This window comes from Breoghania sp. JC706, from assembly GCF_037026715.1.
Classification (GTDB): Bacteria; Pseudomonadota; Alphaproteobacteria; order Rhizobiales; family Stappiaceae; genus Breoghania.
In genome coordinates this window covers 1-56,350 of the sequence record NZ_JBANCG010000011.1, presented here as the reverse complement: position 1 = coordinate 56,350, position 56,350 = coordinate 1, and the positions used below count along the sequence as shown (strand labels likewise).

Below are 56,350 nucleotides of genomic sequence, written 5' to 3'. Positions count from 1 at the left end.
GGGGCTTGGCGCCGCGCTCGCGCGGATGCCGCAGCTCCTGAACTTTCTGGGCGTGGTCGGCGGTTGCTACCTGATATTTCTCGGCTGGAAAGCTCTGAAAACCGCTCGGGCCGGCCGTCCGGCGGAACTGGGGAGCGTTTCCGATGCTGCCGGCAAGACGGGGGGGCGGCGCCGCGATCTCTATCTCTACGGGCTTGGCCTGCATCTGACCAACCCGAAGGCGATGCTCGTGTGGATGTCGATTATCGCCATCGGCCTGCCTGCGGGGGCCGACAATCTCCTGCTGCCGGTCGTTATCGTGGGGGGCTGCGCAGTCCTTGGCGTGATCATCTTCTGCGCCTACGCGCTTGTCTTCTCCGCTCCTGCCATGATGCGCGGGTACCTTCGGGCGACCGTGCCGATCAATCTTTTCATCGCTATGCTTTTCGCCTTCGCGGGCGGAAGCCTCGCGATCACCTCCGCCCGGCCGCTTCTGGCCGCGTTTGCCGGCTGAACCCTGGGGCGGGCCGGGCGCTTGTGGAACGCCACCACGGGCGTCCGACGGGGACTTTTCGCGTCGGCGGATCCGTCCCGCCGGCGGTGCCTGCTTTTCTCGCGTGAGAGGCCGTTCGGACCATGACGCGCTGCTGCAAGAGAGCCGCCGCGCGTGATCTTGTCGCGCGCTTTTTGAAGTATTTTACACGAGTAAAATAAAATGCTATCGCGTGAAAAATCTGCGATGGGCAGCTGTGCGATAACGACCCCGTCGCGTTCCCAACAAACGCAAGGGAGGATCCATGTTCGCTTCTCGAGTTCTCAAATCCGTTCTGGTTTCAGGTGCTGCGCTTCTCGCCCTCGGTACGGCTTCCGTCGGCGGCGCCTGGGCCGATGGCATCGGCGCTTCGCTTCTCACCCAGCAGCATCCGTTCTACATCGAGCTTGCCGACGCCATGAAGGCGGAAGCGGCGGAGAAGAAGGTGCCGCTGGAGGTCTCCATCGCCAACCAGGATCTGAGCAAGCAGCTCGCCGATGTCGAGGACTTCATCGTCAAGGGCGTGGATGTGATCGTGATCTCGCCGGTCGACAGCCAGGGCGTGCTGCCGGCGATCATGAAGGCGCAGAAGGCCGGCATCAAGGTGCTGACCGTCGACGTGCCGGCCAAGGGCATCGACGTCACCTCCTACATCGGCACCGACAACTACGCCGGCGGCGTGAAGGCCGGCGAGCTGATGGGCAAGGTGCTTAATGGCGAGGGCAAGGTCGCGATCATCGACTACCCGACCGTGCAGTCCGTGGTCGCCCGCGTCGAGGGCTTCAAGAAGGCGCTCGAGAAGTTCCCGAAGATCGAGATCGTCGCCCAGCAGACCGGCATCACGCGTGCCGAGGCTCTGGCGGTTGCCCAGAACATGCTTCAGGCACACCCCGACATCACCGGCATCTTCGGTTTCGGTGACGACGCTGCGCTGGCCGCCGCCGTTGCCGTCAAGTCGCAGGGTCTTCAGGACAAGGTGAAGGTCATCGGCTTCGACGGCATGGAAGAGGCGCGCAACGCCGTGGACAACGATCCCGTCATGGTTGGCGTCATCCAGCAGTTCCCGGGCGAGATGGGCAAGCAGGCCGTCGACACCGCCATCAAGGTGATGAACGGCGAAGACGTGCCGGCCGAGCAGCCGATCGAACCGGGCGTCTACACCGGCAAGTAACGACACCGCCGGAGCCTTTTGCCCTCCGCACCGGATATGCGTATCTGGTTGCGGAGGGCTTTTGTTATCAGACCAATGTGAGGGTGCCCGGAGTGACCGAGACCCCGACTGATGTCGTGCTGTCGATGCGCGATGTGAAGAAGACCTTCGGGCCGATCACCGCGATCCAGCGGATGGAGCTCGACGTGCGACGGGGGCGGGTTCACACGCTTCTCGGCGAAAACGGCGCGGGCAAGTCCACGCTGATGAAGATCCTGGCCGGGGTCCAGCCGGCCACCGAGGGAACCATCCTGCTGGATGGCGTGCCGTTTGCGCCGCGCTCACCGCAGGAGGCGGCCGCCCGCGGGCTGGCTATCGTGTTCCAGGAACTCAGCCTCGTGAACACGCTGACGGTGGCGGAGAATATTCTCGCCACCCGCGAGCCGAGCCGCTTCGGCTTCATCTCCGACCGCAAGCTGGTGGAGCGTGCCGAAACGCTGGTGCGTGAACTCGGCCTGCCCATCGATGTGCGCGCCCGTGTCGGCGATCTCTCCATCGCCCAGCGCCAGCTCGTCGAAATCGCCAAGGGCCTCAGCCACGACGCCAAGATCGTGATCCTCGACGAGCCGACTTCGTCGCTGTCGGACGCGGAGGCGGAAATCCTTTTTCGGATCGTCGGCCGGCTGACGGAGGCGGGCAAGGCGGTGATCTACATCTCGCACCGCATGGAAGAGATCATGCGGCTCTCCGACGACATCACTGTGATGCGCGACGGCGAGTACGTGGCGACGCTGCAAAAGGACAGGACCTCCATCGACGAGCTGATCGCGCTGATGGTCGGCCGGCAGATGAACGAGATCTATCCGCCGCGCGTCGGCGACGAGCCGGGCGAGGACGTGGCGCCCGTTCTGGAAGTGGAGCACCTGTCAGGCGGGCGCGTCTTCCAGGCTGTGAGCTTCTCGGTCAAGCCTGGTGAAATTCTTGGATTTTTTGGCCTTGTTGGCTCGGGTCGCTCCGATGTCATGAAGGCGCTGTTCGGCATGCACTGGTACGAAGGTACCATCCGTCTCGACGGCAAGGACGTGGTGCTGAAGGATCCGACGGACGCCATCCGCCTGGGCATCGGTTTCGTGACCGAGAACCGCAAGGAGGAGGGGCTGGTGCTGGCCCACGCGCTGCGCGCCAACATCACCATGGCCGCACTCGGTCGCGTTTCGTCCGGCGGGTTCCTGAACCGGCATCGCGAGCGCCAGCTTGCGGAGGAGGAAAGCGCGCGGCTGGGCGTGCGCGCCGCCTCCATCGAGGCCACCGCCGGCACCCTTTCGGGCGGCAACCAGCAGAAGGTCGTGCTCGCCAAGTGGCTGACGACCCGGCCGCGGGTGCTGATCCTCGATGAGCCGACCCGCGGCGTCGACGTCGGCGCCAAGTTCGAGATCTACCGCATCATCCGGCAACTGGCCGCAGACGGCACAGCGATCATCATGGTCTCTTCCGAGCTGCCCGAGGTGCTGGGCATGTCGGACCGTGTGGTGATCATGTCGAGAAAGCGGGTGCAGGCGATCGTGCCGCGCGCGGAACTGACACCGGAAAGCGTCATGAGCTTTGCTACGGGACAGAAAAAATGACCGAGACATCCGTCTACAAGGCCGATCCCATGGCCACTCTCAAGACCATGATGCGCCAGTATGGCGGCATCTTCCTCGCGCTCGTCGTGCTGTGCGTGATCTTCTCCATCGCCAATCCGCGCTTCATGTCGGTGGCGAACCTGATGAACATCCTCCAGCAGGTGGCGGTGATCGCGATTGCCGCCTTCGGCATGACATGGGTGATCCTGCTGGGCGAAATCGACCTCTCCGTCGGCTCCATCATTGCGGTCGCCGGCATGGTGGGGGCGCAGGTGATCGGGCTCGGCTGGGGCTTCGTGCCGGCGCTGATGCTGACGCTGGTGTCCGGCATCCTGATGGGCGGCGTGAACGGGCTCTTGACGGCCAAGCTGCTGCTGCCCTCCTTCATCGTGACCGTCGCCACCATGAGCATCTATCGCGGGATGGTAAGCCTGCCGACCAACGGCGCTCCGGCGATGATCATGGACCCGACGTGGACCGCCATCGGAGCCAACAGCTTCCTCGGCGTGCCGATCATCATCTGGATCGTGGTGGGGCTCTTCATCGCCAACCACATTCTGCTGTCCAAGACCACGTTCGGCCGCAAGACCTATCTGACCGGCGGCAACCGCGAAGCGGCGCTCTATTCCGGCATCAAGGTCGACCGGATGAAGATCCTGATCTTCATGATCTCCGGTCTGATGGCCTCGATCTCAGGCATCCTGCTGTCCTCGCGCCTCTATTCGGCCCAGACCAACGCCGGCATGAGCTACGAGCTCGACGCCATCGCCGCAGCCGTTCTGGGCGGCACGTCGCTTTCCGGCGGCACCGGCTCGATGATCGGAACGCTGATCGGCGCGCTGATCATCGGCGCGCTCAACAACGGTATGAACATGCTGTCCGTTCCCTATTTCTACCAGTTGATCGTCAAGGGGCTCGTCATTGTTCTCGCCGTCTGGCTCGACGTGCGCTCCAAGCGGCGGAAAGTCTGAGCAATGGTTGACAAGCAGCTTCTGACCGTCGGCGAGGTTCTCGTCGAGATCGTCGCGACGACGAAGGGCGACGGGTTTCGCTCCGCTCAACCGCTGATCGGGCCGTTTCCCTCCGGCGCGCCTGCGATCTTCGTCGATCAGGCGGCGCGCATCGGGGCGGGGGCGGCGATCATTTCGCGTGTCGGCGCCGACGATTTCGGTCGCGTCAACCTAGATCGGCTCGCGGCCGACGGGGTGAACATCTCCGGCATCGCCATCGCCGAGGACGGCGCGCCGACGGGCTCCGCCTTCGTGCGCTACCGCGAGGATGGCTCGCGCGCTTTCGTGTTCAATATCGCGCATTCAGCCTGCGGCCAGCTGGAGCTGACGGCAGAGGCCGAGGCGGTCATCGACGCCTCGTCGCATATTCACGTGATGGGTACGGCGCTCAGCTCCCCGGGACTTTCGAAACTGCTGAGAACGGCGATCGCGCGGATCAAGGCGCAAGGGGGAACGCTTTCCTTCGACCCGAACCTGCGGCCGGAGATCCTGAACACGCCGGGCCTGCGCACCGCTCTCGGCGAGATCCTGGCGCAGACGGACGTGTTCCTGCCCTCCGGCGACGAGATCTTCCTCTTCACCGAAGCCCGCGATGAGGCCGGCGCGGTGGAGGACCTGCTGGCGCGGGGCATTCCCGAAATCGTCCTGAAGCGCGGGGCAAAGGGGGCTTCTCACTTCTGTGCCGCCGGACGGACCGATGTTGCACCGCTTGCCGTTGAGGAAATCGACCCGACAGGCGCCGGCGACTGCTTTGGTGGTGCCTTTGTCGGGATGTGGCTCATGGGCCGGCCGGTGGAGGAGGCACTCGCCTACGCCAATGCCGCAGGCGCGCACGCGGTGACGAAGGTCGGGCCGATGGAGGGAGCCGCGACCCGCGCCGAACTCGATCAATTCATGAAAGACCGTACGAGGTAGACGATGCCGACGAACATTCTCCACGACATTTCCGACTGGCGCGGACGTGCCGGCGCGTCGGGCATCCCCTCGATCTGTACCGCGCATCCGCAGGTGCTGGTTGCCGCCATGCGCGCGACCGCGCCGACCGGTCTGCCTTTGCTGATCGAGGCGACCTGCAACCAGGTCAACCAGGATGGCGGCTACACCGGCATGACGCCGGCCGACTACCGCGATTTCGCCTTCGCGCTCGCAGACAAGGAGGGGTTTCCCCGCGAACGCCTGATCCTCGGGGGTGACCATCTGGGCCCGAACCCATGGAAAGCTCTGCCGGCGCAAGAGGCCATGGCCAAGGCCGAGGTAATGATTGCGGCGTTTGCGGCCGCCGGTTTCACCAAGCTGCACCTCGACTGCTCCATGGGCTGCAAGGGCGAGCCGGTGGCGCTCGCCGACGAGGAGACGGCGGCACGCGCCGCGCGCCTGGCGGAAGTTGCGGAAGCCAATCTCCCGGGCGGTGACTTTCCCGCACCGGTCTACATCATCGGCACGGAGGTTCCGATCCCCGGCGGTGCGATGGAGGAGATCGGCGAACTGGAACTCACCACACCGGAAGCGGCCAAGACGACCCATGCGGTCACGAAGGCCGCATTCCTTGATCGCGGGCTCGGCGATGCCTTTTCCCGTGTGGTCGGGCTGGTGGTGCAGCCGGGCGTCGAATACGGCAACCACAATGTGGTCGACTACGTGAGTGCCAAGGCCCAGTCCTTGAGCGCGGCGCTTTCCGACATGCCGGGCATGGTCTTCGAAGCTCATTCCACCGACTACCAGACCCGCGACAACCTGCGCGCGCTGGTGCGCGACGGATTCGCGATCCTGAAGGTCGGTCCGGGGCTGACCTTCCGCTGGCGCGAGGCCCTCTATGGCCTCGATCTTATCGCCGAGGAGCTCTTTCCCGGCAGACGCGACAAGACCCTGCGCCAGACCATGGAAGAGGTGATGCTTGCCGCCCCCGCGAACTGGGATCGCTACTATGAGGGCGACGATGCGGAGCGCGCCATGATGCGGCATTTCTCCTATTCCGACCGCATCCGCTATTACTGGCCGGTCGCCGAGGCGCGGGCGGGGGAGAAGGCGCTTTTCGACCTTCTCGCCGGCGTCGAAATTCCGGAGCCGCTTATCGGCGCCTATCTCGGCGCGCGCTATGAGGATGTGCGCGCAGGACGACTGGCGCCCAAGGCGGAGGACCTCGCGCTGGCTGCGGTCGAGAATCTGATGCAGGATTATATTTTTGCCAGCAGGGATTGATTGATCTTGGGACGATTGGACAGCGACGACGCGATTGACGATCGCGAGGAAAAGCCTGCCGAAATCCGCACGATGGAGGACTTTGCCGCCTTCGTCGGTCTGTCCCGTCCCACCGTCTCGAAATTCTTCAACGATCCCGTTTCCGTGCGCGCCAAGACGCGCGCACGGATCGAGGCGGCGGTCGAGCAGTCGGGCTTTCGTCCGAACCTGCTCGCCTCCAACCTCAAGCGCAGCCGGACGCGCGTTCTGGGCGTCATCATCCCCAACACGACCGATCCGTTCTACATGGAGCTGACGCGCTGCATCGAGAGCATCGCGGCGCATGCGGGGTATTTTGCCTTCGTACTGTCTTCCAACGGCGAGCGGGAAATCGAGACCGAGGCGATCGGCCGCCTGCAATCGCTGAACGTCGCCGGGGCCATCGTCGTCCCGCTTGGCGCGGACGAGACGAACGCCGAACTGACGCGGCTCGAAGCGCGCATTCCGCTCGTTTACGTGGACAGCCGCCCCGATCACGAGGCGCCCTTTGTCGGGACCGACAATTCCCAGAGCTTCAATCTGATCGTCGAGTACCTGAGCCGGTCCGGCGCGCCGCCGGCGTTTCTCGGCATGCCGGAAATCAACCGCAACGCCGCCGCGCGCCGCCGCGCCTATGCGGCGGGCATGCAGAAGGTAGGGGGCGAGCCGGTCTTTCTCGATGTGCCGGACGAAAAGACATGGGACTTCGAGCGCTTCGGACATACGGTGATGGCGAAAACACTCGCGTCTGGCAAGGTCCCCGGCACCGTCCTTTGCGCCAATGACCGACTGGCGTTCGGGGCGTTGCTGGCGGCGTGGGAGGCGGGCTTGCGCGTCGGGCATACGGGCGCCGCGGACATCCGCATCGCCGGTCACGACGATCATCCGCTTGCGCGCTACACCTGTCCGCCGCTGACCACCGTGGCGCAGAACTATGAGGGGATCGCGCGCATCGCCATGCAGAAGCTCATCGCGCTTCTGGACGACACCACCCCAGAGACGCCGCAGCGCACGCTCCTGCGCGGCGACCTGATCCTGCGCGCCTCCGCCTGAGCGGCGCAACTCTCGGCGAGACGGCGACCTCGGCGCTCATCCTTCGAGATGGCCTTTTCGGGCCGCCTCAGTGTCTGGCTCGATAATGGTATCGGGCTATGCGCTTTCGGCCATTCCCCCTCATACCCCTCCGCCGTCATTGCCCGGCGAAGTCCGGGCAATCCACCGGCAGCCGCGGAAGCTGGGGTACGTGCTGGATCACCCGGACTTCGCCGGGTGATGACGGTGGAGAGGTATTAAGGCGTGTAGAATTCGGGCGTAGAATGAACGGCCATTTTTGGGCGATTTTTCCAGCGAACCTTCAGCGGCCTATCGCGTAGGCCTGCATCAGGCGCGGGGTCGCTCCGGCCTTGAGAAGGCCGTTGGGCTCGCGTTTGGCGGCGGTCAGGCGGCCGATTGTCCAGGTGCCGGCCTCTTCCACCGAATGTCCCTTTGCACGCAGGGCGGCGATGACGTCGTCACCGAAGTTGTTTTCGACCATGATATGGCCTGGCTGGCGCTGGCGCGGATGGAAGGATCCCGGAAAGTGGGTCGTGTGGAAGAGCGGCATGTCGATCGACTGCTGAAGGTTCAGCCCGTGATTGACGAGACGCAGGAAGAGCGAGAGCTGCCACTGGTCCTGCTGGTCGCCGCCGGGGGTGCCGAAGGCGAGCGTCGGCCTGCCTTCGAAAGACGCGATGCTGGGAGTGAGCGTCGTGCGCGGCCGCTTGCCGGGCGCAAGCGACGTCGGCAGGCCGGGCGTCAGCCAGAACATCTGGGCGCGCGAGTTCAGGCAGAAGCCGAGGCTCGGGATCGTCGGCGAAGATTGCAGCCAGCCGCCCGACGGCGTCGCGGAAACCATGTTGCCCCAACGGTCGATGATGTCGATATGCACGGTATCGCCGCGCTTTTCCGACAGGTGCGCCATGGTCGGCTCGTAGATGCCGGTCGTGGAGATGCCGGCGCTGTCGATGACCGCCATGGTCGTCCTGGCCTGCGCCTCGTAGCCCGGCAGGATTCCCGGCCTGAGATCGAACGACGCCTTTTCGGTGATCAGCCTGCGGCGCTCGTCGTTGTAGGCATCTGACAGAAGCTGATCCATCGGGACCTCGGTGAAGGCCGGATCGCCGTAATAGACCTCGCGGTCGGCATAGGCGAGCTTCATGGCTTCGGTCACGAGGTGGACGAACTCGGCGCCGGCGGGATCGAGACTCGCGAGATCGAACCCCTTGAGGAGCGCCAGCGACTGCAAGAGCACCGGGCCCTGTCCCCACGGGCCGGTCTTGGCGACGCTCCAGCCGTGATAGTCGTAGGTAAGCGGCGCCTCGTAGCTCGCTTGCCAGTTGGCCATGTCGTCGGCGGTCAGGACGCCCTTGTGGCGGCTGCCGCTGCCGTCCATGACTTCCGTTTCGCGCACAAAGGTGTCGATCTCCTCGGCGACGAAACCGCGGTAGAAGATGTCCCGGGCGGCCTCGATCTGCGCCTCGCGTCCGGTTCTGGTCTCCGCTTCGTCGAGGAGACGGGTCCAGGTCTGCGCGAGCACGGGATTGCGGAAAAGCTCGTCGGGCTCGGGCGCGGAGCCGCCCGGCAGCCAGGTCGCGTGCGAGGTCGGCCATTCGGTGCGGAAGAAGTCGTCCAGCCCCTTGATCGTGGCACTGACGCGGGCGAGCGTCGGATGGCCTTGTTCGGCATAGTAGATCGCCGGTTCCAAGAGGTCGCGCAGCGGCAGCGAGCCGTGGTCGCGGGCCATCAGCATCCAGCCGTCGAACGCGCCGGGGATGACCGTGGCGAGCAGCCCGTCGCCGGGAATGACGTCCAGTCCCTCGCTACGATAATGCTCGATCGTTGCACCCGCAGGCGCGGGGCCTTGCGCGCACAGCACCTCCACCTTGTCCGTACGCGCGCTGTAGAAGACGACGGGGAGATCGCCGCCCGGACCGTTCAGATGCGGCTCGACGACATTGAGCACCAGGCCGGTCGCGACCGCGGCGTCAAAGGCATTTCCGCCCTTTTCCAGGATGCTCATGCCGACGGCCGATGCGATCCAGTGCGTCGAGGCGACGACGCCGAAGGTGCCCCTTATTTCGGGCCGGGTGGTGAAACTGGACATGTATTCCCTCTGAATGGAATGCGGGTATCGGAAAGATCAGCCTTCGCGCGGGTCGAGCGCGTCGCGCAGACCGTCGCCGAGAAGGTTGAACCCGAGCACGACGAGAAAGATCGCGGCTCCCGGCCACCAGGCCATCCACGGGGCCTGGGTCAGGAAGTTCTTGGCGACGTTCAGCATCGACCCCCAACTGGGTTCTGGCGGCTGCTGGCCGAGGCCGAGGAACGAGAGGCTCGCTTCCGCTATGATGGCCGTGGCGACGGTCAGCGTCGCCTGAACCAGCACGGGCGCGAAGACGTTGGGCAGGATGTAGCGGGAGATGATCGAGAAGTCGGCGAGGCCCACGGCGCGCGCGCCCTCCACGTAATCCTCGGTCTTGACGCTCAGCACCTGCCCACGGGTCAGGCGCACGAACTTCGGCATGGCCGACAGGCCGATCGCGATCATCGCGTTGGTGAGGTTGGGTCCGAGGAACGCGGCAAGCGCGATAGCGAGGATGAGGAAGGGGGTGGCCAGCAGCGCATCGGTGATGCGCGAGATCACCTGGTCGATCCAGCCGCCGAAATAGCCCGACATGAGGCCCAGCGGCACGCCGATGATCGTCGCGACGATGACGGAGACGACGCCGGCCATGAGCGATGCCCGCGCGCCCCAGATCATGCGCGAGAGGATGTCGCGACCGATCTCGTCGGTGCCGAGCCAATGGGCGGCGGACGGCGCCTTGCGGATGGCGCTCCAGCTCGTCGCCGCAGGGTCCGCGATCGGCAGGATCGGGGCTGCGAGCGCGACGATGACGAAGAAGCTGACCAGGATCAGGCCCAGAAGGGCGCTGCGGTTGTGCTTCAGCTTTTTCCAGGCGCGGTTGCCGGAGCGTGCGGGCAGAAGGTCGCTTGCCTCGGTATCGAGCACGTCGGTCACAGCACGCTCCTCATGCGCGGGTTGAGAAGGAAGTAGACGATATCTGCCACGAGATTGATGACGAGGTAGCCGACGGCGGTGCACAGCACCACGCCCTGAACGACGGCGTAGTCGCGGGTGAAGACGGCATCGACGATGAGCTTGCCGAAACCGGGAATGGTGAAAATCTGCTCGGTCAGCACCGCGCCGGCGAGCAACTCGCCGAACAGCAGCGCGGTCATGGTGACGATCGGCAGCAGCGCGTTGCGGAAGGCGTGCTTGATGACGACGACGGTCTCGCCCAGGCCTTTGGAGCGGGCGGTGCGCACGTAGTCGGCCCTGAGCACGCCCAGCATGGCGGAGCGCGTGTGGCGCATCAATGTCGCGGCGAGCGCCGTGCCGAGCACGAAGGCGGGCATGAGCATGGTTTCGAGCGAGTGCAGCGGATCGATGAACGGGGAGACGTAGCCGGAGGCCGGCAGCCAGCCGAGGTTCACCGATACCAGCAGGATCAGCATGATGCCGAGCCAGAAGTTTGGAATGGAAAGCCCTGACAAGGCGACGATATTGGCGATGTAGTCGAACACCGTTCCCTTCTTGACGGCCGACAGCACGCCCATCGGAATGCCAATGATGAAGGCGATGATGATGGCCATCACGGCGAGCTGAATCGTCACCGGCAGCTTCTGGCCGATCAGTTCCGTCACGGGCTGATTGGTGCGCAACGAAATGCCGAGGTCGCCCTTCAACGCCGAGCCTGCCCACGCGAGATATTGCTCGTAGACCGGATCGTTGAGCTTGTACTTCTCGCGAATGAACTCCAGAGCCGCGGGATCGCGTTCCTCGCCGGCGAGTGCAATAGCCGGATCGCCGGGCAGGATCTTCTGCAGCGTGAAGATGAACATCGAGACGAGGATCAGGGTCGGGATCGCGATCGCGAGCCGGCGTAGAATGTAGGACAGCATGGCTGTATCCGATGCGCCTTACGGGCCATTGGAGAGGTCCGGGGCACCCTTGAGGGCACCCCGGAACAGTTGGAGACTACTTGGCGTCCAGGTCGGGTCCCGGCGCGCGGACGGGCGTCCTAGTCCGCGTAGGTGACGTTCTCCAGCCGGATCATCCCGTCGGGATAGGCGGTGAAGCCCTCAAGCTTCTTGTTCATCGCCCAGATCCACTTCTCGTGATAGAGGTAGATGATCGGGAGTTCGTCCAGAAGGATGGCGTTCGCGGCGTCGTAGTCCTTCTTGCGCGTCTCGTCGTCGGAGGCGCTGCGCGCTGCGTTCAGCAGCTTGTCGACTTCGGGATTGCAGTAGCCGCTGTCATTCAGGCCGGCCTTGCAGGTAACGAAGCCGTGGATGTTGCCATCGGGATCGACGCGGCCCGACCAGCCGATCTGCGATGTCATGAACGCGCCGGAACTGTCGTCGGAAAGCAGCTTTGCGAATTCCTTGGACACGATCTTGATATCGATGTTGGCTTCTGCCGCCATGGCCTGAAGCACCTGCACGACCTGGGTCTGAACCGGGTTGTTGGGCACGGCCATCTCGATTTCCAGACGATCGAAACCGGCTTCCTTAAGAAGCGCCTTGGCCTTCTCCACGTCGCGCGCGGGGACCGGGTGGCTTTCGTCGTACCACGGGCTCGACGGCGAGACCGGCTGGTTGCCAGGCTGGAAGGCGCCCTCGAAAACGACCTGGTTCAGGGCGTCGCGGTCGAAGGAAAGCGAAAGAGCCTGACGCAGGCGCTTGTCTTCGCCAATTGGCGTCTTTGCGTTTTCACCGTTTCCGGTGTTGATGGTGATGCCCTGGTAGCCGAGCGACGTCGCCGCTTCCACCTTCAGGTTGGGATCGGCCTTGGCGGAGGCAAGGTCGGTCGCCGCCAGACGCTCCAGCATGTCGATATCGCCCGAGCGAAGGTTCGCAAGACGCACGGTGGTGTCGGGGATCGGAAGGAAAGTGACGTTGTCGAAGTGGAACTTGTCGGCGTTCCAGTAATTGTCGTACTTCGTCAGCACGATGCGATCCTGGGCGACGCGTTCCTTGAACTTGAAGGGGCCCGAGCAGACCGGATTCGCGCCAAAGTCTGCGCCTTCCTTTTCCGCGGCCTGCGGTGCGATCATCATGCCCGCGCGGTCGGCGAGCTGCGCCATGAGCGTGGCATCGGGCTGCTTAAGATGGAATTTGATCTCGTAGTCGCCCACGACTTCGGTCGACTCCACCGAGGTCAGCTCGGATTTGCGACGCGACTCGGGCAGCGTCTTGGAGCGATTGATATTGTAGGCGACGGCCTCGGCATTGAAAGGCTCGCCGTCGTGGAACGTGACGCCCTCGCGCAGCTTCATGGTCAGCGTCTTGCCCTCGTCGCTCCACGACCATTCGGTCGCGAGCTGCGGGATGATCTTGAGGCCGGGCGTGATGTCCACGAGCTTGTCGCACAGCGAGGTGTAGACAATGCGGCCGACAAATGTGCGCGACTGGTCGGGATCGAGCACGTCGGCATCGGATTGCAGCGCGATCTTGAGGTCATGGGCAAATGCCTGACCCGTCATGGCGGCAACGCTCAGCAAGAGCGTTGCCAGAAACTTCCTGTTCATTCCGTCTACTCCTCTGAAGGAACGGTTGGGGCCTGATTTTCCGGGTTCTTGCTTGCCGGGGTTTGGCCCTGCTTCTTTGTCCAGGCCCTGTAAAGGGCGAGCCGGTGCGCGGCGTTGGCCGGACGGGCGGGCTCCTCGCTCAACCCTGCCGCGCTCTCCTCGACGCTGCGCCAGTGGTGGCAGGCGACGAAGCGGTTGCCGCCGGAGGCTTCGAGATGCGGCTTCTTCTGCGCGCAAAGCTCTGTGGCGTGCGGGCAGCGGGTGTGAAAGCGGCAGCCGGAGGGCGGCGCCAGCGGGGAGGGGACGTCGCCCGTGATCTCCGCGACCATGTCCCGCGCGTGTGGCGAGGGAACCGGGATCGCGCGCATCAGCGCCTGCGTATAGGGATGGTGCGGCCGGTCGTAGAGCGCGTCGGTATCGGCCAGCTCGACGATCTCGCCCAGATACATCACGGCGACACGGTCGCTCATGTGGCGGATGACGGCCAGGTCGTGGGCGATCAGGATGAGCGTGAGGTCGAACTCTTCCTTCAGATCTTCCAAGAGGTTGATGACCTGGGCCTGGATGGAGACATCGAGGGCGGAGACGGGCTCGTCGCCGATCAGCACGGTCGGGCCGCTCGCAAGCGCGCGGGCGATGCCGATCCGCTGACGCTGGCCGCCGGAAAACTCGTGCGGATAACGGTCGGCGAATTCCGGGCGCAGACCGACACGGGCCAGAAGCTCGCGGACGCGGCGCCGCCGCTCGCCTCGCGTGCCGATCCGGTGCACGCGCATCGGTTCCTCGATGATCGCGCCCACGGTCATGCGCGGGTTGAGCGAGGAGAACGGATCCTGGAAGACGAACTGGAGATCGCGGCGCAGGGCGCGCATCTCTCGTTCCGAAAGCGCGCTGATGTCGCGGCCCTTGTAGAGGATTTCCCCGGAGGTGGGCTTGATCAGACGCACCAGGAGCCGCGCGAGGGTCGACTTGCCGCAACCGCTTTCGCCCACGATCGACAGCGTTTCGCCGCGATGAACCCCAAGTGTCACGCCATCGACCGCCCGCACCACGGCCTTTTCGCCAAAGAGCGAGCCGTCGGCGGCAAAATGGCGAACGAGGTCGCGGGTCTCCAGAATGTGCGGCGCGCGCGGCGGAAGCGGACGGTCCACCGTCTTTTCGGATGTGGTCACGGCGCTCATGCGGCTGCCCCGTCAAAATGGGCCTCTAGCGGCGCATGGATGCAGGCCGCCGCATGGCCGGGCGAAAGGTCTGTGAGGGGCGGAACGGCCGCGTTGCACTCTGCGCCGGCAAACGGGCACCTTGGCGCGAAGCGGCATCCCGGCGGCATGGTGTCGACGGTGGGGACCATTCCGGGAATGGTGGTCAGTCGGCCTTCGCGCCTGCTCAGCGACGGGATCGAGCTCATGAGCCCGAGCGTGTAGGGATGCTGCGGATCGATGAAGACATCGTCCACCGATCCCTGTTCGACGATCCGGCCCGCATACATCACCGCAACCCTGTCGCCGACCTCCGCGACCACGCCGAGATCGTGGGTGATCATGATGAGGGCCGTTCCCGTTTCTTCCTGCAGGGTGCGGATCAACTGGAGGATCTGCGCCTGGATGGTGACGTCGAGTGCCGTGGTCGGCTCATCCGCGATGAGCAGCGCCGGGTCGTTGGCGAGAGCCATGGCGATCATCACGCGCTGGCGCATGCCGCCTGAGAGTTGGTGAGGATAATCATCGAGCCGCTTGGCCGCGGCCGGGATCTTTACCCGGTCGAGCATTTCCAGAGCCCGGGCGCGGGCCTGCTTGCGGGTGACGGGGCGGTGCCTCAGGACAACCTCGGCGATCTGGTCGCCGATCCGGTAGGCCGGGTTGAGCGAGGTCATCGGCTCCTGGAAGATCATCGCCATTCGATTGCCGCGGATCGCCGCCATTTCCCGGCGTGGCGTGCGGAAGAGATCCTTGCCGTCGAACATTGCCGAACCGGCGGTGATCTGCGCCGGCGGCATCGGCAGGAGGCCCATCAGCGACAGCGCCGTCACCGACTTGCCGCAGCCGCTTTCGCCGACGATGCAGAGCGTTTCACCGGGTGAGACGGAAAAGGACACGCCGTCGACGACGTTTCCTGAAGTGCCCGAAAAGCGCAGCGTCAGGTTGTCCACGGCCAGAAGCGGGGACGGATTCGAAGCAGTGTCAGAGTGCATCGACCGCATCCTCCCGGGTGCGAAACAACAGGCGTTCCTGCAGGGCCAGCAGGTGCTGACGCATGAGGGTTTCCGCGGCGACGGGATCTCGCCGCTCAATGGCATCAAGGATCTGGACGTGCTGCATCTTGTAGCGTTCGATGGTCTGTTCGGTGCGCAGTGCCTCGCGTACGTGACGCCAGGAGTCGTCCTGACGAACGCGGTCGACCACATCAAACAGCGCGAGGAACAAGGTATTTCCCGCGGCGGCGGCAACCGCCCTGTGCAGGGCGCCATCCCAGAGCTCGCGACCGTCCATGTCGTCGGCGGCGGCAACCTTCTCCGCCAGATGGCGCATACCTGCGATGTCGGCCGGGGTGGCCCTGAGCGCGGCGAGCTGCGCAAGCGCCGGCTCGATGCGCAAGCGCACCTCCATCACTTCCAGCATGTTGGTGGTCTCCGGAAGGGCGCGCAGGTCTTCCTCCGGCCGTGCCGGTTCCTCGCCGATGAACGTGCCGGCTCCCTGACGCCGCCAGATGCGACCCTCGGTCTCCAGCACCTCCAGCGCCCGACGTACGGCACGGCGCCCAACGCCGATCTCGTCAGCCAGGTCGCGCTCGGTGGGAAGCTGGTCGCGCCCCTGACGATGCAGTTGATCGACGAGGATCCTGAGCCGCTCCAGAGCAAGGCTGGAATTCCGTCGGGTCGGTCTGTCGTCCGGCATGAGAAGGAGGCCTTTGGGAAACCAATTTCGATTGGTTCCATTGTGTGAGGCGCGATCTCCGCCGCGCAAGGCTCACTTTTAGGCAATCGTGGCGTGTCTTGCGGCATCGATGTTAAATGTCGCGGAATTTGGTGTTAAATATCAGAAATCAAACTGTAAATCAGAGATTATAAGTGTCAGAAGAAATTTCGATCGCCACGATGTTTGTGTGGAATGTTGCCTGGATGGAGTTGAGAATGAAATTTATGCAAAGAAAATAGTCATGTCTGGTTACGAATTGAGCAGGCGGCCGTTCCTGTAGTCACTGGATCTCAATGTGCGGAACCATTGGGCTGCGGCGCATTTGCCGGAGGCCAATGGTTCGCCTGCAGCGATGGGGTTCCATCTGTTGGCGGCTTCTCCGCATTGGCCTCCGGGGCACGCATTGCTCGGGCAAGAAAACGGCGATCGCATCGGCCCGCCCATGGGAAGCGTCCGTCGGGGTGATGTGCCGAGAGCCCATCGGTGACGGGTGCCGGAGAAGCCGTTGTGGATATCTCCTGCAGCCGCGCAAGGTTTTGCCTCGCGGCCGTCAGATGGGTGGTGACCCCCGCCATAAATCCACCCGATTGATCCTTATTTCACCACTCAGGATCCGCAATATGAACCAATGCAGGAACGTAAATTCGCATGCAGTTACGAGTTATTTTAAGCGCGGTTTTCGTGCTTATTCTTCCAATCTCCGCTCATGGAGCCTGCGTCAAAGGTAATGGTGCGGGTTTTGTCCTGCGTGGCGACGAGGCGATCGACCAGAAACATGGTTTGACCTGGAAACGGTGCGCGATTGGCATGCGGTGGGCCCCGCAGGAAAAGCGCTGTTTGGGAGACCCCCTCGGCCTTGGGCTGAATGAGGCGCTGGAATACGCGAGGAAAGAAGGAAATGGTTGGCGTGTTCCGACAGGGGAGGAACTGGGAACCCTGCTTGTAGATACGTGCGAGGGTCCAAAGATCGACAGCACCGTTTTCCCCGATGTCGCGGCTTCCGACTTTGGTGAAGGAGCTGCTTTCTGGACGTCGACGGAAGCGATGGTGCCCAACGCATTCTATTTCTTTGATTTTACCAACGGCTATGTCGACATGCACAGCCAGGGCTTTGGGTTATCGGTATTCCTGGTGAAATAGCGTCCGCCAGGCGACGTTAGAAGGCCATTCGGGACCTGTACGCGGGAGCCGTCTGTCCGGCGTCGTTTCCCGGAAAAGCATATCGAGCTCAATGCTTCCCTTTCGCCCTTCGCGGGCCCGCTATCTTGCGAGGGAACGTCAGCGTGAGCGATGGGCCAAGAATAAGAAAACCCGCCGATCGGATCCGATCGGCGGGTTTTCATTTGGCTGGAAGAATGGGCCCGGTTTCTCAGACCATCCTTTGCTATCTCAGACAAACACCGAGGTGTCGGGGCCTCAGCTGCAGCCGCTGGTGCCGCCGCAGGTGTCGCACTTCAGGCAGGTGCCGTTGCGCACCATCGTGAAGTTGCCGCATTCCGAGCAGGCTTCGCCTTCATACCCCTTCATGCGGGCCTGGGCGACGCGCTGGGCAACGGTGGCCTTGGCCGCCTGGGCAGCCTCCGCCTGCGGTGCCGTTTCCACCTGCGTCTCACCCTGAACGGTCGTCTCCGGGGCTTCCTCGGTGTCGAGGTCGCGCTTGAAGGCCGTTGCCGCGCCGCCGCGGGCGATCGAAGTGACCGGTGCCGAGGAAGCCTTGGGCGTGGTCTGCTTGGCCGCACCCGCCGGCTCGCCGGAACCGCCGATCAGGCGGAAGCGGTCCGTATGGCCGCGCACCAGGCCCTTGGAGACGATCATCTGGCCCGACTGGCCTTCCTTCTCGCCGTCGCCCATCACGGTGTTGCCGATCGTGTCCGGATTGACGTGGGCGAGATCCGTGCGGCCGAGATAGGAGACCGCCAGCTCGCGGAAGACATAGTCGAGGATCGAGGTCGCGTTCTTGATCGCCTCGTTGCCCTGCACCATGCCGGCCGGTTCGAACCGGGTGAAGGTGAAGGCCTCGACATATTCCTCCAGTGGTACGCCGTACTGGAGGCCCAGCGAGATGGCGATGGCGAAGTTGTTCATCATCGCGCGGAAGGCGGCACCTTCCTTGTGCATGTCGATGAAGATCTCGCCGAGCCGGCCGTCATTGTATTCGCCCGTGCGCAGATACACCTTGTGACCGCCGACGACGGCCTTCTGGGTGTAGCCCTTGCGCCGGTCGGGCATCTTTTCCCGCTCGCGCTCGCGCTCGTAGACGATGCGCTCCACGATCTTTTCCGCAACCTTCGCGGCTTGCGCGGCAACGGGCAGGGCGGCCAGTTCCTCCACCGCGTCCTCCTCGTCGTCTTCATCGGCGATGAGGGATGCGTTGAGCGGCTGGGAGAGCTTGGAGCCGTCGCGGTAAAGTGCGTTCGCCTTCAAAGCGAGACGCCAGGAGAGCATGTAGGCCTCCTTGCAGTCCTCAACCGTCGCATCGTTCGGCATGTTGATCGTCTTGGAGATCGCGCCGGAGATGAACGGCTGGGCCGCCGCCATCATGCGGATGTGGCTTTCAACCGAGAGATACCGCTTGCCGATCTTGCCGCACGGGTTGGCGCAATCGAAGACCGCGAGGTGTTCGTCCTTCAGGTGCGGCGCACCTTCCAGCGTCATCGCACCGCAGACGTGGATGTTGGCCGCCTCGATCTCCTTCCGGGAGAAGCCCAGGTGGGTGAGGAGGTCGAACTCCGCGTCGTCGAGCTTTTCCTGCGGGACTTCGAGCGCCGCCATCTGCTCGTCGCCGATGGTCCAGCGGTTGAACACGAACTTGATGTCGAAGGCCTGCTTCAGCGCGCCCTTGATCGTCGCGATCGTGGCGTCGGAGAAGCCCTTGGCCTTCAGCGTCGCGGTGTTGATCGCCGGCGCCTGATCGATCGAGCCGTGGCCGACCGCATAGGCCTCGATCTCGGCGATCTGGGCCTCGGTGTAGCCGAGCGTGCGCAGCGCTTCCGGCACGGCGCGGTTGATGATCTTGAAGTAGCCGCCGCCGGCGAGCTTCTTGAACTTCACAAGCGCGAAGTCGGGTTCGATGCCGGTGGTGTCGCAGTCCATGACGAGGCCGATCGTGCCGGTCGGCGCGATGACGGAGACCTGCGCATTGCGATAGCCGTGGGCCTCGCCGAGTTCCAGCGCGCGATCCCAGGCGGCGACGGCGCGCTCGACAAGGGTCTGGTCGGAACAGGCGCCGTGGTCGAGCGGAACCGGATTGACGGCCAGTCCCTCGTAGCCGCCGGCCTCGCCGCGTGCGGCGCGACGGTGGTTGCGGATGACGCGCAGCATGCTGTCCCGGTTGGGTGCGTACTGCGGGAAGGGGCCGAGCTCCTTCGCCATCTCGGCGGACGTCGCATAGCACACGCCGGTCATGATCGCGGTGAGCGCTCCGCCAAGGGCGCGGCCCTCGTCGCTGTCGTAGGGAATGCCCTTGGTCATCAACAGGCCGCCGATGTTGGCGTAGCCGAGGCCGAGGGTCCGGTACTCGTACGACTGCTTGGCGATCTGCTTGGACGGGAACTGCGCCATCATGACGGAGATCTCGAGAACGATGGTCCACAGCCGGACCGCGTGCTCGTAATTCGCCGTCTCGATCTCTTTCGTTTCCTTGTCCATGAACTGGAGCAGGTTCAGCGAGGCGAGGTTGCAGGCCGTGTCGTCCAGGAACATGTACTCAGAGCACGGATTGGACGCGTTGATGCGACCGCCGGCCGGGCATGTGTGCCAGTCGTTCATGGTGGTGTTGAAGTGCAGGCCGGGATCGGCGGATGCCCACGCGGCGTAGCCGATCTGGTCCCACAGCTCGCGGGCTTTTAGCGTCTTGTGCACCTTGCCGTCGATGCGGCGGATCAGGTTCCAGTCGCCGTCGGCTTCCACCGCACGCAGGAATTCGTCGCGCAGCGAGACGGAGTTGTTGGAGTTCTGGCCCGAAACGGTGAGATAGGCTTCCGAATCCCAGTCCGTGTCGTAGGTCTTGAACTCGATGTCGTGATAGCCCTGACGCGCGAACTGGATGACGCGCTTGATGTAGTTCTCGGGAACCTGTGCCTTCTTGGCCGCGCGCACTTCGCGCTTCAGTGCCGGGTTCTTGTTCGGGTCGAAGCAGTCGCCGTCGGAGCCCTGGCAGTTCACGCAGGCCTTCATGATCGCCTTGAGGTGCTTGGCGACCGTCTTGGAACCGGTGACGAGGGCCGCGACCTTCTCTTCCTCGTGCACCTTCCAGTTGATGTAGGCCTCGATATCGGGGTGGTCGATGTCGACCACGACCATCTTGGCCGCGCGGCGGGTGGTGCCGCCGGACTTGATCGCGCCGGCCGCGCGGTCGCCGATCTTGAGGAAGGACATCAGGCCCGACGACTTGCCGCCGCCGGAAAGCCGCTCGCCCTCGCCACGCAGGCGGGAGAAGTTGGAGCCGGTGCCCGAGCCGTACTTGAACAGACGCGCCTCGCGCACCCACAGATCCATGATGCCGTTCTCGTTGACGAGATCGTCATCGACGGACTGGATGAAGCAGGCGTGCGGCTGCGGGTGCTCGTAGGCCGACTTGGACTTGGTCAGCTTTCCGGTCTCGGGGTCGACATAGTAGTGGCCCTGGCCCGGGCCGTCGATGCCGTAGGCCCAGAAGAGGCCGGTGTTGAACCACTGCGGCGAGTTCGGCGCGACCTTCTGGGTCGCCAGCATGAAGCGCAGCTCGTCATAGAAGGCCTGGGCATCGGCCTCGCCGTCGAAATAGCCGCCCTTCCAGCCCCAGTAGGTCCAGGTGCCGGCGAGACGGTCGAAGACCTGCCGCGCATCCATTTCTGAGCCGAAGCGGGCATCCTCATCCAGCTCGGAGAGCGCGTCCACGTCCGGGACGGAGCGCCACAGCCACGAGGGGACGGAATTCTCCTCGACCCGCTTCAGGCGCGCCGGGACGCCCGCCTTGCGGAAATACTTCTGCGCCAGGATGTCGCTCGCGACCTGGGAGAACTGCGCCGGGACGGCAATGTCTTCCAGATGGAACACGATCGAGCCGTCCGGATTCCGGATCTCGCTCGTGGTGGTGCGAAACTCGATTGCCGCGTAGGGGGATTGCCCCTCGCTCGTGTATCGCCGTTCGATGCGCATTCTATGACCCCCTCGTCGACATCCAAGGCCGACAAAAGCAAAATTCCGCCGCATCCCGGGTTTGGCCGCACCACTCCCGGGTTCTCATAGACACCTGGCCTGTTGATGACGTCCCGGTCGTTGCCAGGGCATCTGGTATTGGGAGATGGGTCCGCCACTAAATATAGTGCGGTCGTTGCCTCGAGTCACGTCTGCACCTCCCATTCGCGGACACGGAAATTCCATCCGCGTGGAGCGGGCGGAATGCGATTTCCGAGGGTCCGTTGAAGGAGGAGTACGCTGGCCGCGAGAGCCATCCCCGTCGCCGTCCAGCGACATGTCCGGAAGCTAGTCCGACTCGTCCGGAACCGTCAAGCTGTTGTGGTTCTGTAAATCGAGCCGTCTAAATGTTGTGTACAGCCTGTGAATGTCGGGGAGAGGGCGAAAAGCGACGAGATATCAGTGGGCGGGCCAGCGACGTTGACGAACAGCTTAAGCGAATTGGTCGCACCGGGCATCCCCACATCTTGTGGTTAGCCCTTATATCGGCCTGTGGCTAACCTTCCCGCCAGCAACGACCTCGCGCAAGGGCCGGGGCTGCATTGTCCGGTCACGCCGCGGCGGATCGGATTCCGGCGGAGCCCACAATCGGTCATCGCCCGTGCAAGTTTAGTCCGATTCTTGAGCAAGGATTAACGCTCGCAGGGCATACTCCGCCCTGGTTGGGGTGACCGCCGGCCATACGCACCCTAATGTATGGGCGGTACGAAAGATCCACGCAGGGCATCCTTGAAGCCGCTTTGAGGGACTGGCGATTCTCTGATGAAAAAAATCATGCGGCACAGCACAGCCTATAACGTGCCGCTCGAATCGCTCGACGTGGTTGTCGTCGAGGATTCCAAGCAGATGCAGACGATCATCCGGTCCGTTCTGGGCGCGATGCGGGTTCAGCGCGTGCGCACCTTCGATTCCGCGGAGAAGGCGCTGCAGGCGATGTTAAGCGAACCGCCCCACCTGATCATCACCGACTGGAAGATGGAGCCCGTTACCGGTTACCAGCTCTTGCGTTCGATTCGTCATCGCAAGATGGCGCCGCTGTGCTTTGTGCCGGTGCTGATGGTGACCGCCCACGGAACGCGGTCGCTGGTGGAGAAGGCGCTGATGGTAGGGGCCCACCATGTGCTGGTGAAACCTCTTGCCCCGGCCGCCTTGCATCAGCGGATGGAATGGATCGTGCGCGATCCGCGCAAGTTCGTTCTGGAGCCGGGCAAGGATTTTTTCGTCATCGAGGGTGTGGCGCAGGCGCTGGCGGTGCAGAGCGAGCGGCGCCAGGCGCTTGATCAGGCACGATTGCACCATGCGCGCAATAACGGCGCGGCGCGGCTGGCCAAGAAGGCTCTTGAGAACGGCCAGGAAGAGCCGCTTGAACTGGTCGAACCCAAACGTTCGCGCGGCATGGGCGATCTTGTGACCCCCAAGGCCGGCGCCGAGAAGGCGAAGACCGCGCTTGAGGACGAGGTGGCGAAGATCCGTGCGGCGACGGCCCGTCCGGCGCAGGGTGCAGCGCAGAAAGGCACCGTCAGACCGGGGAGCGCGGCGCCGGCGGCTCAGGGGCCTGTGGCAAAAAGCAGGCCTGCGAGTGCGGATCCCTCGGGAAAGACGATATCGGCCAAGCCGGCAGCGGGTGGCAACGCCAAGACCGCGACGCCCGGCGGTGTTTCCCGTCCGACCGTGAGGCCGGGGCCGAGCGGCGCGCCTCACGGCCGGCGTCGCCCGGCGCCAGGCATCTGAGGGGGGCAGCGACGGCCTTCCGCGATGTGGTTTGAATGACAAACAGAATTCGCCGGACTGGACAGGGGCGAGCGCGCGCGTCATAGTCCGCGCAAATTTCAAGACAAGTCGGATGCCGCGATGAAGACCTTCCTGCTTCAGATGTTCACATGGTGGAACGGGCAGACGCTCGGGACGCGCTTTTTCACGTGGCGCAAGGGCGAATTCGTCGGGAAGGACGAATTCGGCAACAGCTACTACCGCACGCGCGACAATTCCCGGCGCTGGGTCATCTACAATGGCCCGGCCGAAGCGAGCACGATCCCGGCCGGCTGGCATGGCTGGATGCATCACCGCATCGACACCCCGCCCACCGAAATCGAATATCAGCCCCGCCCCTGGCAGAAGGGGCCGAAGCCCAACCTTACCGGCACCGCACGCGCTTACCGCCCGCACGGCTCGATCCTGACGCCGGAATCCCGGCCGCGGGTCAGTGCCGACTACGACGCCTGGACGCCGGAGGCCTGACGGTTTGCCCCGGTCGTGACCGGGGGGGCGGCGAGGCATTGATGTCACGAGAGATTCGGATTTGAGCCCTCGGCGTTTGCCGGGGGTATTTTGTTTTCCGATGCCGCAACCGGCGAGGCCCGCATCGCGTCGCATGGTGGGCGAGCCACCGTGGCGCTATCGGCGGCCTCTTATGGGCGTTGTCCCTCGCGGCAGTCACGCCAACCCGCCCTCGAAGGCGCCAGTTGCAATTTTGAACCACTAAAATGTAGTCGTAAGGGGCATGAAAACAGGTACTTAAGGGGGATTTTTCACTGCGGCATTTTGCAAAGTTGATGTTTAATTTCAAGAATATAGCGTGGTGACAACACTTCAGACCATTTTCGCCTCACAGGTTGGCTGCCATGGATATGAGCATTCGCTCCGCGTCGGATCTCTGTTTGGAAGAGGCGGCGGCGAAGGCCGTCCCGGGGTCCGATTATTCCTCTCCCCCGATGCCCGCTCATCCGACGCCCGCGGCGCCGCAGGCGCAGGTGCGCGGGTTTCCTCTGGCCATGGCGAGGGTCGGCTCCAGCCTTCGCCTTGTCTCTTACGGCTGCGGGCGCAATGCCCAGCGTCGGCTCGCCGATCAGGGACTGACGGTTGGGGTAACCGTTTCCGTGATCGGCAATGATCCGTGTGGTCCCATGATCGTTGGCGTCCGCGGCGTTCGGGTGGGTCTGGGCAAGGGGCTGGCCCACAAGGTCATGGTCGTGGAGACGGAGGCGGAACGATGACCCGACTCGATGAACTGGGCATTGGCGATGTGGCCCGGGTGACCGGCTACTCGGATCGCACGAGTTCCTATCGGCGCCGGCTGCTGGCGATGGGACTGACGCCGGGATCGGTGGTGAAGGTGGTGCGCAAGGCGCCGCTCGGCGATCCCATCGAGATCGATCTGCGGGGAACGTCGCTCAGCGTCCGCAAGGAAGAGGCGCGGATCGTCGCCATAGAGCTGGCTTAACGGAAGTACCCAGCTGCGGACTGCCGCGGCAAGGAAGGCCGAGACCATGAATACCCTCACCGTCGCCGTCGTCGGCAATCCGAATTGCGGAAAGACAACCCTCTTCAATGTGCTGACGGGAACGCGCCAGAAAGTCGGAAACTGGCCGGGCGTGACGGTGGAGCGCAAGACCGGCGTTTTCCGTGTGCCCGATGCGACCGTTACAGTGGTCGATCTTCCCGGTACCTATTCGCTGGGGCCGTCAGAAACCTCCCTCGACGAACGTATCGCGCTCGAATATGCGGTGTCCGGCGAAGCCGATGTTCTCGTCAACATCGTCGATGCCTCCAATCTTGAACGCCATCTCTACCTGACGACGCAGCTCCTGGAGATGCGGGTGCCGATGTTCGTCGTGCTCAACATGATGGATATCGCCCAGCAGAACGGGGTGGCCATCGATGTCGGCGAACTTGAGCGGCGGCTCGGATGTCCGGTGTTCACGGTCGTTGCAAGCCGCGGGCAGGGTGTGGATGCGCTGAAGCAGGCCATTGTTGCGGCGGCCGAGCGCAAGGAGCTGCCGCACGCCGCGCCGCGTTATGACGCGGTGGTCGAAACCGCACTGGAGAACATCGCAAGCCGGCTGCCGGCCTCTTCCTGCGATGCGCGCTGGCAGGCGTTACAGATGCTGGACGGGGACGAGCGCCGGATCGCGGCCCTGCCGGGGGAGCTTGCCGCGATGGTTCGCGACACCATGGCGGAGGTGGAAGACGAGACCGGCGAGGACCTCGATATCCTGCTTGCCGACCGGCGCTACCGGTTCGCGGCCGAGGCGGTTCAGGCCTCTGTGACCCGGCCGCGCGAGGCGTCGCACACGTTGACGGACCGCATCGATCGGATCGTGCTTCACAGGGCGCTCGGCATCCCGATCTTCCTCGTGATGATGTACCTGATGTTCATGTGGACCATCAACGTCGGCAGCGCCTTCATCGATTTCTTCGATATCGGTGTCGGCGCCATCATGGTCGACGGGTTCGGCAACATGCTGCGCTCGATCGGTTCGCCGGACTGGCTGGTGGTCGTGCTGGCCGATGGCATAGGCGGCGGCATCCAGACGGTCTCGACCTTCATCCCCGTGATAGGTTTTCTCTACATCTTCCTGTCGGTGCTGGAAGATTCCGGCTACATGGCGCGCGCCGCCTTCGTCATGGACCGCTTCATGCGGTCCGTCGGACTGCCGGGCAAGGCCTTCGTGCCGCTGATCGTCGGGTTCGGCTGCAACGTGCCGGCGATCATGGCGACGCGGACGCTGGAGAGCGAGAACGACCGCAAGGCGGCGGTGATGATGGCACCGTTCATGTCCTGCGGGGCGCGGCTGCCTGTCTACGCGCTGTTCGCGGCAGCCTTCTTCCCCACCAACGGGCAGAACATCGTCTTCGGGCTTTATCTGATCGGTATCGCGGCGGCGGTCGGAACCGGCTTCATGTTGCGTTCGACTCTGCTGCGTGGCGAGACATCGCCCCTGGTCATGGAACTGCCACCCTATCACATGCCGACGTTGCGCAATGTGCTGATGCACAGCTGGGACCGGCTCCGGACCTTCATTCTGGGTGCCGGGCGCGTCATCGTTCTCATGGTCGCCGTGCTTTCCGTGCTGAACCTTGTGGGAACCGACGGCTCGTTCAACGAGGTGGAGCCGGAGCATTCCGTTCTGGCCGCTGTCAGCAAGACGGTCGTGCCGGTCTTCAAGCCGATGGGGCTTGAAGAGGACAACTGGCCGGCGGTGGTGGGCATCGTCAGCGGTGTTCTGGCCAAGGAGGCCGTTGTCGGAACCCTCGATCAGCTTTACGGCGCGCTGGCCGATGACGGGGCCGCGGATGCTGAGGCCGGTGCGCGCGGAACGCTCGGGATCATCGGCGACGGTGTCGCCGAAGCGTTCGCGACGATCCCTGTGAACCTTCTGGCGGTGGTCGATACGCTGACCGATCCGCTGGGGATCAGCGTCGGCGACGTCGATACCATTGACAAGGCGGCGGCCGAACAGGCTGTGGCCGCCGGGACCTTCGGAGAGATGCAGGCGCGCTTCGCAGGCGTTGCGGGGGCCTTCGCCTATCTGCTCCTCACCTTGCTCTACATGCCGTGCACGGCAGCCGTCGGGGCAATCTATCGCGAGGTCGGCGGACGCTGGACGCTGTTTGCCGTCGGCTGGACCCTGTGGGTCGCCTATGGCGTCTCCACCATCGCCTTCCAGATCTCCCGGATCGCCGATGCACCTGCCACGGCGTTCGCCTGGATCGCGGTCGTTCTGGCGGTCTTCGCAGCAGCGATCTTTGCAATGCGCCAGAAGGGCAACCGTCGTCGGGGGCCGGTGATGGTTCAGGCGGCGGAGTGAGCGCCAACACATCGGGAGAGAGTTCATGTCTGGCTTGAGGGAATTGCGCGATACGCTGCGCGCCGAACGGAAACTTTCCCTTCAGACGCTCGCGCTGCGCAGTGGCTCTTCGCCGTCGGCCGTCGAAGCCATGCTGGAGCAGCTGGAACGCAAGGGCCGCGTCGTCCGCCACGGCCCCACGGATTGCGGCGGCGGAACATCGTGCTGCTGCGCGAAAAACTGTCCGAGCGCCGTCGTCTACGAATGGGTGGCGGATTAGCGCAATCCATCGTCAGTTGGACGCGTGCTGCAGCGTAAAGACCCGCAACGCACTTCCGCCAAACCGTGAAGCGCCCGGCCTGGGATCGCAATTCCCCGCGTCTCGATACGAAAAAGCCCCTTCCTCGGTCGAGAAAGGGGCTTTTCCTTTTCGTACTGCCGGCCGGATGGGTCAGGCAGCGGTGTCGATTGCGGCCAGGCGTCGGTCGACGTACTCGCCGCACGAGCCGATGAGCTCGTCGATATGGCCCTCGAAGAAGTGGTTGGCGCCGGGGACCGTCTGATGGTCGATGACGATGCCCTTCTGCGTCTTGAGCTTGTCGACGAGCGTCTGCACGTCCTTGGTCGGCACCACCTTGTCGGAATCGCCGTGGATGATCAGGCCCGAGGAGGGGCAGGGCGCCAGGAACGAGAAGTCGTTCAGGTTCGCTGGCGGGGCCACGGAAATGAAGCCCTCCACCTCCGGACGGCGCATCAGGAGCTGCATGCCGATCCAGGCGCCGAACGAGAATCCGGCGATCCAGCAGGCGCGGGCGTCCGGGTGCACGCTCTGCACCCAGTCGAGCGCGGAGGCTGCATCCGATAGTTCGCCCTGGCCGTGGTCGAAGGAGCCCTGGCTGCGGCCGACGCCGCGGAAGTTGAAGCGCAGCACGGCAAAGCCGCGCTTCGCGAACATGTAATACATCTGGTACACGATCTGATTGTTCATCGTGCCGCCGAACTGCGGATGCAGATGCAGGATCAAAGCGATCGGCGCCGTGCGTTCCTTGGCGGGGTGAAACCTGCCCTCGATGCGGCCGGCCGGGCCGTTGAAGATGACTTCAGGCATAGATACGGATCGTCCTTCTCGCCTTCTGGCGGATGCGGGGTTTGTCGTCTCTTTTTAGGGCGCCGTTTCTTGACTTGCAGCGGCAGCCTTCCTAAAACCTTGTTTAGAATAATTCGAAAGATGCGCGACCAAGCGCCACCGTGGCAGCATTCGGCGTGCGTCCCTTGAAGCTCTGTGCTGTTATCGTCACGACGGCGGTGAATTTCAAGGTTTTCCGTATGGCCTTGGCGCGACAATGGGACTACGAGGCGAATCGGAATAGGTGAAAACCGTTGCCTGACGGTGACAACCTCAGGCTAGGAGGCTATCGGGCAGGCATGTCCCGGTTGCAGGAATGGGCGGAATCGACGTGATGAGCGAAAGCTCCCGCATCTATCTGGACCACAACGCCACGACACCGCTTCGGCCTGCGGCGCGCGAGGCGATGGTGGCTGCGCTCGTCGAGGCCGGCAATGCGTCTTCCGTTCACGCAGAGGGACGCGCCGCTCGAGCCCGCATCGAACTTGCCCGGCGCGCTCTGGCGACGGCGGTTGGCGCCAAGGCAAAGAACGTCGTGTTCACCAGCGGAGCGACGGAGGCAAATGTCACAGCGCTGACGCCGCACATCAGCATTTCCGGCCAGATGCGGCCGGCCACGCGACTTTTCATTGGCGCCACGGAGCACGCATCCGTGCTTTCCGGAGGCCGGTTCGATTCTTCTCAGGTTACGATCCTGCCGGTTACGAGCGACGGTGTCATTGACAAGTCGCAGGCCGAAACGCTCGTGCGCGCGGAGGCGGAGGCCGGCGGTGTTCCGTTCGTTTCGGTAATGGCGGCCAACAACGAGACGGGCGTGATCCAGCCCGTGGCCGAGATCGCCCGGATCGTCCGTTCTGCCGGCGGCTATTTCCACGTGGATGCGGTTCAGGCGCTGGGAAGGCTCCCGGTTTCGGTCAGCGCATGGGATTGCGACATGTTGTCGGTGTCTTCCCACAAGATCGGCGGACCGCAAGGCGCGGGTGCGCTTGTCTATGGCCGTGACGACTTGCGTGCGGCGCCGTTGATCATCGGCGGCGGGCAGGAGGGGCGGCACCGGGCCGGCACCGAGAACGTTGCTGCGCTGGCAGGATTCGGTGCGGCGCTCGAAGAAACGACGACGCTGGACGACAACGCTCGAATTGCGGCGCTGCGGGACTGGCTGGAAGCCGAGTTGCTTCATATATATGGGCAAACGGTTATCTTCGGGCGGGATACGGCGCGCCTGCCCAACACGACGAGCTTCGCCGTTCCGGGAATGGTGGCCGAAACCACACTGATCGCCTGCGATCTGGCTGGCGCGGCGGTGTCCTCAGGCTCCGCCTGTTCGTCGGGAAAGGTTTCGTCTTCTCACGTGCTTCAGGCCATGGGGGTGCCGGCGGATCTTGCCCGCGGTGCGCTGCGGCTCAGCCTTGGCTGGACGAGTACACAAGAGGACGTGGAGCGCTTCGCCGATATCTGGCGTGGGCTCGTTGCGAGACTGAAGCCGGCGGAAGCCGGGAAGGCGGCCTGACGGCTGCAACTTGAGGAGGCGTCCGGTTCGGCCGGACGGGCGGTGCTTGCGTATCGTCGGTTCAAATACGTGAGACTTCGACAACACGCGGTTCTTGACCCGCGCTGGATGGAGAGGCCAATGCCTGCAGTACAAGAGACGGTCGACCGGGTACGGGAGATCGATGTCGAGCAATACAAGTACGGGTTCGTCACCGATATCGAATCCGACAAGGCCCCCAAGGGGCTCAACGAAGACGTCATTCGCTTCATTTCCGCCAAGAAGGGCGAGCCGGAGTGGATGCTGGAGATGCGCCTCGATGCCTATCGCCGCTGGCTCACCATGGAAGAGCCAACCTGGGCGCGGGTGAGCTATCCCAAGATCGACTTCAACGATCTCTATTACTACTCCGCACCGAAGAAGGCCGGCGACGGGCCGAAGAGCCTCGATGAGGTCGACCCGGAGCTGCTGGCGACCTACGAGAAGCTCGGCATTCCGCTTCGCGAGCAGGAGATTCTTGCCGGCGTGGAACCGAAGAACCGCGTAGCAGTCGATGCGGTGTTCGACTCGGTCTCGGTGGTCACCACCTTCAAGAAGGAGCTGGCCAAGGCCGGCGTCATCTTCTGCTCGATCTCCGAGGCGATGCGCGAGCATCCGGATCTGGTGAGGAAGTACCTCGGCTCGGTCGTGCCGATCTCCGACAACTTCTATGCGACGCTCAATTCGGCGGTCTTCTCCGATGGCTCGTTCGTCTACGTGCCCGAAGGCGTGCGCTGCCCGATGGAGCTGTCCACCTACTTCCGCATCAACGAGCAGAATACCGGCCAGTTCGAGCGCACGCTGATCGTGGCGGAGAAGGGGGCCTACGTCTCCTACCTGGAGGGCTGCACGGCTCCCCAGCGCGACGAGAACCAGCTTCACGCGGCCGTGGTCGAGCTCGTCGCCATGGAAGATGCGGAGATCAAGTACTCCACCGTCCAGAACTGGTATCCGGGCGATGCGGACGGGCGGGGCGGCATCTACAACTTCGTCACCAAGCGTGGCGATTGCCGGGGCGCGCGCTCCAAGATCTCGTGGACGCAGGTCGAGACCGGTTCCGCGATCACCTGGAAGTACCCCTCCTGCATCCTGCGCGGGGACGACAGCCGGGGCGAGTTCTATTCGATTGCCATTTCCAACGGCCATCAGCAGATCGACTCGGGCACCAAGATGATCCACCTCGGCAAGAACACGTCGAGCCGGATCATTTCCAAGGGCATTTCGGCGGGCAAGTCGCAGAACACCTATCGCGGCCTTGTCTCGGCTCATCGCAAGGCGTCCAACGCGCGCAACTTCACGCAATGCGACAGCCTGCTGATCGGGCAGGACTGCGGTGCGCACACCGTGCCCTACATCGAGAGCAAAAACGCCAGTGCCGTCTTCGAGCATGAGGCGACGACGTCGAAGATCTCCGACGACCAGTTGTTCTACTGCCTGCAGCGGGGACTGGGCGAAGAGGAGGCGGTGGCGCTCATCGTCAACGGCTTCGTGCGCGATGTCATCCAGCAACTCCCGATGGAGTTCGCGGTGGAAGCGCAGAAGCTGATCTCGATCTCGCTGGAAGGCTCGGTCGGCTGATCGGACGGATACCTGAAATCAAGGGATACGGGGCTCGCGAAGCCCATTGGAAACGAAGTGGCGGCCGTGCGGCGAACCCTTGACGGGTGACGCGCAACTGGCAGTCCGAAGCTGGGATACCTGAAAATGGCACTGCTCGAAATCAAGAACCTGCATGCCCGCATCGCCGAAGATGGCACGGAAATCCTGCGCGGGGTCGATCTCACCGTGAACGCCGGTGAGGTCCACGCGATCATGGGGCCGAACGGCTCCGGCAAGTCGACGCTCTCCTACGTGCTCGCCGGCAAGGAGGACTACGAGGTCACCGAGGGCGAGATCCTGTTCAACGGCGAGAACATCCTGGAGATGGGGCCGGACGAGCGGGCTGTCGCCGGCATGTTCCTGGCCTTCCAGTACCCGATCGAAATCCCGGGCGTGGCGACGATGACCTTCCTCAAGGCGGCGCTCAACGCCCAGCGCAAGGCGCGCGGGGAGGGCGAACTGCCGACGCCGGATTTCATGAAGCTGGTGCGCGAGAAGGCCAAGCTCATGAACATCACCTCCGACATGCTGAAGCGTCCGCTCAATGTCGGTTTCTCCGGTGGCGAGAAGAAGCGTTCCGAAATCCTGCAGATGGAACTGCTGGAGCCGACGCTGTGCGTGCTCGACGAGACGGATTCCGGCCTCGACATCGATGCGCTGAAGGTGGTCTCCGATGGCGTCAACCGGCTGCGCTCGCCGGAGCGCGCGATGGTCGTCATCACCCACTACCAGCGTCTGCTCGATCACATCGTGCCGGATATCGTCCACGTGTTGTCGGCGGGCCGGATCGTCAAGACGGGCGGGCCGGAGCTGGCGCTGGAGCTGGAGAAGAACGGCTACGCCGACTACATCGGCGAAGCAGCTTAATCGGGCACGGAGGCAAGCGACATGACAGCGGACAACGAGACGCTGCGCACGGCTGCCGAGCGTGCGCTGATCGAACAATATGAGGCAGCGCCCACCGCCGATGCGGTCAAGCTGCTGCGTGAAAAGGCGATCGCGGGCTTTCGCTCGCGCGGTCTGCCGAACCGCCGCGTCGAGGAGTGGAAATACACCGACCTCAAACGCGGCATGAGCGAGGCGCTGCCGATCGCCGAGGCGCCTGAGGCCGGCGCTGCGAAGGCCGCCGTCGAGGCCGTTGCCGGTTTCGGCGACATGGCGGGTGCACGCATCGTCTTCGTCAACGGGCTCTATGTGCCGGAGCTTTCCGATATCGACGGCGTCGAGGGGCTGACGATCTCCTCGCTGGCCGCCGGGCTCGCCGAGGCGCGACCTCAGGGGCTTGGCGATCTGGCGGGCGCCGTGAACGACACTGCGCTCGACCTCAACACCGCCTTCATGCGCGACGGTGCGCTGATCGAGGTGGCGGCCGGAGCTACGATAGACAAGCCGGTGGAGATCCTGCACGTGGCGGCCGGCGCGCCGGCGGCGACCTACACGCGCCACGTCGTCCATGTGGGGGCGGGCGCCAAGGTTCGCTTCAACGAGGTCTATTCCGGCAAGGGCCGCTACCAGACCAACACGGCGGTCGAGTTCTCCGCCGACAAGGGGGCGGACGTCTCCTGGATCAAGCTCCAGAACGAGGGACATGAGGCGCAGCACCTCTCGACCTTCGTCTCGGCGCTCGAGGCGGAAGTCGGTTTCGATCACTTCGTCTTCAATTCCGGCGGCCATCTCGCCCGTACGCAGGTCTTCCTGCGCTTCAACGGCGAGTACGCGCGCGCCGGTCTGCGCGGAACGATGCTGATCACCGAGGACCAGCATTCAGATGTGACGCTGGTCGTCGATCATGCGGTGCCCAATTGCGAAAGCCGCGAGTTCTACAAGTCCGCCATCGACGGCAAGGCCAAGGGCGTGTTCCAGGGACGGATCAACGTCTTCCCGCATGCGCAGAAGACGGATGGCCAGATGATGTGCCAGGCGCTGCTGCTGTCGGATGAAGCGGAGATGGCCTACAAGCCGGAACTGGAGATCTTCGCCGATGACGTGCAATGCGCGCACGGGGCGACCTCGGGCCAGATCGACGACGAGTTGCTGTTCTATCTTCGGGCTCGCGGTATTCCGGAAACGGAAGCCAGGACGCTGCTGATCCTTGCCTTCCTGTCGGAGGTAATCGAGGAAATCGGCGACGAGAAGGTTGTGGAGGCGCTGGAAGAGCGCACCCGGACCTGGCTCGGATATTGAGGACGGATGCGATGAACGACGCAGCCCCCATCCAGGACACGGCCGGTTACGATGTCGAGAAGGTGAGGGCGGACTTTCCGATCCTCGCCCGCGAGATCTACGGCAAGCCTCTGGTCTATCTCGACAACGGCGCGTCCGCGCAAAAGCCGCAAGTGGTGCTCGACCGGATGATGAAGGCGTATTCGGAGGAATACGCCAACGTCCATCGCGGCCTGCACTATCTCTCCAACACGGCGACGGAGGCCTACGAGGCGGCGCGCGAAAGCGTGCGCCGGTTCCTCAACGCCCCGACAACGGACGAGATCGTGTTCACCCGCAACACGACCGAGGCGATCAATCTCGTCGCCTATTCCCACGCCATGCCGCTGATCGGCGAGGGCGACGAGATCATCATTTCGATCCTCGAGCATCACTCCAACATCGTGCCTTGGCACTTCCTGCGCGAGCGGCAGGGGGCGGTGTTGAAGTGGTCGCCGATTGCCGATGACGGATCGTTCCTCATCGAGGAATTCGAAAAGCTCATCACGTCGCGCACCAAGCTCGTCGCGATCACGCAGATGTCGAACGTCACGGGCACGGTCGTGCCGGTGAAGGAGATCTGCCGGATCGCCCATGAGCACGGTGTGCCGGTGTTGGTCGACGGCAGCCAGTCTGCCGTTCACATGCCGGTCGACGTGCAGGATCTCGACTGCGATTTCTTCGTGCTGACGGGCCACAAGGTCTACGGGCCGACGGGCATCGGCGTGCTCTATGCCAAGAAGGAGCGGCTTGCGGCGATGCGGCCGTTCAACGGCGGCGGCGAGATGATCCTCGACGTGACCGAGGACATGGTGACCTACAACGATCCGCCGCACCGCTTCGAGGCTGGCACGCCGGCGATCGTCCAGGCGATTGGACTTGGCGCTGCGCTCGACTATATGCAGGGGCTGGGGCGAGAGAACATCGCCGCGCACGAGAACGCCCTTCGCGACTATGCACATTCGGAGCTCTCGAAGATCAATTCGTTGAGGATCTTCGGCAACGCGCCTGGCAAGGGCGCCATCATTGCGTTCGAGATGGAAGGGGTTCATGCGCACGATATCTCCACCATCATCGATCGTGAGGGCGTCGCGGTCAGGGCCGGGACGCACTGCGCCCAGCCCTTGCTCGCCCGCTTCGGGGTGACGTCCACGTGCCGCGCCTCCTTCGGGCTCTACAACACGCTGGAAGAAGTCGACCGCCTCGCCGAAGCGCTGAAAAAGGCACAGAGATTTTTCTCTTGAGGACAGACGCGATGACCGAAGACACGAGCATCCCGGAAGGCTCCGCCGAAACGATGGAGATTGGGACACAACAAGCGGCCGCGCCTGTGCAGTCTGGCGCGAGCGATGTTGCGGCGTCGGCCGAAAGCGGGTCGGCACTGCCGGAAGAGGAGATCGCGCGGCTCACCGACGATATCGTTGCGGCCCTTAAGACGGTCTATGATCCGGAAATCCCGGTCGACATCTTCGAGCTGGGTCTGGTCTACAAGGTCGATATCGAGGACGACCGGTCCGTCACCATCGACATGACGCTGACGGCGCCGGGCTGCCCCGTGGCCGGCGAGATGCCGGGGTGGGTGCAGGACGCGGTTTCCTCGGTCGCGGGCGTTGGCACGGTCGACATCAACATGGTGTTCGATCCGCCGTGGGATCCGAGCCGCATGTCGGACGAGGCACGCGTGGCGCTTAACTGGTTCTAGAGGTGGGCAAGCGTTCCGCCTTGAACCAAATGCACCAGTAACAAGAAGGACTTGGACGCAGATGGGCAAGTTTCAGGTCATCACGCTGACGGACGCGGCAGCAGAGCGCGTTCGGGATATCATGGCAAATTCCGGCAAGAACGCCCTCGGCCTCAAGGTCGGCATCAAGAAGGGCGGCTGTGCGGGGATGGAATATACGCTCGACTATGTGAGCGAGGCCGATCCGGCCGACGACATGGTCGAGACGAAGGGCGTGCGCGTCTACGTCGATCCCTCCGCAGTACTGTTCCTGCTCGGTACGGAAATGGACTACGAGGAAACCAAGCTGCGCAACGGCTTCGTCTTCAACAATCCGAACCAGACGTCGGCCTGCGGTTGCGGGGAGTCTGTGGAGATCACGCCTGCAAACCCGGAGGCGCTGGCACACTGATGGCGCAGGATCGGGGGCTCTTCGAGCGGTTGAAGCAGGCGGCGTTGGACGACTGGTCCGCCTATATCGACCATGCCTTCGTGCGCGGTCTCGGCGATGGCTCGCTGCCTGAAGCCTCCTTTCGGCATTACCTCGCCCAAGACTATCTGTTCCTGATCCATTTCGCCCGGGCCTACGCGCTTGCGGTCTACAAGTCGCGCACTCTTGCGGACATGCGTTCCGCCGGGCGGACGATGGCCGCGTTGCTCGACATGGAGATGGGCTTGCACGTCCGACTGTGCGCACGTTGGGGGGTGAGCGAAGCCGATCTGGAGAAAACGCCGGAAGCCTCGGCCACCATGGCCTACACGCGATACGTGCTGGAAGAGGGCATGCGCGGCGATCTTCTCGACCTGCATGTCGCCCTCGTTCCATGCGTGATCGGCTATTGGGAGATCGGAAAGGCGCTTGCCGCGCGTCCCGGCGCGCTTGATCCGGCCAATCCGTACCACGAGTGGATCGCGGAATATTCCAGCCCCGATTATCGTCAGGTGGCGGAAGAAGCCGCCGACAGGCTCGACAGGCTGGCGGACGGGACGCTCAGCGAGGCCCGTTTCGCGGACCTCACGCGCATTTTCCGGCAGGCGACACGTCTGGAAATTGACTTCTGGCAGATGGGGCTTGATCTCGCCCGATAAGGTGGTCGCGCCGAAGGGGCTTCTTCCGGCTGTTCGCCGTCACGCGACAGCGGCGTGTGCATCCGTGTCGTCTTCGCACTTCACCTTGTTGCGGCCCGCGCGCTTGGCGCCGTAAAGGGCGGCATCGGCACGGCCGATGAGCCCGTTCGGCGTGTCGCCCGGGCGAAAACTCGCAACGCCGATCGATATGGTGATGCGGCCGAGATTCTCTCCCGTCGAGCGCTTGACGAGCTCCTTGCAGATCACCGACTTGCGGATGTGCTCGGCCACCGAATAAGCGTGGTCAAGTCCGGCGCGCGGCAGGATGACGGCGAATTCCTCGCCGCCGTAGCGGCAGGCGATATCCTGCGCCTTGATGTTCTGCTTGACCGACAGGCCGACAAGCCGCAGCACTTGATCGCCCGTCTGGTGGCCGTAATTGTCGTTGAACTGCTTGAAATGATCGATGTCGGTCAACAGCAGCGACAACGGCTCACCCGTTTGCGCGGCATGGAGGACCGCACGGTCGATCGACTCGTCGAAGTGACGGCGGTTGGCGAGCGTGGTCAGATCATCGGTCAATGATTCAAAGCGGATCGCTTCCAGGCTCTCCTGGAGCTCATAGACAAGCTCACGGGATTCGTTGAGCTGGTCTTCGAGCCTGCGATTGTGTGTGATCGTCTCGTTTGTCTTCTCGACGACCGTCCGAATGATTTCGGCAATTTCGTCGCGGCTATTGGTGCCGCCAAGCGTATTGACGGCGGTTCCGAGCGTATCGGCGTAGTCCGACGTTGCGGAGAGGCTGCTTTTGACAATATCGACCACATCGCCGATTTCCCGGGAGAGCTTTGAGCCCACGGAATCTATGCGGTCGCCGAGCCGGCTCGGGCAGAGGAAACGATTGTAGAGGTTCTGGACTTCGTCCGGCGTAATGCCGCCCTTCCTGCCCAGAATATCGTTCACGGACTTGTTGAGAGAATAATTGAAACCGGCAGAATAAGTATACCACAGCTCATAATAGCGCGGGTATGCCGGCAATTCATTTTTCTTCAAATAAGCCAGCGCCGTATCGCCGTAAACGATCGTTCGCTTAAAATCGTTTCTCTGGCTCATTTTGCTGTCCAAGCGGCGTGAACTAGTTTCTCAACAACTTCGTATTGTTGAATTTCCTTATAGTGACATAAAATCGATTAACCATAAGTTAAGTCCTGTGGAGCGGCTTATGCGGTTTTTGGTCTCGCCGCGTCATGCACAGGGGCGGGTGAGCACTCGATCGGTGCCGACGTGTTCAGGGCGCGGCCTTTTTCGGGCGGATTTCGCGCAGCAGGAATGCCGGCGTGTGATCTCCAAGGCCGATGACCGGCTTGTCCTTGCCGCCGCGCTCGCCCCGATCCTTGTTCCGGTCCCTGCCGTCCTTGCTCGCGGACTTGTCGGGGCCGCGGTTGCCACCGCGTCGGGACTGTTCCTGATTGCGGCCGGCTTCCTCGCGAGGGGCAGGCTTGCGCTGGGGGGCGGGAGCCGCCGCCTCCGCGGCCGGCGCCACGTCCTGTTGAGGCTTGTCGTCCTTCCGGGCGTTGTCGTCTTTCCGAGTGCGGCTGCGCTTTTTCGGCGCCGCCTCGGCCTTCTTTTCCTCGCCGCCTTCGGCCTCGGCGGTGCGCTTGCGGCCGCCGCCGCGACGCCGCGTCTTGCGCTCGTTTTCCGCCGCATCGAAGTCGATCGGTTCATTGAACCATTCGATGTTCTTGCCGATGAGCTTCTCGATCGCCTCGACATGGCGCCCGCATTCGGGGGTGACGATGGTCATCGCGACGCCCTTGCGCCCGGCGCGGCCGGTACGGCCGATGCGGTGGACATAGTCCTCGGCATGGACCGGCACATCGAAATTGAAGACGTGGCCGACATCGGGAATATCAAGACCGCGCGCGGCGACGTCACTGGCGACGAGAAGCTTGATCTCGTTGTTGCGGAAGCCCTCCAGCGTCTGCATGCGCGAACGCTGGTCCATGTCGCCGTGCAGGGCGCCGACGTCGAAACCGTGCTTCTGCAGCGAACGGTAGAGCGTGGCGACGTCGCGCTTTCGGTTGCAGAAGATGATCGCGTTTTTCAGGTCTTCCGCATTGCGGATGAGTTCGCGCAGGGTTTCGCGCTTGTCGTGCGGCGCGGAGCCGGAGGAGACGAGCGACTGCGCCACGGCATCGACGGTGGAGGAGGCGCGGGCCACTTCGATGCGAACCGGATTATGCAGGAAAGCCTCGGTCAGGCGCTGGATTTCCGGCGGCATGGTGGCCGAGAAGAACAGCGTCTGGCGCGTGAAGGGGATGAGCTTGCAGATGCGCTCGATGTCGGGGATGAAACCCATGTCGAGCATGCGGTCGGCCTCGTCGATGACGAGGATCTCGACGCCCTGGAGCATCAGCTTGCCGCGCTCCACGTGATCGAGCAGGCGGCCCGGCGTGGCGATGAGCACATCGGCGCCGCGGTCGATCTTGCGGTCCTGATCGGCAAAGGAAACGCCGCCGATGAGCAGGGCAACAGTCAGCTTGTGCTTGGCGCCAAGCTTGTTGAATTCATCCTCCACCTGGGCCGCGAGCTCGCGCGTCGGCTCCAGAATGAGCGTGCGCGGCATGCGTGCGCGGGCGCGTCCCTTTTCCAGAAGGGTCAACATCGGCAGGGTGAACGAGGCTGTCTTTCCCGTGCCTGTCTGGGCGATGCCGAGCACGTCACGTCGCTCCAGAGCGTGCGGGATCGCCTGCTCCTGAATGGCCGTGGGTTCGGTGTAGCCGGCCGCGACGACCGCATCCAGCACCTTTTGGCTCAGTCCGAGATTGGAAAAACTCATGCCTTTTGTATTCACCAGGATGTCTCGCGACCACCATCACCGTTGCGGGATGACGACGGCCGCTCATGAACGGAGGGATAGTGCGCGCACAATACGGCGGAGACGTTCCATGTCAATCACCACATGGAAAAATCGGCCGCAATACTTCCCGGATCGTTATCATCAAGCTCCGGAGGGAAGAGAAAAACGCCTTCACAAACATTGGCGCACAATTCTAAGCCGCCGTTTTACGCGTGCGTTTTTGTCGCCGTTCCTTTCGCGGGCCGGTGCGATGCAGAAAACGACAGCCCTCCCTTAAGACGTGGCGGACGTGAAGGCTTGCCGTTTTGCCTGTCCGCTCAAGGATAAGGAAACAGGCGCACCGGGGCGGTGCGCACCGGGCGGGGTCAGATATCAAGATCGGTCGCGAACTCCGCGTTTTCCTTGATGAAAATGAAACGCGCTTCCGGCTTGGTGCCCATCAGTCGGTCGACGGTATCCCCGGTGACTTCCTCCTCGTCGGCGGCCACACGCACCTGCAAAAGCATGCGCTTTGTCGGATCCATGGTCGTTTCCTTGAGCTGGGCGGGAAGCATCTCGCCAAGGCCCTTGAAGCGGCCGATCTCGATCTTGGCCTTGCCGTTGAATTCGCTCTTGAGGAGCTCGTCCTTGTGGGCGTCGTCGCGCGCGTAGCGGATCTTGTCGCCTTGTGCGATGCGGTAGAGAGGCGGAACAGCCAGATAGAGGTGGCCGTTCTCGATCAGTTTCGGCATTTCCCGGTAGAAGAACGTGATCAGCAGTGAGGCGATGTGGGCGCCGTCGACATCGGCGTCGGTCATGACGATCACGCGCTCGTAGCGAAGGTCTTCGTCGCGGTAATTGTTGCGCGTGCCCACGCCCAGCGCCTGCATCAGATCGGCAAGCTGCTGGTTGGCCGCCAGTTTCTCGCGGCCCGCGTTGGCGACGTTGAGGATCTTGCCGCGAAGGGGAAGGATCGCCTGGCTCGCGCGGTTGCGCGCCTGCTTGGCAGAGCCGCCGGCCGAGTCGCCCTCAACGATGAAGATCTCCGTGCCCGCCGCTGAGGAGGTGGAGCAATCGGCGAGCTTGCCGGGCAGGCGCAGCTTGCGCACGGCGGTCTTGCGCGCCACGTCCTTTTCCTGGCGCCGCCGGAGGCGTTCCTCGGCCCGGTCGATCACCCATTCCAGCAGTTTGTCCGCCTGGTGCGGCGAGGCCGTCAGCCAGTGGTCGAAGGCATCGCGCACCGCGTTCTCGACGATGCGGCTCGCCTCGCCGGTCGACAGCTTGTCCTTTGTCTGGCCGACGAATTCCGGCTCCCGGATGAAGACGGAGAGCATGCCGCCGGCAGAAGTCAGCACGTCGTCGCCGGTGATCTGGGCGGCGCGCTTGTTGCCGACAAGCTCGCCATAGGCCTTGAGCCCGCGCAAAAGCGCCAGACGAAGGCCGGCTTCGTGCGTGCCCCCCTCAGGCGTCGGCACCGTATTGCAGTAGGAATGCAGGAAGCCATCGCCGGCAAACCACGCCACCGCCCATTCCACCGATCCGTGACTGCCGGTCTTGGACGTCTTGCCCGCGAAGATCTCGTCGGCGACGCGCTTCTCGCCGCTCAGCGTCTCGTCGAGGAAGTCCTTGAGGCCGCCGGGAAAATGGAACGAGGCTTCGGCCGGCGGGGCGTTCTTCTCGGTGAGAAGGCTTTCCGCGCAGCGCCAGCGGATCTCCACGCCGCCGAACAGATAGGCCTTGGAACGGGCCATCTTGAACAGCGTGGAGGGCTTGAACTTCGCGCTCGCGCCGAAGATCTGCGGATCGGGACGAAACCGCACGGTTGTGCCGCGCCGGTTCTGGATATCGCCCAGAGGCTCCAGCGGCCCCTGCGCGATGCCGCGGGCGAACCGCTGGCGGTAGAGCTTGCGCGAGCGCGCGACCTCGACCTCGAGCACTTCGGACAGCGCATTGACGACGGAGACGCCGACGCCGTGCAGGCCGCCGGAAGTCTCGTACACCTTGCTGTCGAACTTGCCGCCGGCATGCAGCGTCGTCATGATGACTTCGAGCGCCGACTTGTCCTTGAATTTCGGGTGCGGGTCGACGGGGATGCCGCGGCCGTTGTCGGTCACGGTCAGCATGCCGTCCTCCTCCAGGCGCACGTCGATCCAGGTGGCGTGGCCGGCGACCGCCTCGTCCATCGAATTGTCGATGACTTCCGCAAAAAGGTGGTGCAGCGCACGTTCGTCGGTGCCGCCGATATACATGCCGGGACGCCTGCGGACCGGTTCCAGCCCCTCCAGCACCTCGATGTCGGCGGCCGTGTAGGCCTCGTCCGCGCCGGGGACGGCCCGCAGGGGCGGGGTCTGCTTCGGCGCGCGATCGGAGGTGCGGGGTGCGCTATCGGCGGCCGCGGGAGCTGCGGTCGAGGGGGCTGCGGCGGCCGGTGCGGCTGCCGGCGCGCGCTTGCGCCGGGCCTTCATCGCCGAAACCTCGTCCTCCAGCTGCGCGAACAGATCGTCCTTGCCTGCCATTCGTTCTTTCGTACCCGATTTGTTTCGTCTGACGTGGCGCCCCGCCGCCGCCTTCCCGAATCAGCAGGAATTCTGGCAATTCGGCATCGGCAACACCAGTGCGATCACTGCGGACTTGCTCGTTCCCTCAGGCGTTCTCACCCGAAAAGGGTCTTGTCGCCGTCATCTGTCGCAGGCAGACTTCCGGTGCTGCACTGCGCAATGGACATGCGGAGGACACCATGGCCGCACAACCGCCGACCACGCTTGACCGGAACTGGCATGCGGTTGATTTCCGTCTGCCGGCGACCGACGGCAGAACCTACACCTTCACCGACATTGCCGGTGCGAGGGGAACGGTCATCGTCTTCATCTGCAACCATTGTCCTTATGTCAAGGCGGTGATCGGCCGCCTTGTGGCGGATGCACGGACGCTTGAGGGCGACGGAATCGGATTTGCCGCTATCTGCTCCAACGATGCGGACGCCTATCCAGACGACAGTTTTTCCAAGATGGCCGCCTTCGCCGCCGAGCACAGCTTTCCCTTCCCCTATCTCCACGACGAGGACCAGCTGATCGCCAAGGCCTATGGGGCGGTCTGCACGCCGGATTATTTCGGCTTCGCCGCCGATGGATCGCTGCAATATCGCGGTCGGCTGGACGATGGGCGCACGGGCGAGCCAAGCCCGGGAGCGCCGCGCGAACTTCTGGAAGCGATGCGCCTGGTCGCGGCGACGGGAGAGGGGCCGCAGGATCAGGTGCCCTCCATCGGCTGCTCGATCAAGTGGAAGGCCTGAGCGCTTCGGTTCCGCTCACCGCCGGGCCTTTCGTATCGGGCCTCTCGTATCTTGTGCAATTCGTTGCGTGACGCACGGTCTGCCGCCGTTTTGGCTGCCGATTCTGACGGTTATCGTGCGGACAAGGCTGGACAGGCCCGCGCCGGTTTGCTCAAAGCATGTCGGTTCCGCATGCCCAGGCGGCGCGAGAGGCGCAAAGGAAGACTGCAATGATCGACCGCATCGAAATCATCCGCCCCGACGACTGGCATCTTCACGTGCGCGACGGCGAGATGCTGAAGGCCGTCCTGCCGATCAGCGCCAGGCTCTTCGGCCGCGCCATCATCATGCCGAACCTTGTGCCGCCGGTGCGCGATCTCGATGATCTGCGCGCCTATCGCGGACGTATCGAAGCCGCGGTGCCCAAGGGAAGCGGATTCCGTCCGCTGATGACGCTCTATCTCACCGAGACGACCGATCCCGCCGACATAAGGAATGGCACGGCGAGCGGAGAGCTGACGGCGGTGAAGCTCTATCCGGCCGGCGCGACGACCAATTCCGATGCCGGGGTCAAGGATTTCAAGCGCGTGCACAAGGTGCTTGAGGCGATGCAGGAGGCGGGCATTCCGCTTCTGGTGCATGGCGAGGTCGTTGATCCGGACGTCGATATCTTCGATCGCGAAGCCGTGTTCATCGAGCGGGTGCTGGCGCCGTTGATCCGCGATTTTCCGGCGCTGCGCATCGTCATGGAGCACATCACGACGGAGGAGGGCGCCTCATTCGTGAGCGGTACGGGCGAGAACGTCGCCGCGACGATTACGCCCCAGCATCTGCTCATCAATCGCAACGACATCTTCCGCGGCGGGATCCGCCCCCACTTCTACTGCCTGCCCATCGCCAAGCGCGAAAGCCATCGTCTGGCGCTGCGCAAGGCGGCGACATCGGGGAACGCGAAGTTCTTCCTCGGCACGGATTCCGCACCGCATCCGGTCGGCAACAAGGAATGCGCCTGCGGTTGCGCCGGGATCTTCAACGCGCCCGTCACGATGCCCTGTCTCGCGCAGGTCTTCGAGGACGAGGGCGCGCTCGACAGGCTGGAAGCCTTCACCTCGCTCAATGGTCCCGCCTTCTACCGGCTGCCGCCCAACGAGGACCGGATCGTTCTCGCCCGCACCGCTCCGGACGAGGCGATCTTTCGGGCAATCGATGTCGGCGCGGATGGACAGGTCGTCGTTTTTCGCCCGGACGTGCCGTTCCGCTGGTCCGTCGAAAAGGCCTGAGCGGTCGTTCCCCCCATTGCCGAAGCGCTTGCTCTCACTCCTTTCAGGAAGCGGAATTCATGGCCTCGATTGCGGAAAAATTCGAAACGCTCAAGACCGACAACGCGCCCGGTCAGGAAACGCGGCAGCAGGCGGCGAACCTTGATGATGTGATAAAGGGGGAGACCCTCGTCGGGCGCCCTGTCGATTTCTCGCATGGCGACGTCGATGCGTTCGAGCCGGCGCCCGGCGCGTTCGAGACGTTCTGCGACGGCGTGCGCGCCGGGGCGCGGCAGGCCTATACCGAGTATCGCGGCAAGGAAGAGATCCGCGAGGCCCTGGCCGAACGGCTTGCTGACTTTACGGGTGCGCCTCTGTCGGGGGCGCGGGAACTGATCCTCACGCCCGGCACGCAGGGCGCGCTTTTCCTGACAATCGCCGCGACGGTCGGAGCCGGGGACAAGGTCGCAATCGTCCAGCCGGACTACTTCGCCAACCGCAAGCTGGTTCAGTTCTTCGACGGCGAGATCTGTCCCGTTCAGCTCGACTATCTTGCCGGCACCGATCGGGCGGGGCTCGATCTCGACGAGTTGGAAAGCGTGTTCAAGGCGGGGGCGAAGGTCTTCGTCTTCTCCAATCCCAGCAATCCGACCGGTGCGATCTATTCGCCCGACGAGATCCGCGCCATCGCGGAGCTGGCGAGTCGATACGGCGTTACGGTGATCGCCGACCAGCTCTATTCCCGCCTGCATTATTCCGATGGTGGGCCTTATACGCACCTGCGCGCGCTTGCCGGCTCTGAGAATGTCGTGACCATCATGGGGCCGTCCAAGACAGAGTCCCTCAGCGGCTACCGCCTTGGTGCCGCGTTCGGACCTGCGAAGCTCATCGAGCGCATGGAGCGGTTGCAGGCGATCGTCTCGCTGCGGGCGGCCGGCTACAACCAGTCGGTGCTGCGCACGTGGCTCTGCGAGCCGGAAGGCTGGCTTGAGGAACGGATCCGGCTTCACCAGGCCATTCGCGACGATCTGCTGGCGACATTCCGGGCGGCGGACGGCATCGCGGTGCGGACGCCTCAGGCGGGAAGCTATCTCTTTGCCCGCTTGCCGGCGCTTGACGTGTCCCCGCTCGATTTCGTGCGTATCCTGCGCCGGCAGGCCGATGTCATTGTCACGCCCGGCAGCGAGTTCAGTCCGCATACGCTGGACAGCATGCGTCTCAATTTCTCGCAGGACCATGCGGCCGCGAAGGCGGCCGTCGAGCGCATCGTGGAACTGGTGGAACGCTATCGCACTTAGCGCCGGGGCTGCCGTGCTGAGCGGTTTGGGGCCTAGAACTGGGGCGGGCGGTCATCAAAAATCGCCTCCATGGTGAAATACGAAGTGACAGCCTCCAGCTCCATTTTCTCGATGATCTTCTGGTAGACCTGATCGTAGCTGTTCATGTCGGAGGTCGCGATCTTGAGCAGGTAGTCGTAGTCGCCGCTGATCCGGTAGAAGCCGACGATTTCCGAAATCGCCTCGATGTGGGCGCGGAACCGCTTCAGCCATTCCGACGAATGGTTGCGTGTGCGGACCATCACAAAGACCAGAAGCTGCCGGCCCACCGCATCCGGGCGGACGCGGGCGCCGTATCCCTCGATGACGCCGTCTGCCTCAAGGGCCTTGAGGCGCCGCCACAGCGCGTTCTGGGACAGGCCGACGGCCTCGGCCAGTTCGCGCTGCGAGCGGGCCGAGTTCTTCTGAAGCTCGCCCAGGATCCGACGATCGATCTTGTCAATCTTGTAGGTCATTTGGCTATCATATGACCCATCGGCTCCGGTTCAAGCCGCACTTTCATCGAAACAGAGCATCCTAGCCGCTTGAATGATCGGCATGTTGCGCGAACAAATGCGCGGACCCTGGAGCCGGATCCGCGCGCAGAGTTGACAGCTGTCAACCGTGTCTGGCTGGCGCTATCCCATGCTTAGAAGAGCCGCCAGCACGTCGGAGCGACGCAGCATGCCGACGAGCCGGCCGTCTTCCTCGACCGGAAAGATGCGATGGGGATGAGCAAGGAAGGCCTCCGCTGCGCTGGTCAGATCGTCGGAGGCGGCGAGGGACACCACGTCGCGGGTCATGAACTCGCCGACGCTGCCTTTCCATTCCTGATAGTAGCTGGCGTAAAGGGCAGGCTTGAAGCAGTCCTTCTGCGTCAGGATGCCGACGAGCTGGCCGCTGTCGTCGGTGACGGGGGCGGCAGCCGACCGGGTCTCCACCAGCAGCGCGACTGCCCGCCGGATCGGCGTGTCGGGAGAGACTTCCGGCCAGTCGGTCTGCATGATGGTTGCGACACGTGCGCTCGTGTTCATCGGCCTTCCTCTCCGCTCTCATGGCCCTTGTTGGGGCAGTGGGAGCAGGAAGCGCCCTTGAGGCAGGCGAGGCCGCCGCAGGAGGTTTGTGCCGGTCCTCTGCCCAGGGCGAGGCCAAGAGCGAGGCCGCCTGCAGCCAGCAGGAAGATCGCGATGGTGAGGATGAATTCCATTCCGCTTTCTCCCTCTTCGTCTCGTCAAAGCAGATGGGTTTCGAACCCGCCTGTCGTCTCGCGTGCAATGTCGACGCCGTCGGCGCGCAAGAACAATGCGGCAATGCCGTTCTTCCGCGCTAGCGCGGGGCCCTCAATCGGGCCGGCTGCGGCAAGCGCTGTCGCCCAACCATCGGCCTCGGTGGCGCGCGGTGCAAGAACGGACACGGAAAGCAGCCCTCCGGCGACGGGCTCGCCGGTCGGCGGGTCGATGATATGGCTGTATCGGCGCCCGTCCAGCTCGTAGCTCTGGATGTGGCCGCCGGAAGTCGCGACAGTCGTATCGTCGAGGCGCAGCTTTGCGACGATGCCGGAGGCGCCGGGGCGCGGATCTTCCACGGCCACGTACCAGTCCCGCCCGGAAGGGTGGCGCCCTTTCGCGGCGAGTTCGCCGCCCAGATCGATCAGCAGATCGTCATGGCCCGCCTCGCTTGCGATCGCCAGCATCCGGTCAAGCGCATAGCCCTTGGCGATGCCGCAGAGGTCGAGTGTGAGGCCGCCCTTGCGCTTGACGATGTGATCCTCCGCCAGCCCGATCTTGTGCCAGTCGGGCGGCGCGCCCTTTTCAATCGGACCGAAGCCCCAGCGCGCGACCAGCGGGCCCACGGTCGGGTCGAAGCGGCCATCGCTGGCCTTGGCGATTGCGAGTGCCGCTGCCGTGACGGAGACGGTCTCGCTAGGCATGGCGACGGTGCCCTCCGCTGCCGCGTTGAAACGGCAGACGTCGCTGTCGGCGCGCCAGGGCGACATCTGGTGGTCGATCTCGGCCAGTGCCGCCTCGATCCGTCCCCGCAATCTGCCGGCATCCCGGCCGGACGGGACGCTCAAGCGCCAATAGGTGGCGAATGCGGTGCCGGCGATCGTTTCGAGCGGCGACGTTTCGGCACGGAGAAGCGCGGGAGCGGCCAGGGTCGCGCCCAGCGCGCCGCCGGTAAGCTTCAGGAAGCTCCGGCGTGTCGGGCGGCTGGGGAGTGGGGACATGATGGATCGAGGCATGGTTCACACTCCGAAATCGTCGTTGAAGATGGAGGCCGGCTCCACGCCGAGCCGCTCGAGCGTGGCGAGCACCGCCGAGATCATGACTGGGGGGCCGCAAAGGTAATATTCGCAGTCTTCCGGGGCGGGGTGGCTGCGCAGGTGCGCGTTCACGATGTCGTGGATGAAGCCGGTGGCGCCCCGCCAGCGATCGCCGGGCGCGGGATCCGACAGCGCGGGCATCCAGATGAAATTCGGATGCGCGGCGGCAATGGCGTCGAACTCCTCCACATAGAAGAGATCCGCGACGGAGCGGGCGCCGTAGAAGTAGCGCATACGGCGTTTCGTGCCCTTGCCGATCTGCTCGTGGATCATCGCGCGCAAGGGGGCCATGCCGACGCCGCCGCCGATGAAGATCATCTCGCGCTCGCCCGGCTGGACCTGGAAATCGCCAAAGGGCCCCGAAGCCTCGACCGTATCGCCCGGTTTTCTGGAAAAGAGCCAGGACGACACCACACCTGGCGGGAGATCGCGCTCCCGTCCGGCGGGCGGCACGGCGAGCCGGATATTGAAGACGGCCTGTCCGCGCGCCGCCTCCTCGGGACGGCAGGCGATCGAGTAGGCGCGGGTGACGGTTTTGTCCGAGGACGCGTACAGATGATCCCAACAGGAGATGCGCCAGGCCTCGCGAAACGGCGCGTCGAGTTCGATCTCGGCGAAATCCTGTTCGTAGGGCGGGGCGGTGAGCTGCATGAAGCCGCCGGCGCGAAAGTCGAACGGCTGGCTTTCGGGCAATTCCAGCACCAGTTCGCGGATCAGCGGCGCCATCATCCGGTTGGAGACGATCCGGCAGGTGAAGCCGCCGCCGGCGCTGAGGATATCCTGCGGCACCTCGACCGCGCAGGGGCCGCGCAGCACGGTCTGGCAGGCAAGCCGCATGTTGGCGCGTCGCTCCGCTGCCGAAAGGATGCCGCGTTCCGTCGCGCCAGCCTGTCCCGCGCCTTCACCGGTCACCGTGACACGGCACAGGCCGCAGGTGCCCGAACCGCCGCACGCCGCCGGGATGCCGATCGAGGCATCGTGCAGCAGACCCAGAAGGCGATCGCCGCGCGAGGCTTCCAGCGTCGTGCTGCCGTTCACGGTCACGAGCACCGAACTTTGCGGGATGAGCCGGCGGCGCGCGATCAGAAGGCCTGCCGTCAGGAGGACGACGAGCGCGATGACGATCAGGCTTCCCAGCAGGATCTCGTTCATTGCGTGGCCATCTGGGCGAAGGAGGAAAAGCCGAGGGACATCAGCCCCGCGAGGACGAAAGTGATGCCGAGGCCGCGCAGTCCTGCCGGAAGATCCGCATAGGCCAGACGCGCGCGCACCGCACTCAGCATGATGACCGCGATGGCGAACCCGGTGCCGCCGCCGATGCCGAAGACGAAGGATTGTGCCAGGGTGTAGTTGCGCTCCACCATGAAGAGGCTGCCGGCCAGGATGGCGCATTGGACGGTAAGAAGCGGCAGGAAGACGCCGAAGGCGGCATGGACACTCGGCAGGAACCGGTCGAGCAGCATTTCCAGCAATTGCACGGTGGCTGCGATCACGCCGATGAAGGCGATCAGCGAGAGATAGGAGAGGTCGAGCTCGGGCATGCCGGCCCATGACCAGGCACCAGGCGCCAGCAGCGCGGAATAGATGAGCTGATTGAGCGGAACGGTCACGCCCATCACGCCGATCACCGCGATGCCGAGGCCCACAGCCGTCTCCGGCCGGCGCGACAATGCGAGGAAGGTGCAAAGCCCCAGGAAGAGAGTCAGGGGCATATTCTCGACGAAGGTTGCGCGCAGGAACAGGGTCAGGAGCTCGTTCATTCGGCCGGCTCCCCGATTGCCTCGGGCGGGGTGTATTCGGGCACTTCCGCCTGTTCCGGACGCCATGTGCGGATGGCCCAGACGAGCCCGCCCAAGAGGAAGAAGGCGCTGGGGGCGAGAAGCATCAGGCTCATCGGCGTGAACCAGCCGCCCTCGCTGGCAAGCGGTAGCACCTGGGCTCCCATAAGCGTGCCCGACCCGAAGAGCTCGCGAAGCGTGCCGATCACCACCAGCACCAGCGAATAGCCGAGGCCGTTGCCGAGCGCGTCGACCATGGAGGGCAGCGGCGGGTTGAGGCGGGCGTAGGATTCCGTGCGCCCGAGCACGAGGCAATTGGTGGTGATCAGGCTGACGAAGACCGACAGCTTCCGGCTGATCTCGAACAGATAGGCCTGCAGCACCTGATCGATCACGATAACCAGCGATGCGACGATGACGATCTGCACGATCAGGCGGATGGCATCGGGAATGTGGCGACGGATCATGCTGATGATCGCCGCCGACAGGACGAGCACGACGGTCAGTGATCCGGCCATGGTGAGCGCGGTTGGCAGCGAGGTGGTGACGGCGAGCGCGGAGCAGATGCCGAGGATCTGCAGGGTTACCGGGTTCTGTCGGACGAGCGGCTCGCTCAGCGTCGACCAGAGGGAGGAGGGGGCGGTCATCTCAGAACTCCCCGCGCCGGATGGCATCGATCAGCGGGCCGTAGCCTTCCGGGCCGAGCCAGAAGCGGATGATCCGGGTCATTGCGTTGGAGGTGCGTGTGGCGCCAGTGATGCCGTCCACCTGATATTCGTTGGCGGCGGGGCCGCGGGCGACGGAAAAGCGGACCGTGCCGGTGTCGTCGGTGGTGCGGGTGCCGGCGAAGCTCGCCAGCCATGCCGGCTCCTCGATGCGGCCGCCAAGCCCCGGCGTTTCCGACTGGCGGGTCACAGCCATGCCGGCGATGGTGCGCATGTCGCCCTTAAGCGCGAGGATGGCGTCGATGCGGCCGTTGTAGCCGGCGCCGCTGATGGGCAGCAGCGCAAGGGATACGGTGTCGCCGTCGCGCAGCAGGTAAATCTGGGCGTAATCCGGCCTCTGGCCGAGGCCCGCCAGATCCTCGCCGGCGGGCAGGCTCGTCCAGTTCGCCGCATCCGCGAGCGCTGAGGCAAGCGTTGCGGGCGTGACGTTCGTGGCGGCGCGGCCGTCTTTCAGGTTCACGACGACGGTGGTGAGCGTTCCGCCCGTTTGCTGCAACAGGTCCGCCATTCCCGGAATGCCGGCGACGAGCGCCTCGATACGGGCCTGTTCCTCCGCAGCGCGGTTGGCGGCCTGGATGGGCCGCAGGATCACCGTTGCGCCGGTGACGAGGACAGCGCAGACGGCGGAGACAATGAACGCCATGGCCACCGTCTTCGTCCGGCTTTCGTTGGGAAGCGCCAGCAGCCCGCGCCAGGCACTGATCGGGTTGAGATCAGCCATGCCGTCTCCTGCGTCGTGTCAACCAGATGAAAAGGGCGACCTCGTCCAGCGCGGGTGCTGCGAGCGAGGCCAGAAGCGCTGCGGAAACCGCAATCTGCGTCGGCGCGGCATTTGTCCAGGTGGCTGTGAACAGGACGATAAGTGCGCCAAAGAGAAGGCCGTTGAGCCAGCGCCCGAGGGATGTCGTTGCGCTGGCAACGGGATCGCAGACCAACAGCACGAGGACGATGCCGGCGACGGGCAGGACTTCGGAAAGGTCGATGCCGGCGGCGAGTGCCAGGATGGCTACCACGGCAGCACCCGCCATGATGCGCAGGGAAAGGAGGCCGAAGACGACGCCGAGTGCGGCTGCCGGGATCGCCGCCCAGGCAACGGGAAGGACCAGATCAGGCCACGGAGCCGCCGGCCAGCTGAAGCCGAGGAAGGCGAGCGTCACGGTCGCCGGATTGACGACGTTGCGGCCCCATCCTCCGAAGACGAGTTCCGCCATCACGGACCCGAAGCTGATGCCGAGGATGACCGCGAAGGGGCCGAGCCCTACCGGCGCCAGCATGGCCACGGCAAGCGCGGTCAGGGCTCCGGCGAAGGACGGCGCCTGCGCGCGCGCGACCATGAAGATGAGGTGCCACAGCCCGGAGACGACGAGCGCCAGCGCGAGCCGGCCGATCGCCTCCGTTCCGCCGAACCAAAGCCACGCGAGCGCCAACGGCATGAAGGCCGCGAGCAACAGCAGCGCCACGGTTTCCCGGTCCCATAGTCCCCGGATCATGCCCCTTCCTCCGCTTCGATCCGTGCGAGCATGCCGGCCAGCAGCGCGGAGAGCCGCGGTTCGGCGGCGGTCACGTAATCCGCGAGCGCGAGGTCTTCCGCGACGAACGACAGCGCGCCCAGCCTGACGGCCGTCTCCTGGTCGCCGGAGGACAGGGCGCGTACCAGGGCAACGGTCGGCACGGCTCCGCCCATCGCTTCGTCGAGCGCGGCTGTCGGAATGATCGGCAGCGGTCGCGCCGCTTTGGTGAGGGCGGCGCGGAACCAGTGCTTGCGGCCCGTGTGCGGCTTGCGGGGCATGACGCTGACCTGCCGGTCCCTTGGCCCAAGCCATTCGGCCTCGCGTCCTTCGAGCGGAGAGCCGTTGAGCAGCGTATAGGGTCCGGGCCGCACCGCGCCGTGGCAAAGACCTTTCAGATTCGCTCCGGGCTGGCAGCGCACGAGCCGTGTCTCGGTAAGTGCCGGGCCGGCGACCGAGACGAGCCTCGTTCCCGGCAGGTAGCCGGTTGCGAGGAGCGCTCCAATCGCGGCGACGTCTTCGGCGTGGATGTCCCAAACCGGGGCGTCGATCCGTGCCGGGTGAAGGCGATGGATCTGGAACCCGGCCTGCCCGTGCGGGTGCCGAGCGCCGGTGCGAACAATCCTGAGCCGTCCCCCCGTGTTGTCGGCATCCACGAGCGGCTCGCCCTCGCTCTGGCACACGAAGACCGGGCCGTCGCAGAGCCGGAGCAGCGCGGAAAGCCCGCGCGAAAATGCCTCATCGCGCCCTTCAAGCGCCTTCCTCGGGTCAGGAGCGAGAGGGCGGGTGTCGCTCGCCATAATGAAAATGGCGGCAGGGCGCTCTGCCGGGGCGGGGAGACGCGCAAACGGCCGGCTCAAAAACGCAAGCCAAAGCCCTGAGCCCTGGAGGAGGGCGCGCAAGCGCGTATCGTCCTGTTTCGTGTCTGCGCCGATTGTCTTATGCCGATAGCGGTCGGCGTCAGCTTCCAGGAAGAGAATGATCTGATCGAGGCGGTGGCCGGGCTTCAGCGAGATCGAGGCGATCCGCCCCGGCATGGGGGCGGTAAGAGCGATTTCGGGATGCTTGCGCAGCCGGGCGACGGGCGCTCCTTGCGCGACGACGACATCCTCCTGAAGGATCACGTCGATGCGCGGGGCGCGCAGGGTTCCGAACGTCACCGCAGCCTCGTCGGTCAGCCTTTCCCCTCCGGCATCCGACGCCAGTGGCGGGGTCGGGACCGTTGGGCTCAGCCCGGAGAACCTGGAACTCAGGGGCATCGTCTCTCCGATTTCGGCGAATGCAACTGCGTCATGTGTCGAAAAGTTCGAGAATCGCGGCTATGATGTTCTTATATGTCCCGATCGAAATCCAGCAGTCAGAGGCAACATGCGCGGCAAAGTCTCCGGTCTCCTTCTGGTTTTTGCACTCGTCGCGGGCGTTGCCGTTGTCGGCAATCCGCACGTTTCCGAGGCTCAGGAGCCCGCTGCGTCTTCGGCGAACGCGGCTAATGATCCCGCTGCGCCTGAAGCATTGAAGCCCTACGTTCTGCCTGAAACGGGGCCGTTCAACCCGAAATCCCTGTCACCCGAGCAGACCAAAGCGATCGCCGATTGGCACCGCTCGGGTCATTCCGATGCGAAGGCAGAGGCGTTCACGCACTGGGATGCGGAAGGGGCAGTGCCTCCGGTTTGCTCCGTGTGTCACTCCGGAGCGGGTTTTCGCAGTTTCCATGGCCTTGACGGCAGCAAGCCCGGGGTGCCGGAAAAGCCGTTGCCGACGGGCGGGGTGGTCGATTGCGAAACGTGCCACAGTCCGGGACTTTCCAAGATCACCAAAGTGACGTTTCCCAGCGGTGTGGTTGAGCCCGTCGCGGGCGTTGAAGCTGCCTGCATGACCTGTCATCAGGGGCGCGAGGCGGGCGCCTCCGTCGCCAAGGCGACGGCCGGCATGGAGAATGACACGCCGGTCAAGGATCTGCGTTTCATCAATCCCCATTATCTGACCGCGGCCGCAAACTGGTTCGGCGGGCCCGGCAAGGCGGGCTACCAGTATCCGGGCAAGGACTATTCGGGCCGGTTCTTCCATGCCCGCCCGGTCGCCTCCTGCGTCTCGTGTCACGAGCCGCACAGCCTGAAGGTGTCCACCGAAACCTGTGCCACGTGTCACGAGAATCCCGAGCCGCGGGAAATCCGCATTGCCCGGCAAAGCTACGATGGCAGCGGCGATCTCTCTGTGGGGATCCGGTCCGACATTCAGGCCAATGCCGACCTTCTGATGCAGATGATCACCGATTACGCAACACAGGTGGCAGGCACGCCGATGGTTCGCGAGAGCCACTATCCCTATTTCTTCGCCGATGCCAACGGCGACGGGCTTGCGGACAAGGTTGACGGCAAGGCGGTCGGCTACAATGCGTGGACGCCGCGCATGCTTCGCGCGGCCTTCAACTGGAAACTGATCACCGCCGATCCCGGCGTCTATGCCCACAATCCCTATTACGCGCTGGAGCTGCTGTACGATTCCATCGAGGATCTTTCCGGCCCGCTGCAAGTCGACGTCACATCGCTGAACCTCGTCCGGTAGCATTCGCGCAGACCGGCGATCTTGCGTCCGGCAGCGGAAAGCTTGCGAGGGTTTGCACGGGAGGAAAGCGCACCAGCTCGATCGCCGCGATGTGTCCGCGATGGGCGGTCATGCCATGCAACGCGGCTTTCGCGGCTGCCTCCGGTTTCTTATCGATCGTCGCGAGCGTGATGTGGGGCACCCAGTTGCCCACCAGATAGTGCTCATGGATCACCGGCCCCGATAGGGTTTCGATGATCTGCCGGTGCAGATCGAGAAGCGGCCGGGTGACGACAGGCGCCAGGAAGACATAAGCCGGGCTTCCGGGGAAGATGCCCAGATGACTGATCCCGACCGGGATCCGGGAAATGCCGAGGCTCGTTCGGGAGAGCTGCCAGATCAGCGCTTCATCGTCAGTCCCGTTCTCCAGCACGGCCAGGGTGATGTGCGGGGCGTAGTCCGGGCGCGGCTCGAAACCGCGCTCGCTCTTTTCAATCTGGCTGCAAAGCCTGTCGATCCGTCGCGAGAGAATGTCATCCAGTCTTGCGGTTATAGCCAGCCGCATGGGCCCTCCCGTCTTTGGTTTGCGGTGTTCTTCCAGCATCGTGCATCGGGGCGGCCTGCAGGCGAGAGAATAGCGCTCATCCTTGCGTGACGAAATCTCAGCACGCCGCCTCGCCATTCCGTGGCAAACAAGCGGGACCTGATCCCGCAACGATATGGCCTGCAGGAACGCTGGATGGAAACGGCACCTCTGACAGCCCTTGCGCTTTATGCGTTCGTGATGACCATCACGCCCGGGCCGAACAATCTGATGCTCACGACATCGGGCCTCATCTTCGGCATGGCGCGAACCTGGCCGCATATTCTCGGGATTCCCTTTGGTGTTGCCGTTCAACTCACGGCGGTCGGAGCCGGTCTGGGCGCTGTTTTCGCCCTTGAGCCTCGGATCCAGCTCTTTCTGAAGGCGATCGGCACGCTCTACCTGCTCTGGCTCGCCTACAAGCTGTGGCGCGCGGCGGAGGTGCGCGATGCATCGCTCGCCAGACCGGTTTCGTTCTTTCAGGCGGCCGCGTTTCAGTTCGTCAACCCGAAGGCATGGCTGATCGCCGTAACGGTCATCGCCGCCTTTGTCTCGCCGGGCGAAGGATACGTCACACAGTTACTGCTCGCCTGCGCGGCTTTTGTGGTGATCGGCGTTCCCTGCCTGGCGACATGGGCGGCCTTTGGCGTGGGGCTGCGGCGCGTGCTTCACGATCCGGCAAAGCTTCTGATCATCAATCGTACAATGGCCGGCCTCGCGGCCCTGACGGCAGGATTGTTCTGGCTATGACATTGCTGACACGCGCCGACCTCGAAGAGCATGCGAGGACATGGATCGACGCCTGGAACCGTCACGATGTCGATGCGGTGATCGCACCCTTCGCATCCGGAGCGGTTTTCGTAAGTCCTCGGGCCGCGGTCGTCACTGGAAAAGCCACGGTGCGGGGGCGGGAGGCGCTTCACGATTACTGGAAAAGGGCGCTCGCGGCCGTTCCCGACCTTGTGTTCACGTTCGAAACGGCGGTGTGCGACGAAAAAAGCCAGACCGTCGTGGTCCACTACGTCTCGCATGCCGGCGGAAAGACGTTGCGTGCATGCGAGCTGATGCGGTTCGAGGATGGCCGGCAGGTCTATGGCGAAGCGTTTTACGGCGCGGACGTGTCGGAGGCGTTCGAATGACCCCTGTCACGGCGGCGAGGGCGAATTTCTATTGCTGGGGCGGGGATTGCTCGGGGTGGCGTCTGCTTGAACTCGATCATTTCCAGGTGAGGCAGGAAGCGATGCCGGCAGGCGCCGCGGAGGAGCCGCACATGCACCGGGCTGCCCACCAGTTCTTTTATGTGCTCAGCGGCTCCATGACGATGCGTACACCTGACGGGGTGGTGCGTGTCGGTGCCGGGCAGGGATTTCACGTTCCGCCCGGACTGCCGCATCTGGTGCGAAACGACGAGGCGACCGAGCTTGTTTTCATCCTTTCCTCTAGCCCGAGCACCGTCGGTGATCGACATGTCGTCGATACTGTCGGCTGGGCGGTTGCCTGAGGGGAGGGGGCGCGTGACGCGTGTGGTCGATTTTCACGTGGCCGAGAGGAGCGTTTCGGGAAGACTGTCGATTACGAAGTCCGCGCGCGCCTCGATCCCCGAAAGCGGCAGCTCCACGATTTCGTAGCCCAGTCGCGTGTAGGTTTCGAACATCGCCTTGCCTGTCTCCCTGGCTTCGGCCGGGTCCTGCTTGCGTTCGCTGTCCTGCGTGAAAATGCTCTCCCAATACGGGGCGAGGAAGACGCGCCTGTTGTAGCGATGAAGCCGTGCCGCCGTCTCGACATGCGCCGGAACAGGCAGGCCGCACAATGTGAGATAGCCGATCACATCGGGTATCCCGCGATCCATCAGGACCGGTCCCGGCAGTCGGGCTGCCTCGTGATAAGAGCGCAGCTCCCAACCGAGCATGAGTTCGGCGAACATTTCCCGGTCGGCCCAGGGCAACGCGGTTCCGCCGATCCGGACCTGGTCCTTGATGATAGCCCGTCCCGCTTCGGGCATGCTGGCAAGACCGCGCCGGTTCAGCGCATCGAGAAGACTGCTTTTCCCCGATCCGGGACCGCCGGTTACGATGAACATGTGGTCTTGCATGGAGGGCTCCTGCTTTGCTGACATGGCGGACACGGCGGTCCGCACATCGGTTTGGGGTTTTCTGATC

53 protein-coding genes (1 of these 53 cut by a window edge) are annotated in these 56,350 nt (G+C 64.1%); 29 read left to right on the top strand and 24 right to left on the bottom strand.

From position 1 onward, the window contains the following. From V2L18_RS20370 to V2L18_RS20340, 7 genes are all read left to right on the top strand, one after another. On the top strand, window positions 1-493 hold the 3' portion of the coding sequence (locus V2L18_RS20370) for a LysE family translocator (protein WP_336180176.1). Its footprint begins 194 nt before the window's first position; the window shows 493 of its 687 coding nt (coding positions 195-687); its start codon lies off the left edge, out of view; its stop codon occupies window positions 491-493. Between the two features lie 283 nt (window positions 494-776). Continuing rightward, the gene (locus V2L18_RS20365) at window positions 777-1,682 is read left to right on the top strand and encodes a substrate-binding domain-containing protein (RefSeq protein ID WP_336180175.1); all 906 of its coding nucleotides are present in this window, start codon (window positions 777-779) and stop codon (window positions 1,680-1,682) included. Between the two features lie 125 nt (window positions 1,683-1,807). Further along, complete coding sequence (locus tag V2L18_RS20360; protein ID WP_336180246.1) at window positions 1,808-3,286, top strand: sugar ABC transporter ATP-binding protein; 1,479 nt, start codon at window positions 1,808-1,810, stop codon at window positions 3,284-3,286. Continuing rightward, on the top strand, window positions 3,283-4,257 hold the full coding sequence (locus tag V2L18_RS20355) for an ABC transporter permease (RefSeq protein ID WP_336180174.1): 975 nt from the start codon (window positions 3,283-3,285) through the stop codon (window positions 4,255-4,257). Before V2L18_RS20360 ends, V2L18_RS20355 begins: the two co-directional genes overlap by 4 nt. Window positions 4,258-4,260: 3 nt before the next feature. Beyond that, window positions 4,261-5,211, top strand: coding sequence for a sugar kinase (locus tag V2L18_RS20350; protein ID WP_336180173.1), 951 nt, complete (start codon window positions 4,261-4,263; stop codon window positions 5,209-5,211). 3 nt (window positions 5,212-5,214) lie between these two features. Beyond that, window positions 5,215-6,495 (top strand): D-tagatose-bisphosphate aldolase, class II, non-catalytic subunit, encoded by a 1,281-nt coding sequence (locus tag V2L18_RS20345; protein WP_336180172.1) that lies wholly within the window; start codon window positions 5,215-5,217, stop codon window positions 6,493-6,495. A gap of 72 nt (window positions 6,496-6,567) precedes the next feature. Beyond that, the gene (locus tag V2L18_RS20340) at window positions 6,568-7,566 is read left to right on the top strand and encodes a LacI family DNA-binding transcriptional regulator (protein WP_336180245.1); all 999 of its coding nucleotides are present in this window, start codon (window positions 6,568-6,570) and stop codon (window positions 7,564-7,566) included. Window positions 7,567-7,867: 301 nt separating this feature from the next. Here V2L18_RS20340 and V2L18_RS20335 read toward each other — a convergent pair whose 3' ends face one another. The 7 genes from V2L18_RS20335 to V2L18_RS20305 all read right to left on the bottom strand — a co-directional run bounded on the left by V2L18_RS20335 (window position 7,868) and on the right by V2L18_RS20305 (window position 16,036). Next, window positions 7,868-9,655, bottom strand: a complete 1,788-nt coding sequence (locus V2L18_RS20335) for a gamma-glutamyltransferase family protein (RefSeq protein ID WP_336180171.1) — start codon at window positions 9,653-9,655, stop codon at window positions 7,868-7,870. A gap of 36 nt (window positions 9,656-9,691) precedes the next feature. Further along, entirely contained in the window at window positions 9,692-10,561 is an 870-nt protein-coding gene (locus V2L18_RS20330; protein WP_336180244.1) for an ABC transporter permease, read from the bottom strand. A gap of 5 nt (window positions 10,562-10,566) precedes the next feature. Continuing rightward, entirely contained in the window at window positions 10,567-11,514 is a 948-nt protein-coding gene (locus V2L18_RS20325) for an ABC transporter permease (RefSeq protein ID WP_336180170.1), read from the bottom strand. Window positions 11,515-11,633: 119 nt separating this feature from the next. Continuing rightward, window positions 11,634-13,142, bottom strand: coding sequence for an ABC transporter substrate-binding protein (locus tag V2L18_RS20320; protein ID WP_336180169.1), 1,509 nt, complete (start codon window positions 13,140-13,142; stop codon window positions 11,634-11,636). Window positions 13,143-13,147: 5 nt separating this feature from the next. Further along, entirely contained in the window at window positions 13,148-14,323 is a 1,176-nt protein-coding gene (locus V2L18_RS20315) for a dipeptide ABC transporter ATP-binding protein (RefSeq protein WP_336180168.1), read from the bottom strand. Further along, a complete protein-coding gene (locus V2L18_RS20310) occupies window positions 14,320-15,333 on the bottom strand; it encodes an ABC transporter ATP-binding protein (protein WP_336180167.1) in 1,014 nt (337 codons plus the stop codon). Before V2L18_RS20310 ends, V2L18_RS20315 begins: the two co-directional genes overlap by 4 nt. Continuing rightward, complete coding sequence (locus V2L18_RS20305; RefSeq protein ID WP_336180166.1) at window positions 15,323-16,036, bottom strand: FCD domain-containing protein; 714 nt, start codon at window positions 16,034-16,036, stop codon at window positions 15,323-15,325. Before V2L18_RS20305 ends, V2L18_RS20310 begins: the two co-directional genes overlap by 11 nt. Before the next feature lie 669 nt (window positions 16,037-16,705). On the opposite strand from V2L18_RS20305, the gene V2L18_RS20300 reads away from it, so the two are divergent. Beyond that, the gene (locus V2L18_RS20300; RefSeq protein ID WP_336180165.1) at window positions 16,706-17,197 is read left to right on the top strand and encodes a DUF1566 domain-containing protein; all 492 of its coding nucleotides are present in this window, start codon (window positions 16,706-16,708) and stop codon (window positions 17,195-17,197) included. A gap of 276 nt (window positions 17,198-17,473) precedes the next feature. Here the strand turns inward: V2L18_RS20300 and V2L18_RS20295 are convergent, their stop codons facing one another. Continuing rightward, entirely contained in the window at window positions 17,474-21,196 is a 3,723-nt protein-coding gene (locus V2L18_RS20295; RefSeq protein WP_336180164.1) for a vitamin B12-dependent ribonucleotide reductase, read from the bottom strand. Window positions 21,197-22,009: 813 nt separating this feature from the next. Between V2L18_RS20295 and V2L18_RS20290 the strand changes: the two genes are divergently transcribed. From V2L18_RS20290 to V2L18_RS20265, 6 genes are all read left to right on the top strand, one after another. Beyond that, window positions 22,010-22,966, top strand: a complete 957-nt coding sequence (locus V2L18_RS20290; protein ID WP_336180163.1) for a response regulator — start codon at window positions 22,010-22,012, stop codon at window positions 22,964-22,966. Between the two features lie 120 nt (window positions 22,967-23,086). Then, on the top strand, window positions 23,087-23,473 hold the full coding sequence (locus tag V2L18_RS20285) for an NADH:ubiquinone oxidoreductase subunit NDUFA12 (RefSeq protein WP_336180162.1): 387 nt from the start codon (window positions 23,087-23,089) through the stop codon (window positions 23,471-23,473). Between the two features lie 383 nt (window positions 23,474-23,856). Continuing rightward, complete coding sequence (locus V2L18_RS20280; protein ID WP_336180161.1) at window positions 23,857-24,228, top strand: ferrous iron transport protein A; 372 nt, start codon at window positions 23,857-23,859, stop codon at window positions 24,226-24,228. After that, complete coding sequence (locus V2L18_RS20275) at window positions 24,225-24,455, top strand: FeoA family protein (protein WP_336180160.1); 231 nt, start codon at window positions 24,225-24,227, stop codon at window positions 24,453-24,455. Before V2L18_RS20280 ends, V2L18_RS20275 begins: the two co-directional genes overlap by 4 nt. Before the next feature lie 46 nt (window positions 24,456-24,501). Then, entirely contained in the window at window positions 24,502-26,823 is a 2,322-nt protein-coding gene (gene feoB, locus V2L18_RS20270) for a Fe(2+) transporter permease subunit FeoB (RefSeq protein ID WP_336180159.1), read from the top strand. 25 nt (window positions 26,824-26,848) lie between these two features. Beyond that, entirely contained in the window at window positions 26,849-27,082 is a 234-nt protein-coding gene (locus V2L18_RS20265; RefSeq protein ID WP_336180158.1) for a FeoC-like transcriptional regulator, read from the top strand. A gap of 171 nt (window positions 27,083-27,253) precedes the next feature. Here the strand turns inward: V2L18_RS20265 and V2L18_RS20260 are convergent, their stop codons facing one another. Then, on the bottom strand, window positions 27,254-27,910 hold the full coding sequence (locus tag V2L18_RS20260) for an alpha/beta hydrolase (RefSeq protein ID WP_336180157.1): 657 nt from the start codon (window positions 27,908-27,910) through the stop codon (window positions 27,254-27,256). A gap of 352 nt (window positions 27,911-28,262) precedes the next feature. Between V2L18_RS20260 and V2L18_RS20255 the strand changes: the two genes are divergently transcribed. The 8 genes from V2L18_RS20255 to tenA all read left to right on the top strand — a co-directional run bounded on the left by V2L18_RS20255 (window position 28,263) and on the right by tenA (window position 36,066). Further along, a complete protein-coding gene (locus tag V2L18_RS20255) occupies window positions 28,263-29,438 on the top strand; it encodes a cysteine desulfurase family protein (RefSeq protein WP_336180156.1) in 1,176 nt (391 codons plus the stop codon). A 120-nt stretch (window positions 29,439-29,558) separates the two neighbouring features. Further along, window positions 29,559-31,034: a Fe-S cluster assembly protein SufB gene (gene sufB / locus V2L18_RS20250; RefSeq protein ID WP_336180155.1), complete on the top strand. Its 1,476-nt coding sequence runs from the start codon at window positions 29,559-29,561 to the stop codon at window positions 31,032-31,034. 132 nt (window positions 31,035-31,166) lie between these two features. Next, a complete protein-coding gene (gene sufC / locus V2L18_RS20245) occupies window positions 31,167-31,922 on the top strand; it encodes a Fe-S cluster assembly ATPase SufC (RefSeq protein ID WP_336180243.1) in 756 nt (251 codons plus the stop codon). Between the two features lie 21 nt (window positions 31,923-31,943). Continuing rightward, the gene (gene sufD, locus V2L18_RS20240; RefSeq protein WP_336180154.1) at window positions 31,944-33,239 is read left to right on the top strand and encodes a Fe-S cluster assembly protein SufD; all 1,296 of its coding nucleotides are present in this window, start codon (window positions 31,944-31,946) and stop codon (window positions 33,237-33,239) included. A gap of 11 nt (window positions 33,240-33,250) precedes the next feature. Beyond that, entirely contained in the window at window positions 33,251-34,501 is a 1,251-nt protein-coding gene (locus V2L18_RS20235) for a cysteine desulfurase (protein ID WP_336180153.1), read from the top strand. A gap of 11 nt (window positions 34,502-34,512) precedes the next feature. Next, entirely contained in the window at window positions 34,513-34,959 is a 447-nt protein-coding gene (locus V2L18_RS20230) for an SUF system Fe-S cluster assembly protein (protein ID WP_336180152.1), read from the top strand. Window positions 34,960-35,020: 61 nt separating this feature from the next. After that, complete coding sequence (gene sufA / locus V2L18_RS20225) at window positions 35,021-35,389, top strand: Fe-S cluster assembly scaffold SufA (protein ID WP_336180151.1); 369 nt, start codon at window positions 35,021-35,023, stop codon at window positions 35,387-35,389. Continuing rightward, a complete protein-coding gene (tenA, locus tag V2L18_RS20220; RefSeq protein ID WP_336180150.1) occupies window positions 35,389-36,066 on the top strand; it encodes a thiaminase II in 678 nt (225 codons plus the stop codon). The genes sufA and tenA overlap by 1 nt, the downstream gene beginning before the upstream one ends. Before the next feature lie 39 nt (window positions 36,067-36,105). Here tenA and V2L18_RS20215 read toward each other — a convergent pair whose 3' ends face one another. The 3 genes from V2L18_RS20215 to parE all read right to left on the bottom strand — a co-directional run bounded on the left by V2L18_RS20215 (window position 36,106) and on the right by parE (window position 41,400). After that, a complete protein-coding gene (locus V2L18_RS20215) occupies window positions 36,106-37,158 on the bottom strand; it encodes a GGDEF domain-containing protein (RefSeq protein ID WP_336180149.1) in 1,053 nt (350 codons plus the stop codon). 175 nt (window positions 37,159-37,333) lie between these two features. After that, complete coding sequence (locus V2L18_RS20210) at window positions 37,334-38,884, bottom strand: DEAD/DEAH box helicase (protein WP_336180148.1); 1,551 nt, start codon at window positions 38,882-38,884, stop codon at window positions 37,334-37,336. 386 nt (window positions 38,885-39,270) lie between these two features. Next, the gene (parE, locus tag V2L18_RS20205) at window positions 39,271-41,400 is read right to left on the bottom strand and encodes a DNA topoisomerase IV subunit B (protein WP_336180147.1); all 2,130 of its coding nucleotides are present in this window, start codon (window positions 41,398-41,400) and stop codon (window positions 39,271-39,273) included. Between the two features lie 221 nt (window positions 41,401-41,621). Between parE and V2L18_RS20200 the strand changes: the two genes are divergently transcribed. From V2L18_RS20200 to V2L18_RS20190, 3 genes are all read left to right on the top strand, one after another. Next, window positions 41,622-42,176 carry a thioredoxin family protein gene (locus V2L18_RS20200; RefSeq protein ID WP_336180146.1) on the top strand — a complete coding sequence of 185 codons (555 nt, stop codon included), beginning with the start codon at window positions 41,622-41,624 and terminating at the stop codon, window positions 42,174-42,176. A gap of 212 nt (window positions 42,177-42,388) precedes the next feature. Further along, window positions 42,389-43,435, top strand: a complete 1,047-nt coding sequence (gene pyrC / locus V2L18_RS20195) for a dihydroorotase (protein WP_336180242.1) — start codon at window positions 42,389-42,391, stop codon at window positions 43,433-43,435. Window positions 43,436-43,494: 59 nt separating this feature from the next. Next, entirely contained in the window at window positions 43,495-44,712 is a 1,218-nt protein-coding gene (locus V2L18_RS20190) for a pyridoxal phosphate-dependent aminotransferase (RefSeq protein ID WP_336180145.1), read from the top strand. Window positions 44,713-44,744: 32 nt separating this feature from the next. On the opposite strand, the gene V2L18_RS20185 is transcribed toward V2L18_RS20190, so the two are convergent. The 10 genes from V2L18_RS20185 to V2L18_RS20140 form a co-directional block, all read right to left on the bottom strand. Beyond that, window positions 44,745-45,206, bottom strand: coding sequence for an Lrp/AsnC family transcriptional regulator (locus tag V2L18_RS20185; RefSeq protein ID WP_336180144.1), 462 nt, complete (start codon window positions 45,204-45,206; stop codon window positions 44,745-44,747). Window positions 45,207-45,368: 162 nt separating this feature from the next. Next, on the bottom strand, window positions 45,369-45,764 hold the full coding sequence (locus V2L18_RS20180) for a CBS domain-containing protein (RefSeq protein WP_336180143.1): 396 nt from the start codon (window positions 45,762-45,764) through the stop codon (window positions 45,369-45,371). Further along, complete coding sequence (locus V2L18_RS20175; protein ID WP_336180142.1) at window positions 45,761-45,937, bottom strand: hypothetical protein; 177 nt, start codon at window positions 45,935-45,937, stop codon at window positions 45,761-45,763. The genes V2L18_RS20180 and V2L18_RS20175 overlap by 4 nt, the downstream gene beginning before the upstream one ends. A 24-nt stretch (window positions 45,938-45,961) precedes the next feature. Further along, window positions 45,962-46,957: an FAD:protein FMN transferase gene (locus tag V2L18_RS20170; RefSeq protein WP_336180141.1), complete on the bottom strand. Its 996-nt coding sequence runs from the start codon at window positions 46,955-46,957 to the stop codon at window positions 45,962-45,964. Window positions 46,958-46,975: 18 nt separating this feature from the next. After that, window positions 46,976-48,205, bottom strand: coding sequence for an NADH:ubiquinone reductase (Na(+)-transporting) subunit F (nqrF, locus tag V2L18_RS20165; protein ID WP_336180139.1), 1,230 nt, complete (start codon window positions 48,203-48,205; stop codon window positions 46,976-46,978). Then, window positions 48,202-48,813 (bottom strand): NADH:ubiquinone reductase (Na(+)-transporting) subunit E, encoded by a 612-nt coding sequence (nqrE, locus tag V2L18_RS20160; protein ID WP_336180137.1) that lies wholly within the window; start codon window positions 48,811-48,813, stop codon window positions 48,202-48,204. The genes nqrF and nqrE overlap by 4 nt, the downstream gene beginning before the upstream one ends. Next, entirely contained in the window at window positions 48,810-49,478 is a 669-nt protein-coding gene (locus V2L18_RS20155; RefSeq protein WP_336180136.1) for an NADH:ubiquinone reductase (Na(+)-transporting) subunit D, read from the bottom strand. The genes nqrE and V2L18_RS20155 overlap by 4 nt, the downstream gene beginning before the upstream one ends. A gap of 1 nt (window position 49,479) precedes the next feature. Then, window positions 49,480-50,277, bottom strand: coding sequence for an FMN-binding protein (locus tag V2L18_RS20150; RefSeq protein WP_336180135.1), 798 nt, complete (start codon window positions 50,275-50,277; stop codon window positions 49,480-49,482). Continuing rightward, entirely contained in the window at window positions 50,270-51,046 is a 777-nt protein-coding gene (locus V2L18_RS20145; RefSeq protein ID WP_336180134.1) for an RnfABCDGE type electron transport complex subunit D, read from the bottom strand. Before V2L18_RS20145 ends, V2L18_RS20150 begins: the two co-directional genes overlap by 8 nt. After that, the gene (locus V2L18_RS20140; protein ID WP_336180133.1) at window positions 51,043-52,323 is read right to left on the bottom strand and encodes a Na(+)-translocating NADH-quinone reductase subunit A; all 1,281 of its coding nucleotides are present in this window, start codon (window positions 52,321-52,323) and stop codon (window positions 51,043-51,045) included. Before V2L18_RS20140 ends, V2L18_RS20145 begins: the two co-directional genes overlap by 4 nt. 109 nt (window positions 52,324-52,432) lie before the next feature. On the opposite strand from V2L18_RS20140, the gene V2L18_RS20135 reads away from it, so the two are divergent. Then, on the top strand, window positions 52,433-53,629 hold the full coding sequence (locus V2L18_RS20135) for a cytochrome C (RefSeq protein WP_336180132.1): 1,197 nt from the start codon (window positions 52,433-52,435) through the stop codon (window positions 53,627-53,629). On the opposite strand, the gene V2L18_RS20130 is transcribed toward V2L18_RS20135, so the two are convergent. Further along, window positions 53,604-54,212, bottom strand: coding sequence for a 2'-5' RNA ligase family protein (locus tag V2L18_RS20130; RefSeq protein ID WP_336180131.1), 609 nt, complete (start codon window positions 54,210-54,212; stop codon window positions 53,604-53,606). The two genes, V2L18_RS20135 and V2L18_RS20130, sit on opposite strands and share 26 nt — an antisense overlap. Window positions 54,213-54,392: 180 nt before the next feature. On the opposite strand from V2L18_RS20130, the gene V2L18_RS20125 reads away from it, so the two are divergent. From V2L18_RS20125 to V2L18_RS20115, 3 genes are read left to right on the top strand one after another with little or no spacing between them, the layout of a single operon-like run. Then, window positions 54,393-54,941 (top strand): LysE family translocator, encoded by a 549-nt coding sequence (locus tag V2L18_RS20125; RefSeq protein ID WP_336180241.1) that lies wholly within the window; start codon window positions 54,393-54,395, stop codon window positions 54,939-54,941. After that, window positions 54,938-55,330 (top strand): nuclear transport factor 2 family protein, encoded by a 393-nt coding sequence (locus V2L18_RS20120; protein WP_336180130.1) that lies wholly within the window; start codon window positions 54,938-54,940, stop codon window positions 55,328-55,330. The genes V2L18_RS20125 and V2L18_RS20120 overlap by 4 nt, the downstream gene beginning before the upstream one ends. Further along, window positions 55,327-55,692, top strand: coding sequence for a cupin domain-containing protein (locus V2L18_RS20115; protein ID WP_336180129.1), 366 nt, complete (start codon window positions 55,327-55,329; stop codon window positions 55,690-55,692). The genes V2L18_RS20120 and V2L18_RS20115 overlap by 4 nt, the downstream gene beginning before the upstream one ends. 33 nt (window positions 55,693-55,725) lie before the next feature. On the opposite strand, the gene V2L18_RS20110 is transcribed toward V2L18_RS20115, so the two are convergent. Next, window positions 55,726-56,283 (bottom strand): AAA family ATPase, encoded by a 558-nt coding sequence (locus V2L18_RS20110; RefSeq protein ID WP_336180127.1) that lies wholly within the window; start codon window positions 56,281-56,283, stop codon window positions 55,726-55,728. Window positions 56,284-56,350 lie beyond the last annotated feature (67 nt).

Coding starts and splice junctions, on each gene's coding strand:
- V2L18_RS20300 (WP_336180165.1), top strand. CDS start 16,706: ATGCAGTTACGAGTTATTTTAAGCGCGGTTTTCGTGCTTATTCTTCCA.
- V2L18_RS20135 (WP_336180132.1), top strand. CDS start 52,433: ATGCGCGGCAAAGTCTCCGGTCTCCTTCTGGTTTTTGCACTCGTCGCG.
- sufD (WP_336180154.1), top strand. CDS start 31,944: ATGACAGCGGACAACGAGACGCTGCGCACGGCTGCCGAGCGTGCGCTG.
- sufB (WP_336180155.1), top strand. CDS start 29,559: ATGCCTGCAGTACAAGAGACGGTCGACCGGGTACGGGAGATCGATGTC.
- sufA (WP_336180151.1), top strand. CDS start 35,021: ATGGGCAAGTTTCAGGTCATCACGCTGACGGACGCGGCAGCAGAGCGC.
- V2L18_RS20325 (WP_336180170.1), bottom strand. CDS start 11,514: ATGCTGTCCTACATTCTACGCCGGCTCGCGATCGCGATCCCGACCCTG.
- V2L18_RS20180 (WP_336180143.1), bottom strand. CDS start 45,764: ATGAACACGAGCGCACGTGTCGCAACCATCATGCAGACCGACTGGCCG.
- V2L18_RS20350 (WP_336180173.1), top strand. CDS start 4,261: ATGGTTGACAAGCAGCTTCTGACCGTCGGCGAGGTTCTCGTCGAGATC.
- V2L18_RS20260 (WP_336180157.1), bottom strand. CDS start 27,910: ATGCCTGAAGTCATCTTCAACGGCCCGGCCGGCCGCATCGAGGGCAGG.
- V2L18_RS20275 (WP_336180160.1), top strand. CDS start 24,225: ATGACCCGACTCGATGAACTGGGCATTGGCGATGTGGCCCGGGTGACC.
- V2L18_RS20150 (WP_336180135.1), bottom strand. CDS start 50,277: ATGGCTGATCTCAACCCGATCAGTGCCTGGCGCGGGCTGCTGGCGCTT.
- V2L18_RS20155 (WP_336180136.1), bottom strand. CDS start 49,478: ATGACCGCCCCCTCCTCCCTCTGGTCGACGCTGAGCGAGCCGCTCGTC.
- tenA (WP_336180150.1), top strand. CDS start 35,389: ATGGCGCAGGATCGGGGGCTCTTCGAGCGGTTGAAGCAGGCGGCGTTG.
- V2L18_RS20285 (WP_336180162.1), top strand. CDS start 23,087: ATGAAGACCTTCCTGCTTCAGATGTTCACATGGTGGAACGGGCAGACG.
- V2L18_RS20345 (WP_336180172.1), top strand. CDS start 5,215: ATGCCGACGAACATTCTCCACGACATTTCCGACTGGCGCGGACGTGCC.
- V2L18_RS20365 (WP_336180175.1), top strand. CDS start 777: ATGTTCGCTTCTCGAGTTCTCAAATCCGTTCTGGTTTCAGGTGCTGCG.
- V2L18_RS20355 (WP_336180174.1), top strand. CDS start 3,283: ATGACCGAGACATCCGTCTACAAGGCCGATCCCATGGCCACTCTCAAG.
- V2L18_RS20140 (WP_336180133.1), bottom strand. CDS start 52,323: ATGCCCCTGAGTTCCAGGTTCTCCGGGCTGAGCCCAACGGTCCCGACC.
- nqrE (WP_336180137.1), bottom strand. CDS start 48,813: ATGAACGAGCTCCTGACCCTGTTCCTGCGCGCAACCTTCGTCGAGAAT.
- V2L18_RS20255 (WP_336180156.1), top strand. CDS start 28,263: ATGAGCGAAAGCTCCCGCATCTATCTGGACCACAACGCCACGACACCG.
- V2L18_RS20305 (WP_336180166.1), bottom strand. CDS start 16,036: ATGCCGGACGACAGACCGACCCGACGGAATTCCAGCCTTGCTCTGGAG.
- V2L18_RS20125 (WP_336180241.1), top strand. CDS start 54,393: ATGACCATCACGCCCGGGCCGAACAATCTGATGCTCACGACATCGGGC.
- V2L18_RS20340 (WP_336180245.1), top strand. CDS start 6,568: ATGGAGGACTTTGCCGCCTTCGTCGGTCTGTCCCGTCCCACCGTCTCG.
- V2L18_RS20315 (WP_336180168.1), bottom strand. CDS start 14,323: ATGAGCGCCGTGACCACATCCGAAAAGACGGTGGACCGTCCGCTTCCG.
- V2L18_RS20170 (WP_336180141.1), bottom strand. CDS start 46,957: ATGTCCCCACTCCCCAGCCGCCCGACACGCCGGAGCTTCCTGAAGCTT.
- V2L18_RS20185 (WP_336180144.1), bottom strand. CDS start 45,206: ATGACCTACAAGATTGACAAGATCGATCGTCGGATCCTGGGCGAGCTT.
- V2L18_RS20290 (WP_336180163.1), top strand. CDS start 22,010: ATGCGGCACAGCACAGCCTATAACGTGCCGCTCGAATCGCTCGACGTG.
- V2L18_RS20360 (WP_336180246.1), top strand. CDS start 1,808: ATGCGCGATGTGAAGAAGACCTTCGGGCCGATCACCGCGATCCAGCGG.
- V2L18_RS20320 (WP_336180169.1), bottom strand. CDS start 13,142: ATGAACAGGAAGTTTCTGGCAACGCTCTTGCTGAGCGTTGCCGCCATG.
- V2L18_RS20115 (WP_336180129.1), top strand. CDS start 55,327: ATGACCCCTGTCACGGCGGCGAGGGCGAATTTCTATTGCTGGGGCGGG.
- V2L18_RS20230 (WP_336180152.1), top strand. CDS start 34,513: ATGACCGAAGACACGAGCATCCCGGAAGGCTCCGCCGAAACGATGGAG.
- V2L18_RS20200 (WP_336180146.1), top strand. CDS start 41,622: ATGGCCGCACAACCGCCGACCACGCTTGACCGGAACTGGCATGCGGTT.
- V2L18_RS20295 (WP_336180164.1), bottom strand. CDS start 21,196: ATGCGCATCGAACGGCGATACACGAGCGAGGGGCAATCCCCCTACGCG.
- V2L18_RS20145 (WP_336180134.1), bottom strand. CDS start 51,046: ATGATCCGGGGACTATGGGACCGGGAAACCGTGGCGCTGCTGTTGCTC.
- V2L18_RS20215 (WP_336180149.1), bottom strand. CDS start 37,158: ATGAGCCAGAGAAACGATTTTAAGCGAACGATCGTTTACGGCGATACG.
- V2L18_RS20190 (WP_336180145.1), top strand. CDS start 43,495: ATGGCCTCGATTGCGGAAAAATTCGAAACGCTCAAGACCGACAACGCG.
- V2L18_RS20310 (WP_336180167.1), bottom strand. CDS start 15,333: ATGCACTCTGACACTGCTTCGAATCCGTCCCCGCTTCTGGCCGTGGAC.
- V2L18_RS20335 (WP_336180171.1), bottom strand. CDS start 9,655: ATGTCCAGTTTCACCACCCGGCCCGAAATAAGGGGCACCTTCGGCGTC.
- V2L18_RS20110 (WP_336180127.1), bottom strand. CDS start 56,283: ATGCAAGACCACATGTTCATCGTAACCGGCGGTCCCGGATCGGGGAAA.
- V2L18_RS20235 (WP_336180153.1), top strand. CDS start 33,251: ATGAACGACGCAGCCCCCATCCAGGACACGGCCGGTTACGATGTCGAG.
- nqrF (WP_336180139.1), bottom strand. CDS start 48,205: ATGAACGAGATCCTGCTGGGAAGCCTGATCGTCATCGCGCTCGTCGTC.
- V2L18_RS20265 (WP_336180158.1), top strand. CDS start 26,849: ATGTCTGGCTTGAGGGAATTGCGCGATACGCTGCGCGCCGAACGGAAA.
- V2L18_RS20175 (WP_336180142.1), bottom strand. CDS start 45,937: ATGGAATTCATCCTCACCATCGCGATCTTCCTGCTGGCTGCAGGCGGC.
- V2L18_RS20210 (WP_336180148.1), bottom strand. CDS start 38,884: ATGAGTTTTTCCAATCTCGGACTGAGCCAAAAGGTGCTGGATGCGGTC.
- parE (WP_336180147.1), bottom strand. CDS start 41,400: ATGGCAGGCAAGGACGATCTGTTCGCGCAGCTGGAGGACGAGGTTTCG.
- feoB (WP_336180159.1), top strand. CDS start 24,502: ATGAATACCCTCACCGTCGCCGTCGTCGGCAATCCGAATTGCGGAAAG.
- V2L18_RS20280 (WP_336180161.1), top strand. CDS start 23,857: ATGGATATGAGCATTCGCTCCGCGTCGGATCTCTGTTTGGAAGAGGCG.
- V2L18_RS20130 (WP_336180131.1), bottom strand. CDS start 54,212: ATGCTGGAAGAACACCGCAAACCAAAGACGGGAGGGCCCATGCGGCTG.
- V2L18_RS20120 (WP_336180130.1), top strand. CDS start 54,938: ATGACATTGCTGACACGCGCCGACCTCGAAGAGCATGCGAGGACATGG.